Origin of the sequence: Prochlorococcus marinus XMU1419, from assembly GCF_017695955.1 — a bacterium.
GTDB lineage: Bacteria > Cyanobacteriota > Cyanobacteriia > PCC-6307 > Cyanobiaceae > Prochlorococcus_A > Prochlorococcus_A marinus_AD.
In genome coordinates, this window is the sequence record NZ_JAAORO010000003.1 from 1 (window position 1) to 54,627 (window position 54,627).

A 54,627-nucleotide genomic window follows, 5' to 3' on the forward strand; every position below is an offset into this window, starting at 1 on the left:
TTAGATCTAGCTCTTCAAGTGCCTGACCTACGTTTCCACCATCACCAGCATCAATTGCTACTGCAAGAGTGTCTTCACCAGTGAATGATGTTGATAGATCCATCTGGAAACCGTAAGCAGTAACAACAGCTTCACTACCTGCGCCGCTGTCAACAGCACCGATTGCCATGTCTACAGAAAATGCTGCAGATGTTGTTGATGAAAATGAACCAGCCTCAAAATTGTTAAGCCTAGCTTCTAAACCGTCTACACGGCTATTTGTAACTGCAAGTTCTTCTGCAGGTGCGAAATCATTAATAGTGACTTCGTTTGCTGTAGCAGACATTGGCGCTAGTAAGCCTAGTGTCGCAGGAGCTACAAGCAAGCTTTTAAAAAGCTTCATAAATTTCCTCACACGAAATTTAAAGTACACCTTAAAATATAATAACTAGTGATACTAAATCAAGTAATTATAGATACTTTTTTGATTTTGATGTGCCACTTTAATAACCTGTATATGATCTGGCTTGCTTTTTATTTAAATTGTTAAGGGTTAATTTTTTTTTTGGAAATCTTAAATTCAACTTCTTTAGTTTTAAATTTTTTCTTTTTAGCAGTGCCTTCTAGTGGTTCAACATACCAACCACTTGCAATCTTAGTATCAACTTCTTCGTAATCTCTTTGAATATTTAATTTTTTAAGTGATTTTTTTAAATAATCCATAGATATTTCTGAATAAGATTAATTTAGCAAAAAATGTCTATTTAGAACAAAATTTATTTGATAAAGAATATTTATTAGAATTTCCAACTCGTATAATATTATTAAAACAATTTCTGAACAAACTAAAATTAAGTTAAGTATAAATAAATGAAGGGTTTTAAAGAATCAGAAGTTAATAAAATGGATCGGGATAAAAAACAACACCCAAAAAACAATAATAAAGCTCTTTTTCAAAATGCATTAACTTTGCAAAAAAAAGGTGAGCTTGAGGAAGCCTCAAAAATTTACCATCAACTTATAAAAAATAAATTTCTTGAAGAGAAAGTATTTTTGAACTATGCAACAATTTGCCAACAACAAAACAAATTTAATGATGCCATACTTTTGCTGAAAAATGCTATCAAAATTAACCCTAAAAATTTTATCCCTTTTTTTAAAATGGGATTTATTTTAAATAACCGGGGAAGGTTTTATGAAGCATATCCTTTTGCTAAAAAAGCAATAGATTTGAACCCAAGTCTTTGGGAAGGTTATCATAATTTAATCAAAATCTTAATAAGTTTAAATAAACCTAAGGATGCTGCGATAATTGCAGAAAAAGCAAGAAATATGTTTTCAAATAATCATTTATTTGATGGTTTGTTGGGTGATATCTATAAGGATATTGGGGATTTTGAAGAGGCAAAAAAAAATTATAATAAAGCAATTAACAAAGCTCCTTCTGATGATGAGACTTTATATAGTTACGCAGATTTTTTAGTGGGTATTGGAAGAAAAGAAGAAAGCATAAATTACCTTAAGAAAATTTTAAATATAAATCCTAAGCATTCAATTTCTTATTATCTTTTGTCTACTATTGTAAGTCCTGAAAAAGATCAAAATTTAGTAAATATAATCTTAAATACAAAAATTACTAATTTCAATACTATTTATGATAAGTATACTATTCTTTTTTCTAAAGCAAATATTTTTCATAAGAAAAGGAATTTTGAAAAAAGTTCCGAATTATTAAAGCAAGCTAATGATTTCAAACTCTTAGATAGACCTTCGAACATAGAAAGGGTCATAAAATATTCAGAGTTAATTAAAGAAAAAACAAATTTAGATAAATCATTTGACATCCCTAAATTTAATTTTTTAAGAGATATCTTTATAGTTGGACTTCCCAGGTCAGGATCTACCTTAGTTGAATCAATATTAGGAATGAATCAGGATGTTTATAACTTAGGAGAAAATTCTATTTTAATTAATGCTCTGAAAGAATCTGAGGAGTCAAATTACTCTAATATTGATCAACTTTATTTTAAATTTAGTCAAAATTTTTCCAAAAAAAAAATAACCACAAATAAGATGCTCGGAAACTTTATGCACATCCCGCACATTGTTTCCAAGCTAGAACATTCCAAAATAATTTATACATTTAGAAACCCTTTAGATAATATTTTATCCATGTATAGAGCAAAGTTTACAGGTGCTGGTAATGAATATTCCTCATCATTAATCGATACAGCTAACTATTACGTTCATCATTTTAAAATGATGAGTTTTTATAGAGAAAAATATAAAAATCATATCTATTTTTTGAATTACGATAAGCTCGTTAATGATCCTGAGACACAAATTAAAAAGATATTGGATTGGTTAGGTATTAGTTGGAGTAACAATTATTTAAATCACCATAAAAGTGAGCAAGGTTTTTTTACTGCAAGTAATGTTGAAGTAAGGTCACCAATCAATAATAAATCTGTTGGAGGATGGAAAAATTATTCAAAATTAATGAGAGAGCCATTGGAGTTTTTTCAACTAAATAATTTTGCATTGGATTCTTTCGAAAAATATTCTTGAACTAAATCTCTAGATAAATATATTGATAATAAAATTTAAATATTTAATGAGTTAAAGATTTGAAATCTATAAAAAAACAAAAGAAACTGAAAGCATCTCTCGTTTACATAAAATTGTAGTTATATTTTTGAAAAATTCATACCTGAGGAGCACAAGGTTAAATGACTCAAATCAATTTAGTGTTGAACAAATTTCCAAGAGATTTACTGGAATTCTGTTTTTTCCTAACAGTTGGAACTACCGCGGGATATCTTGGTCTTATATAAATTTATACAATAGGTATTTTCTATATTTCCTAAATTAAAACATTTATTTTATTAAAAACGAAGAAAGCTTTTCTTCAATTTTTCAAATTAAAAATCCTTTGTAAGTATTCCTTAATAAAGAAATTTTTAGAATTTTCAGTAAAATAAATTTGATAATTTCAATTTAACTAAAATTTACTCATAATTTTCTCAAAAAATAATTCTTAAAATTAATTAAAACTTTTGAAAACTAGTAAGCAATTTTTACGGATATTCCTACTTTATACCTAAAAAATATTTTTTTTTAAAATTTTGTCATTTTGGTCTTTAATAGATGTCAGTTATGAACTAAAATCTGATTGGCGGGGCGTGGCGCAGCTTGGTAGCGCGGGTGCTTTGGGAGCACTAGGTCGCAGGTTCGAATCCTGTCGCCCCGACTCTTAAAAACCAAGTCATACTAGAGAGTTACCCAAACTCTCTTTTTTTATGTTTATGTCTCAGATTGAGAAAGGGTAGCTAGAAGGGTAGCTCGTAGGAAGTACTTTGATGTAGTTAGTGCCATTGAACGACATCCACCAGCATGGCCAAAAAGATCCTAGTAAGCGTTTTATTTAATAAATTCTTTTTCTAAAGCATTAACAAAATCAGCATTTAAAGTTTCTGAAATTATCTCGAGCCCCCTCATCACCAAGTTTTTTAGCAACCTTCCAATCACTGCAAGCTTTCTTCAACTTATTATTCATCCAGCTATATACTTCACCTCTAGCTCTATAAACATCAGCAGGACTAATCAAATCAAAATCCCTATCTAATTCCAACTTTTCAACTTCTTCTTGTGTAGGGGCTATAGAAATTGCTTTTGAATAATGCTCTAATGCTTCTTCTAAAACTTGTTTTGCTTTTGATCTTTCGTTTATATCTCTATATAAAAAATATAATTCAAAATTAGTATCTCCTAGAAGAGCTGTGGTTGTATAAGTTGCATCAAGAGTATAAGAGCTCTCCGCTAAGGGATTTTTGTATCTATCAAGGTTTATATTGGCTAGTGTTTTTTCAAAATTCTTTTTTGCATTCTCAAAAGATTTTAAAGATAAAGCTTTTTTATTTTTGGGCTTCTTATCTAGGTCAAAAGTATCTCCTCCTAGAACAGCGAAGCCATTATCAAACTGAATATCACCTGCAATAAAATTAACATGAGGGTCTTCAGGCGAAAGGTCGAGACCTGCTTGAAGGTATTTGAATGATTTAGAAAAACTCCCTCCCAAATCAAAATAAAAAACTGATGCTTTTAATGCATAAGGGTAAGCATATGCATTATCAATATCAATAGCAATATTTATATCATCTAAAGCTTCATCAAATTTTGATAAATCATAAATGTTTATTAGTGCACTTAGTACGTATCCTTCTTTAGAGTCTGGATTTAGACCAAGAAACTTATTTGTTGATCTTATTGCTTCTAAAGAAGCACCTTCTTTAAAAAAGTTTAAAGCCTTATCAAAATCAGAATTTTTAGACGAATTTTTATCTGTTTGACCAGACATACTTTGTACACACCCCTGAAAATCAGTCGCTTTCATACAAATCTCAGCGATTTTGGGATCTACATTTGCATTAGCAACAGTAGGAAGAGCGAGTGCAGCTAAGAATGAAACTAAAAATCTTTTCACAAGAGAGGAGTTATTCCCTAATATTTTAAATCGACTTTCCAAAAAGACATTCAAATCTCCGACCTAGTTTACAAAAGGCACTAGGTCGCTCAGGGGGTAGCTGTAGGGGTAGCTGAGCGTATGTATTTAGTATATAGTAATATGTACTTTGTGATAGATTGAGACTCAAACCCACTCGCACCACTTACCTATACCCTAGTTATAGTAAGGAAATATTGAATTTTTACGTTTGATAGATCGAGTGCTTTGGGAGCACTAGGTCGCAGGTTCGAATCCTGTCGCCCCGACTCTTATAATCCAAGTCATAGACGGGTTTCCCAGCCTGTCTTTTTTATTGCCTTAAATATGACATATTCATATTTATGTCATATTTATGTCATATGCGTAAATTTTCGATAATTTGCGAATTTCTGCGTAGTTTTTCTTGGTTTAAAAAGTTAGATTAAAAATTTTCTAATAATAAGTTCTCCTTGGGATTATTCTCACCCAATAGTCCCATTTTCCATTGATTCTAGAATTACATCCCTTTAAAATCTCATTGCGACCTTCATGATTACAAATTTCCTTTTTATTTCTTACATCAAAAGACCAACTGGGATGGGTAGATAGGTTTTTAGATTTTGCAGTAATCAAATTATTCTCATCTCCTTTACAGTCTCTATTTAAGGGTATGAAGGAATACATCTTAAACTCTTTCTTAACATCAAACAAAGCTTCTTGATTTTTATTTTTCTTTGAACATTCTTTAACTATGGCTTTTATAGTTTCTCTTGCATCTAGAGTTTCAAGGAAGCAGTCATATTTAGAGGGAGGGTTCTTTGGATCAGCATTTTTACATATTCTATTAACTTCTTTTGCTCTATCAATCATATTATTCGTGAAATTACTGGCATCCTCAGAATTATTTTTTTGCATATTGCCGTAATACTCTCTATTCCGTTTTATGTAATCTTCACATTCTGAATAACCGCTAAATTCTTGTCCAGCACAATCCCTCCAATACCCTGTAGGGATAATAAGAGGCAATAAAGCTCCAGCAACTGCTAAACCAAAAAAAGTTAAAAAACACCCTAATGGGGAAATACAGCCTTTTTTATTATCACTCTTTTCCATCAAAATAATTTTTTATCTAACCTAATCAAAAATCAAATTTATGTCATATTTATGTCATATGAGGGTTTATTTTTCAGGACAAAACACGCATAAATCAGCAATAAATAAGTTATAGCCAATAACACGAGTGCTCATCTAGGGGTGTCCAGTGCTTTGGGAGCACTAGGTCGCAGGTTCGAATCCTGTCGCCCCGACTCTTAAAAACCAAGTCATACTAGCGAGTTACCCAGACTCACTTTTTTATTGGAAAATCTGACGGCAGAGAATGCCGTCAAATTGCCGTCAACCTAGTAGTTTTGAGACTATTAATTTACTTTTTCCTTGTAGATTATGTATATAGAGGCGATCTTCAAACGAAAAAACTACAATATCTAGCTAGAAGATTTATATTAAATAGAGCTTTTAGATAAAGTTTAAAAATAATAATGAGATCTAATTTTCGCCCAAACATTCGATTAGCCATAAACATACTTTTAGTAATTGGAACATTTGCTATAGCTTTAAAGCTCTCTCCAATAGCAGAGGTCTATCAAGAGAAAAATCTTTGTATTAAATACTTAAAGCATCAAGTAGACCGAGAAACACTAATCAAAAGACTAAAAATAGTTAAGCAAGCAAATCCCTCTAGTATTTGTGACTCTATTCTTAAAAGTTAAAAAAATGCAATTAAAGTCTCTTAAACCATTGATTGTAGTTTTTGGTACATCATTACTTATAACTATTACCTTGATTAAAAACTTCCAAGTTTTTATGGGAATATCAATATGTCTTTTAGCGATGCTGAAGATTATGGATATTGAAGCTTTTGGTATAAGTTTTAAAAAATATGATTTAATTTCTTCTCGGTTTAACCAGTGGATTTATATTTATCCTTTTTGCGAATTATTAATTGGTATTAGTTTTTTACTTTCTGCACCACCCTCTTCGGTCATTTTAATTGCTTTTATTCTAGGCATTATTGGAATGGCATCAGTATTCAAGGCAGTTTACTTAGATAAATTAAAATTAAATTGTGCATGCGTAGGTGGATATGCAAAAACCCCTTTAGGAATTATTAGTTTTATTGAAAATCTTTTAATGACAATCATGAGTGGTTTGATTCTACTTCGATAGCAAATTTATAAAAAATGAATTAATTTATTTTTAAAATCATAATTTCTAAAAAAAATGGAATCTAATAAATCAATTTTTAAAAGGAGTTTGCTTAACTCACTTTTATTTTCTGGTATTCTCATCGTAAATTCATTTAATCCTCAAGAAAGCGCTGCTAAAAATCAAGAAAATATAAATATCCCTAAAGTCCTTTCTTATAGATCAGAATCATGCAGTTGTTGCAAGAAATGGGTAAATCATTTACGAGATAATGGATTAGAAGTTGTTGATAACATTGTTGAAAATATCTCAGAAATTAAACAACAATATAATGTTCCCAATAATTTAAGATCCTGCCATTCTGCAAAAATAGGCAACTACACGATTGAAGGGCATGTTCCGATTGAATCAATTAACAAACTTTTTAAAGAGAAACCAATTATCTCTGGTATAGCCGTTCCTGGTATGCCGCATGGATCTCCTGGCATGGAAACACATTCTCATGAATCACACTCTCATAATTATGAAACTTATAAAGTAGTTTCATTTAGTAATAATGGCAATACAAAAATATTCGACCAAATTTCACCCTAGATAATATTGATCAATTAAATTATGACTTTTGTTTTTAAGAAAATAAAAATACTCACTTTTTTATTTTTCATATTTATAAATTTGAATTTTTCTTCTTATGCCCATATGAAAGGTACATTTTCCACGAGGAAAGAAGCCAAAAAAAAATCATTAGAACTTGGTTGCGTTGGGACACATAAAAATCAAGATAAATGGCTTCCTTGTGAGAATGAAAAAGAATTACATAGATACCTAAGAATGTAAATGCAAAGAAAGAAAATTAACAAAAGAAAAATACATAGAAAAGTAGCTTCACTCTCTGCAATCCCCTTACTAATTACTCTTATATCTGGAACTGCTTATAGTATTCTTCAGCCATTAGGAGTAGATGCTTTTTGGTTAATAAAATGGCATACTGGCAATTTTGGTATTTTTAATTTACAGCCCTTTTATTCGATATTTCTTGGTATTTCATCAATAATCTCTGTTATATCTGGAATTAAATTATTACAAAAAAATGCTTAGAATTTTAAAAACAGCCGTCAATATGCCGTCAAATGTTTCTCATATTGTCATGTCAAATTAAGCAATACCCCGCAACTATTTAGTCATGGCTTGTAGACATAGTATCCTACTAGGGTTGTTAAGTGCTTTGGGAGCACTAGGTCGCAGGTTCGAATCCTGTCGCCCCGATTGGAGTCTCAGCAATTAGATATTTTCTCTGTGTGTGATTTGTGTGTAATCACCTGTCTCACTAAATTATTTTTTACACACGACCTAATGTTTCGGCATTGAAATATAAGTGCACCTTAATTACTATTAGGTTATCGAATAGCTAGCACGGAATGTGCCGTGAATTAAATGAAAAGCTGCCAAGACTCATTTCTCTTGGTTTCCCACTTCGCCTATAAAAGCTAGCGTTCACCTGCGATACATTTTGTATCCGTCTTATTCTCTAACTGCCGTCACGAAGTCTAGTTTTAATTAACAAGCGGGGTTGACCAACTTCTTGAAAAGCGGAAAAACAGTTTAGGCAAATTTTTATTTGTGCAAGGGAAATACCATTGTTTTATGGGGCTTGCTGATTGGGTCAGGAAAAATTTAAACCAATTTTTCTATGGGTACTCATGTCACAAAATCACACTTGGCTAGAAATTCGGGAACTTGCCGAAGCACTTTATTGTTCTGTTAAATCTGTCTATATATATAGAGATAAAAATCTATTTAAGGCGGGCACTCATTACTACTCTGTAGGTGAGGGTAAATTGCGGGGTAAACATATATATAATTTAGAGCTCTGTAGAAAGGCTCTATTAGAACGTACTGCTAAAGATAGTCGTAGTAATGAAACCTATGACAATAAAGAAATTAATAAGTTGATGACTAGAAAATTAGACAATAAAAATCTTAGTTATAGGAAGTAAAAATAATGAATACCGATCAATACAGGGCACTTATAGATAGTGTCCTTATAGATATACGCCCCTACCTAAAATCTGAAGGCGAAATGATGCTTGGCTCTTTGTTAGCTCAAGTAATGGTCAAAAGTAATCTTGTTGCTCAAGAGCATATAGAGCTTGGTAATCGTTATAAGGAACTCACTCAGGCTTATGACGAGATGAAAAATCTGGTCTTTGAACTGTCAAAAAAACAGAAGGATTTAAACGGATATTACTCAAAAAAATTTAACAACATTCAGAAAAAATTATCATGAAAAAAGCCCTGTCATGGGAACAGGGCTCTCTTATCTATGGATCTAAATTAATTGTAGATTACAAGCCTATAGAGAGCTACTGTCCTGAGCTAATTCCACAAAATAAGACAAGAATCATTGTCTATGTCTGGGATTGTCGTATTCAAAAAGCGAAAAAACACAAATTAAGTTGGTTCTTAGATTCAACTATCGAATCAATGATTCATATAAGAAATCGCCTTAGTGCAGGGGGTAAAAATGGATGAGTTCTACTTTGATATTGATGAACAACAGAGGTTAGACAATGAAAGATATATGGCTAGTAAAAGGGCTATCCAAGAAAGCACCAATACTGATGATCCATCTAGCTTTGGTTTTTCTGATTTATTAAATAATTTACTTCTAGCTATTGAATATCAAAAGCATGATGAAGAGATGACTTTAAGATCAATTATTAAAAGTCAATTCAAACTGCAAGATTCAAAATTAGATGCAAAATTATTTAATTTATTGATTGATAAATCTATCCCTAAAACTGAAACTACAGATGATTCTGTTGATCTTGAAACTGTAGAACCTCTTACCTATTTAATGGATGGGTGGCTTTTAGAGGGAGATATATCTCTTAGTTATGGTTCTTATGGTTCTGGTAAAACAACCCATGCTTTATATAAGGCTATTAACTTCGCTAGAGGAACAAACATTTTAGATAGAGATACACCTTGTAAAAAAGGAAAGTCTCTATTTATATGTACTGATGGCGGTGTAAATACATTTAAAAAATCAATGTTTGATTTAGCCATTCCTGAAGATAGTCCTTTATTTAAAAAAGGTAAAAATAAGAAAATATTTGTATGGGGTTATGAACAGAAACAGGGTCAAAAACCTTGGGCAGCAAATATAAATGGAATCGTTAAATTAAAGAGGTTTATTGAAAAAAATCAAATAAATTATGTGGTTATTGATAGTGCAAAAAGTGTTAGTTCCAGAGGTGGTTGGTCTTATATAGATAATGAATCAACTAGGCTGTTTTTACAGTATTTAAGGGAAATAATTGCACAACCTAATAAGGCTCATATAGAGATTCTTAGCCATGATGGTACTGCTAAAGGTGCTCATGCAGGGGCTAAAAGTTGGGCGGAAGAGCCGTCAATGGTAATGCACCTGAAGGCAAAAAAAGATGAAGATACAAATGAAACTATCGGTGTTACTGCTGAATTTAAAAAGGATAGAGCAGCAACAATAGACCCTAGAAGAACCATTACATATAAATTAGTTGATGCTGAAATGGAGCTAATAGAACAGAGAGATATAGTCGGTAGCTGTGAAGATGTAATTATCGAAATTTTGGGTGATTTTTATAAAATGGGAATCACTAGTGTAAGTAGAAAAGAGATTATAGATACTGCTTATAGGACTGCTTCAGCTAAACGTAAAACTGTTGATAATACTCTCGGAATAATGGTCAATAAAAGAAAACTTAAAAGGCTGCAAAAAGGTAAATATGGTTTAGTTGATAGCGAGATACAAAAGATAGAGAACAGTTCCCGATAAAAAACCTCGGGAATAGGCAGATTACAGTCATAGACTTGTTTTTCCTATTCCCACTTCCCGACAGAGAGAAAGGGGTCTAATAATTTATTTTTTAGGGGTACATCTATATCTAATGGGAAGGAATAGGACTATATCTATTGGTATGACTAACAAAACATGACTTCCCGACCATTTCCCTCGGGAACTAAACTATATATATGGAGAAATTCACCCTGATAAATAAAGATAGATCCAGAATCAAGGTATTTGAACCATTTGAAGATGTATCTAAACCATCCCCTTCGATAGATGCAATGATGATTTCCTACGGATGCGTTTATAAACGATCAAGTAAACCAGTAATGAAAGGTAGCAGGGTAGAAACTGTTGAAGCTGCAAGAAAAGAATATGCAGAATTATTGAAAGAAGGTTGGAAGAAAACTTCTATATTTAATAGCTATTTTTAATAGCCGATATTGTTCTTAGGGTTAGTTATATAAATAATCAAATTTAAAACAAGATTTGCAGGTAAATTTAAAGGCTTTAAAAGTAGTAAAGCCATGCCCTGAGTTACGTTAAATCCTGTTTTCTTCAAGAATCGTCAACCCCTATGTGACACTTTTTTAGAGGCATTTAAGCCAAAATAACACGCATTTTTAGAGGAATAAAGGAATCTAAGACTTACTTAAGAAGTTATAGAGAGATATAAGAAAAAACCTTAATTTTGGTCAAAAAAACAGGGTGTATAAAGCTAGTAGTCGCAATCACTTATGAAGAAAGTACTAGACAAAAAACTAGTTCACAGATTTGTAGATTTGATTGATGAGACATCTGACTCCCAGACCGATCAACTAACTTTTAGTTTTTCTTCTGAGACTCCTGTTAATCGAGGTCATTACTCAGAAGTATTAGACCATGACGTTAACTCTGTTGATCTATCAAGACTTAGAAATTCTGCACCTTTCTTGTTTAACCATGATATGAACAAACCCATTGGGCGAGTTGTTAATGCGTGGATAGAAGACAGAAAAGGTCGAGCCACTATCGAGTGGGGAACTAGCGATTTAGCCCAACAACTACGCAAAGATACTGAAATCGGTGTTTTGCGAAATATCAGCGTTGGTTACACAGTTGAAAAAACTGAAGAAGACGAAGACGGAAACATGAGAGCCGTTATCTGGCAGCCTCATGAATTGTCATTAGTGACAGTTCCCGCAGATACAAACGTAGGAATAGACAGAAGTTTATTACCGCCAACAAGTAAACCTTTAAACGAAAGAATTATGCCTGAGCATCAAATCAATTCTGCTGACTACTTATATGAGTCAAAACCTGATGAGTACGAAAGAGCAGCTAAAGACTTTTCAATAGTAAAAGCAATGCAAGCATCTGTTTCTGGTAACTGGTCAGAAGCAGGTAAAGAAAGAGAAATCCAACAGGAATTAAGCCACAGAAACGGCAGAACTTCTCAAGGTATCTTTGTTCCTCATGAGAACTGGAAAACTAGAGATTACGTCAAAGGCACAGCTTCAGCAGGTGGAAACTTAGTCGCCACTATGCAAATGCCCGATAACTTTGTAGATGTTCTTAGAGCTAAGTCAGTAGCACTTGAATTAGGTGCAACAGTTTTGCCTGGACTAATTGGTGATGTTTCTATTCCTACTAGAACAGCAGGGGCAACAGCTTATTTCGTAGCTGAATCTGGCTCGGTTACTGAATCAACAGGAACATTCGGAACTATCTCAATGTCTCCAAAAGTAATGGGTGCATATTCTAAGTTCAGTCACTTAATGAAGTTGCAAGCTACCCCAGAAATAGAAGGATTAATTAGAGATGACTTTATTTCTACACTTGCTACAAAACTAGATTCAGTTGCACTTAATGGTGGTGGTTCTAATGAACCTGATGGCATCCTACAAACTACAGGTATCGGCTCTGTAGCTATAGGAACTAATGGTGGAGCGATCACACTTGATAAGGTTTTAGACCTTAAGCAAACAGTCGCAGTCGATAATGCTGACGTTGCTAATTGTGCTTTCGTTACTAACACCGCTGTAGAAAATGCATTGAGCAAACTTAAAGACGGCAATAGTGCATATCACTTAAATCCTTATGCGGGTGCAGTAGGTGAACAGCAACTAGCTAATAGAAGTTTTATGGTTACAAACAACGTGCCATCAAACCTAACTAAAGGCTCATCAAGTGGTGTTTGTTCTGCAATGATCTATGGAAACTTTAGTGACTTATTAATAGGAATCTTTGGTGAAGTAGAAATCCTTGTTGATCCTTATTCAGCAATGCAAACAGGTGTTACAGCAGTAAGAATCCTACAAGCTGTAGATATAAAGGTTCGTCATGCTGAATCATTTGGAGCTATCCAAGACATAACCACATAAGTATTAGAGGGTAGTTAGTTAAGGGTATAAGTTTGGGTCGATCCTTATATCCTCTGTTGTGCGTAACACCAACACTCCATAGTTGTTTCTTTACTGACTTTCTACCCTCGACCCTATACTTATTAATGATTGACAGTCGATCTACATTAGAGGGAATTAACCACCCTCTTTTTTTATGGATAGATATGTAAGTGTTAAAGAAGCAGCAGAACTTTTATGTATGTCTCAATCGTTATTGTGGGAACTAAAAAACCATAAGGAATTAGTAGCAGGCGATCATTGGTTATATGTGACAGGCAAACTAAAAAGTAAAGTCCTGTTTAATGTAGATGCTATTAGACAATGGCAGATTGATAAGACAAAAGAAATTGAAAATACACCTGACGATATAGCAGCAAAAAAGATAGCAACCTATCGAGATATGACGGCATAGGTTCTTTCTAGGCATACTGCTGTGGGTCGTTCATACGCTCTTTTTTTGTCTAGCGTCTGCGATATATGAACTTAGACAGCGTATAAGTCGATTTAGGCGAGATTAGTGTGAATTAGCGAGTTCTATGTATTTCTTAAGGTCATAATCGTTAATCGGTATCCAGTTGTTAGAAGTCAGATTTTTTTGAATATGTTTAGCAAGAGTTACACCCCTAATTTTTCCCATAAAAAGGTATTTTTGGTCATTTATTTGTCTTATATAAGGATCAAGTATGCCTTTATCTCTAAGTTGATATATCGAAGCTCTAGATTTAAAGCCTAAACACTTATAAGCCTCTGTAAAAGTGCAGTACATAGTTAACTTACCTTTACTGTTTCTTGGTCAAAGTTCTTAGCAAGTTCCTTAGTCATAAATCTGGAATAAGAACTCAAGTGAACATCTAAAGAATGACCCATAGCATCAGCTATTTGTTTAGGTGCTCTATAAGTACCATCATCTTTTTGTCTGTTATGACCGACATAAGCATATCTATGTCTAAAACTGTAAGGAGTTAGCTGTTGTCTTTCATCTTCTGCTTCTTTTTTTAGTTGTTGCCATACTTTGTTATCTCTAAGGAATCGACCTACAGCCTGACCTGCACCGCCCTTGTCATTAATCGTTGGTAATTCTTCTTTTATATGGATTTTTTTCATTAAATTCCAATTATTTTTGCTTCCATCTATATCTTCTACAAATAAAGGAAATAACTGTCTTGGTTGTGTTGTTAAACCTTTTTTACCGCCCTGAGATTTACGATAATCAGACCATAATTCATTACCATTATTTCTTGTATGAAGGTGTTTTAGATCGTTTGGTCTAAGTCCATAAGTAGCCATAAGTTGTAGAGCAAACTTCCATCTGGGATTCTTTACTGAATCAACTAATCTAAGAATCTGACTATCTGACAATGGATAACCTATACGCTTAGTAGTTGTAACTGCTTCATCATCTGACATTACAGGCGGTAGCCATTTAGAAGGGAAGTCCTGTCTTTGGACTACATAATTTAAAAAGCTATTTAGAGCTATTCTCATATGCCTTCTTTGAGTAGTGCCCTTAGTCCATTTAGATAAAGCAAGATTAGATAATTCTTCTGCGTTCTTTGGTTTCTTTTTTTTGTTCAATAAAGTCAATGCAATATGTAAAACAGGTAAATGCTTAGACTTCCAAGTTTTTTCAGAAACATTAGTTTTAAATGATCTATAGCTGTTTAAAGCATCAGGCCAATCAAGTTCCAGAATTGAACTAGCACTAGATGAAATTGCATAGGCTGTTTTTAAATCAATTTTTCCTTTTGATTCTGTAAATATCTGATTAATAGTTGTAATCCTGTTTAGGGCATCTATCCAAGTATCTTCTGACCATTTATAAGCAGTAGATAAAGTTTCTTCATTTGGTCTTTTCCCAACTTGTAGCCTTACGATTCCTCTGGAGTTGTAAACAGTCCAGTTTTTACCGCATTTACTCTTTAGTGCTGTTCTAAAGTTGCTAATCCATTTTTCTGACATAAGACACTAGTGCTATATATGACTTAAATTTTTACACACAAATGTGTGTGATTCAATTACGAACCATTCTCTTACGTACATCTACAGAGTCTCATATTCAATCTATAGCTTCAGTTATAGCTTAAATCCCTTAGTCTCACTAACTACACACTATTGCTTTGGGAGCACTAGGTCGTAGGTTCGAATCCTGTCGCCCCGATTAACTTCTCACCATTCTTAAATACTCTCTGGGCGATCATTTGCTATACCTTGCTGCATTTTGCGTTTTGGCTCACTCTTGATGGAGATTAAATTTGCACAGCAAATCTGTAATAAATGGCTACTAGCTCTATTTTCATAAAAAACACCTCTGCTTATTTAAATTTAAATAGTTTTTTTATAAATGGATCAGTTGATTTGATTTAGAAACTTTCTACTCCTTTCATGTCTAGCGTTTGAAAAGAAAATTTCTGGAGAAGAGATTTCTAAAATCTTTCCTGAATCTATAAATAAAACCTGATCGCTTACTTCCTTAGCAAATTTAATTTCATGTGTTACCACAATCATAGTCATACCTTGATCAGCTAGCCTTCTCATTGCATCAAGCACTTCATTAATACGCTCTGGATCCAATGCACTAGTGGGTTCATCAAATAATAATAATTCAGGTTTTAAGGCTAAAGATCGTGCAATAGCAACTCGTTGTTGTTCTCCACCACTAAGTTGACCAGGGTACTTTTTTGCATGAGATTCTATTCCCATTTGACAAAGTAAATACATCCCATACTCTTCTGCTTCTTGTTTATTACGTTTTTGAACCTGAATCGGAGCAAGTGTTATATTTTCTAAAATTGATAAATGGGGAAACAAATTAAATTGCTGGAAAACCATCCCAACTCTACGTCTAATTTTTTGAATTTTTCTTTCGTCTGAATCTGCCCTAATTTTTATACCTAAAACATTTAATTCACCTTTATCAAAAGTTTCAAGACCATTAATGGTCCTAATAAGTGTGCTCTTCCCTGATCCCGATGGACCCATAATTACGAGAACCTTGCCTTGATCCAGGGTAAATGAAACTTTATTAAGAGCAAGAATACCTTTAGCATATGATTTGGTGAGATTTTTAGCGGTAAGTATTGGCTTCATAGATATAAGATTAATATCCTTTATTAATTGTCATTTTTTGCTCAAGTTTTTTTGAAACAAAAGCCATAATTGTGCAAAAAAGCCAATAGACGGAAGCTAACCAAATATATACTTCAATATATTGTCCTATGAATTCTGGATTGGCAAGAATACTCCTACTTACACCAAGTAATTCCATTAAACCTAAGATAGACATTAAAGATGTATTTTGAAAAAGCCCAATTAACTGGTTTGTAATAGCTGGCAATGCAACTCTTAAGGCTTGTGGAATAAGAATGTATATATTTATTTGATATTTGTTTAAGCCAAGACTTTTAGCAGCTTCTATCTGATTTTTAGGTATCGACTGTAATCCTCCTTTAATATCTTCAGCTATATATGCTGAGACAAAAAAAGTAAAAGCTATTACAGCCCTCCAGACACGATCTATTTCTAAACCGACAGGTAAAAATAAAGGTATTAACAATTGTCCAAAAAAAAGTACAGAGATAAGAGGAACAGCTCTCATTACATCAATATAAAAAGAACTTGACTTCTGAATTAAAAATATTGAACTTCTTCTGCAAAGAGCTAATAAAATACCAATTGGTAAAGAGAAAAGAATACTACAAGAAGTTATAAGAATTGTTAGGGTTAATCCACCCCAATGACGTGTCATTACTGGATTTAAACCCAAACCCCCATAAAGCAAATAAATTCCTAATGGTACTGTTCCAATCCATCCAAAAATTAAATTTTTACGAATCCAATTCCATTTAGGCCCATAAATTGTAATAAATGTAATAGATAAAAGAATGAAGAACCAAAGAATAGGTCTCCATTGCTGATCGATTGGAAAGCTCCCAAATACATATAAATTAAGATTTGATGTTACGACTTCCCAATTAAAATTTATAAATATCGAAGTTAAAATTTTAAAAATTAAAAAAATTGAAATCAGAAAAAATATAAAATTGCAGAAATTATATTTTGATTTTGCTAATAAAGAATTTTTAATTTTTTTAAATAAATTTGGATTTAAATTTGGATTTAAATTTGGATTTATATTATTCATTAATAAGTTATATCCTTGTTTTCATTATTGATTTATCGATGAATCCCATTATTTTTGTTATTACTAAATTAAGGATTAAAAAACTGCAAAGTAAAATTATAAAACACTCTACAGCTCTTCCCGTTTGGTTGATGATCGTGTCATTTATTGCATAAATATCTGCATAGCCTATAGCTATTGCAAGTGTGCTATTTTTTGCAAGATTTAGATATTGACTCGTAAGTCCTGGAATAAAAGCTGGTAATGCTTGAGGTATTATTATTTTAATAAATCCTTGTTTTTCGGAAATACCTAAACTTCGAAAAGCTTCCCATTGACCTATGGGAACAGACTGAATTCCACCTCGAATTACTTCTGCAATAAATGCGCTTGAAAATATACTTAAACCAAATAATAATGCTGAAAACTCTGAAGATAAATTAAGTCCAAATAACTCTATCCCTTTATTGGAAATGTTAATTCTATTACTTAAATTCAAAAAAGAATTATTTCTTATACTCAGAAATCCAACAAAATACCAACACATAAGTTGAATTAAAAGTGGAGTCTGCCTAATAAATGTGATATATCCAGCCGTAATAATTCTAAAAAATGAATTTTTACCTACTCTCAAAAAACCTATTAACGTTCCAATACAAGATGCTAAAACAAGAGATGAAATAATAACTTTCAAGCTATTCATCCATCCCATAAAAAGGGCCCAAGCATAACTGTCCGAAGGACTATAGGGCAAGGGATGTTCTGCCAAAGAAAAGCTTGCAGGCTTTGTTAACCAATTAAAATTGAATCCTATGCCTGTTCTTGTAAGATTCATTATTAAATTATTAGTTAATATCCCTAAAAAACCAAGAACGGCCAACATCAAAAGAATCTGAAAAAATATTTTTTTATTTTTACTCATTCTTAAATATAATTTATAATTTGCAATTAATTAAATGGTGGAGAGATATGTAAACCACCTTTACTGTAAATTTCGTTCAATCCTCTTGGGATAGGGACATCACTATCTATCCCAAGATTTCTATCATAAATTTCACCATAATTTCCAGTAGCTTTTATAACATTAACAACGAAATCATTTCTTAATCCGATTTTTTCTCCTAAACCTCCATCAACTCCAAGAAATCTTCTTAATGATTTTAATTGTGGATTATTTTCTGCAAGTTGAACCTTATCAGCAATATTTGATTGAGTTATACCTTGCTCCTCAGCAGCCATCAAAGCAAAAACTGTCCATCTCATAGCATCGGCAAGTTTCTGTTCAGACCCATCTGATGCAGGTGCTAAAGGCTCCTTACTTAAAACATCATCAAGAATAATATGATCTTTTGCATTCTTAAAACCTGATCTAGCTGCTGCCAATTGAGATCGATCAGAGGTCATCGCTTGACATCTACCTTGTAGATATCCTGCGACTACCTGGTTAAGATCTTGATATTTAATTGGGATATAGGGAAGCGAAAGACTTTCAAAAGTGTCATTAATATTTTGCTCAGTAGTTGTTCCTGAACCTACACATATAGACTTATTAGCGAGATCTTGAATACTTTCAATACCGCTATTTTTTTTAACCATTAACCCTTGCCCATCATGAAAAACTACAGGGGCGAAAGTTAACCCGTTCCCTCCAAAAGAATCTCTACTAAGAGTTAAAGTAGTGTTCCTTGACAACAAATCAATATCTCCTGTTTTAATAGCTAAAAATCTTTCAGCAGCAGTTAGAGGTCTAAACTGAATTTTTTCTGAATCTCCTATTATTGCTGCAGCAAAGGCTTTACATATATCTACGTCTAATCCTTTATAACTACCGTCTCCTTCAATAAAGCTAAAACCTGGGATTTTTCCGCTTACCCCGCAAATTAATTCATCTCTTTTTTGTATAAGGGATAGCCTAGAAATATTATCGTTTTGATTGCTAGCACAACCAGTTAAAAGAAGACCAAAAGCAGCAATTCCAAAGAATAATCTTTTCATCATATTTTTTTAAAACTTAATCAGTAATTTCTTTAATTTTAATGCGCAAGTCAATTAATAAACAAAATTTAAATATTCTCCCCCGATTGTCATAGAAACAATAAAACACTAGCCAATCAGCTTCTCTTTTTGTCTTGAGCGAACAATCCTCGGGCGATCATTCGCATAACTTTGCTATTTCATACTGTATTTGAGAGGAATATTGAGACTCATTTCTATAAGTCTTTCCTAAGAAAGAAGTTTTACTAGCACTTATTTATTTGATCTACTGCACAATCTGCTGATGGACTGCTTTGGGAGCACTAGGTCGCAGGTTCGAATCCTGTCGCCCTTACTCAATCAAAACAAATTCATTCTGGCGAGTTATGCTGACTCGCTTTTTTAATAGATAAATTTGTCCACGCCTAAAGTGGACAGATAGCGGGCATATTTATTGAAAATCAATCTTTTACAAGTATCAATTAGCTTCTTCTCACCCAATCAGGAGACCCACTAAACCAATCAGCAATATCATCATTTTTAGGATCAAAATGACTTTCAGTTTCCAAACCATCAAGTCCAAGTGATTGTATCAATCCATTTATTCCATCTGAATTTTGTTTTCCATATCTTCTTAAGCTGTTTGCTTTCTTTAACCATGTCCATATGGTTGAATTATGTTTTGCAAACTTTTCCACATAAATCCTTTCCTCCAATGAAACTGGTTCATCTATTGAAATCCTCTTAACGATATCCTTAATTTTTAAACGAGTCTTGTTTGTTAGAAACATAATCATAAAAGAAGTTAATGTTTTATAGAAGTTTTTTTTATAAATGTCTTGTCAATCTTTATTTCAAGAAAAAGTTTGTTTTAGGGTGTTTTCGTAGGCAAAAATATTCATTTCAAAATACACAAACCTATTTGGTAATATCTGCTACTTAAGATGATTTGAATAACTTATGTAGTGTCATGATCTATATAAGGTTATCTAACAAATTTAGGATTTTTTAAAGATTCAAGAAAATTAACTTTTCTTGGTTTACTTAACAGGCCTTACTTATTACTCCTTTGATAAAAAATAGTCAAATAGTAGGCAAAAAATGCTTAATTGAAGGGAAAAGTATTCTTAGTGGGAGATATGAAAAGCACCTCAAAAACAATTCCAGTCAAAGCAATAGGCAATACCCAAATAGCGATAAACCTATGATCAAAAAATCTTAAATGGTCTTCTCCTTTAAAAACACCTTTTAAAGAAGTGTACAAAGTTTCTGGTTTTTTATAAGAAGGGCCATACTTAATTGGAGAATATGGTTTTATAAATGCAAAGGAAGCTGCTAATTTTGCAATTTTTTCAATTAAATAAATAGGTAATACCCAGAGGGCTACATATCTTCCACCTAACCACTGTCTCGCATTAGGAAGAGCATAGTCTTTAATTGATTTATTATCTGGCATGCCAGATTCCAAATTCTTGTAGATATTTTCTAATGAGGATACTTTTTGTGATTTATTGTTCATTTGTTCTTAAGAAAAAATTAACCTTAAAATAAAAATATTCCTAACTACTAAAATAACTAAAACGTAGTTAAGAATATTTTCGTTGGCTAGGTTCATAAAGACGGAATCTATACCGTTGCAGATTCGCCAAATATCTACATATTCTTTATAAATAAAAAAATCTTTTTTAAAAAGTAAATAATATACATAATCATGAATTAAATTTAATGAACGGATTTATATAGAAAATTTACTTTAATATTCCTGAATATTAAAAAATATTTAAACCTCATTTTCTAAGATTGCGAAAAAGAAAATGAGGTCAAAGGGAGGTTCTCATTACGAACCGCTTTATCAAAGCTAGCGGTTAGTAGATTGCCCTAATATCTACTTATACATTTATACAATGAGTTTTAAGATACAGGAAGATTTATTTTATACAAATAAGTGTTTAATATTTTATGTATTTATTGCTTAGGAAAAACTAATTAATGTACTTACTATAATTATTGAAAGATGAAAAAATCCATAAAGAGAAACTGCAAAAAACAAATACTGTTCTATTGGAATCATGACAAGGTATTAATTTAAACGTAAGAAAAATTTGATTAATTTTTTGTTAGAAAGATATTCTCTAAATTATAACTTTGTTGTATTGATTCATCTTTAACATAAGTATTTTTTGGCAAATTATTATTCGTAGAATTAAAAGCACCCCATTTTTTTAGCCAAAATAAGGTATAAAAAAATGCAACTAAAAATGGTGCTCCAACAATTAAAAATCTAATGTCCATAAAATTCCCTATTAATTAATAAGATTTAAACTGCATTGCCAATATTGCTCCAAGGAAGAAAACGGTTGGAATCCCTAGGGCATTTACTGCTGCTGTTCTTACAGTAAATACTGGATAACCCTCTGTTGGTCTGCCAGTATCAGGAATTAATGCTGAATCTTCCCACACTTGATAATTTTTAAAAGGAGCTACTCCTCTCTTTGGTAATCCTAGTGGTGTTAATCTAAATACATCCCACCTACCTAACCAAAAGACTGTAAATATCCATGAGAATATTATTGGTGTAATAACAAGTAAAATCCTGAAATCCATTTCTAAAAAAAGTAATAATAAATTTGATTATTATTTTGTCTTTTTTAGTTAAATAAATGATTTAATCATTAACTTATATTTAAAGAAAAACCCCTATTAACATTGTTTCTAATCATTAGTAACATCATGAAATGATTAATTGATTTATTTAAAGTATATTTTTTTGGATTGCGATATTTAGATAATTTTTTTGTTGTAGATTTTAGTTACTTAAAATAAAAATATGGAAACCTTTAGATTCTTACTTTTTGGTTTTGCAGGAGTTAGCTTAGTTTTCTGGGTGGCAATAATAGCTTTATGGCATGCATACATGTTTCCAAGATTCTTCAATGAAGATAAAGGTTTAAATTCTGTTATCAATCAAGAAATAAGCGTTTCTTCAGATCCAATTTTAGGCAGTTTGGTTAACAGCAATAATTTCAGAAATAGAAATAAATATTCAATGAAAAGTTTTGTTATTGCAGACTTTTCATCTACAAGAAATAATTTCAAACTAAATAAACTCTACACAACAGTAATGCTAGGAGTTACTTTTGCAAGTTTTATTTTTCTCACTTATGGATTAAGCAGTTCAATAACAACGGTAAGTTAAATGGAATCAATATATGTAATTGTTTTTATTACTTGCTTTGTTTATTTAATTTTTGACTCATTCAAAAATATAAATATTAAATAGATTACTAATGTTTTTTGCCAGCTAATAAAAATTTTCTTCTTATATAAAAGAATACAAGTGTAGTAATTATCATTGCAGGTGGATGAAATGATATTGAATTTAGATATTCGAAGTAATCAAATGATTCCAAAATTTTTGCTCATAATTTCTTAAAACTATATTCCATCTCAAAAATTTTTATTGATTTAAATAGATCAATATCTTGTATAAAATGCTATTCACATTTTTCCTAACTAATATTTTGCGGTCAAATATTACTTTATTTGTCACGAAAAACTTCGTAGAAACAATCAACTAATTAGATATATCTAGAAAACCTAGTGCTGAGCTATGGCTCTTAAGTGCTTTGGGAGAAATAGATCGCAGGTTTTAATTCTTTCGCTCCGACCCAATCAAAGCTAATTCATACTAGCGAGTTACCCAGACTCGCTTTTTTATTGGAAAAATTTTTCCATCTCACAAGTAGACAAATAGTGGGTAAATTAATTTAAAGTCGATCAAAAAAAGAGGCGTAATTAAAATTATTTATTTTCAGAAATTATTTTTTTTGCTAGTAATAGAAAGCCAATAATAATTAAAAAAATGCTTTATGTTCAGCATTGGTCATTTAAGGCCGGATATCATCAAAAAGGTGCAGAAAAATTTCTTGGTGGGGGGGGAGATTATCCTGGAGTTGAAATGATTGGAAGGTATCATGCACCTGGTTCTTTAGAGGGTTGGATAGTTTTAAAGACTGATGATCCAAAGGCAATATATCAACATGCCGCTGAATGGGGTGAATTTCTAAATTGGGAAACCACACCTGTATTTACTGATGAAGAAGCTGGTCCAATAGTTGCCAAAGTCTACTCATAGAAAGAGATTGATAGTCGATCTATCATAGAGGGATAAAACCCTCTTTTTTTATGAGAAAATTTCTTCGCAAGAAATAGAAAGTCAATACAATTTGATCAAAATGATTTTAACTGAACCCGAAAAGTATAAAGATGCCATTGAGGCAATTAAAAAAGATATTAAACAACATATTTTAAAAAACCTTTTTAGTATGTTTAGGATTCAAATTTAACAAAATGAATAAATTTAAAGATAATTTTTCAAGCGAAAGCTTCTACCCAGATAGTAATTATTATCTCGAACAGGAAAATATCACTAAAGAGACTCCAATTTTGGAAGATCAAATATCCAATATGGGGAGGAATTTTGAATGGCCTAATAGCTATTGGTTTATTGCAGAAAGGACCAATGGTCGACTCGCAATGATTGGATTTATGGCTGTGATTATTAACTACACCTTATTTGGTTGGATAGCATATCCTTTCCTATAAATGAGTAATTTAAATTTTGATAAAAATGGAGTTGATAATTCGGGAGTCCATTGGCTTCAATATACTGCGTTTATTGTAACTGCATTTGCTATTTATTTTTGTTGGGCTTTTTTTAATGATGCTAACTTTCACCACTTTTCTATCAAAATATTCAAGTTCTGGAATTGCAATGGATATAACCCGTTAAATTATTGCGCAATGCGTTGGAAAGTAGATTTTTATCCTTAAAAACAACTTTTAAATAAGCATTTCATCTTCCTATTTAATACCCAAATATCTTTCGCAATAATAATTAGCTAATTCGCGATTGTTATAGTTTTTTATTTCCTTTAAATTAAGCGCCTTTATCGCTTCATCCCCTTTAATTTGGTAACTTGAATTTAATTTCGCGCAGGTATCCTTTATTTTTGCTTCCTTATCAAAAGGGGTTCTGAGATAAAAAGCAAAAAAGAATAGGAACAAACCAAAAGTTACAAGTTTTCTATGATTTTTCCACCACTGATAAAACTTACTTTCCATAATCAAAAAGGGGTTATTACTTTAATTTTAAATCTAATGTCAATCAATTTACCTTAAATTGTTCTCTTATTTACTTCAGAAAATAATCCAAAAAAGATCTATAGGAATAAGTTTCTCATTTAAAACAAACTCATTTGATCAGTCTTATTTCTCTTTAAATTTTCTACCACCCATCCATCAGGTGACCAACCCATCATAATTGGAAGCAAACCTTTTAATTCATCAATATCTTTAACTTGCTCTGTCCATTGTTCTTCATATCCCTCAGGCACAACCACGGGCATGCGGTGATGTATAGGTTGAACTAATGCATTTGGTTCGGTTGTTAAAACACAGCAACTTTCAATTTCGGCACCATCAGGTGAGTACCACCTGCTCCAGATTCCTCCTAACCAAAAAGTCTCATAATTCTTCTTGCGGATACGATATTTTTTTTCAAAAAAACCACTTGCTGGTATTAAGCACCTTTTATGTTTCCAACTTCCGCTAAATAATTTTTTTTCTTCCACAGTTTCTGATCGTGCATTAAATGGTCTAGGTCTTTCTTTATCAAATGGGTGTTTGGTCCAAGGAGAAATAAAGCCCCATGACATAAAAGTAGTTTTAATTCTTCCCTCGTTCTTAATAACAAGAATTGGGTCGATAGGTCTTATTAAATTTTGAGTCTGATATTTTTTATCAAGTCCGATAGGATAGTCTCGTTTTAAAATCTTTGGTAGGTTTACAAATTTAGTTTTCAGTTCAAAACTTCCACACATTTAATTTAAAAAATTACTTGAACATTCATTCTAAAAATGAAATAAATCATTTTGTTTTAGATCGACTTTAAATATTCTCAGAGGAAATAATACCAACTTAATCATAAAGACCTTTCCATTTAATAATAAAGTGATTATTTAGGTATTATAAAGTTTCCTCAAATTAAAATTGAATGTTTGAAGATGATGAAGTGTTAGACCCGATACTCTATTTATCTATTTTTTTGGATTTGGAATACTATTCGTATTAATCTCTTCTTTCATAACGACGACGACAATAACGATGGAAGAAAGTATATTTTCAGTGCCGAATACACTAAATTAGCTTAGTAGATGCTTAGTTGTGAAAACGTAGTTGAAATCAGTTGAGGTAAAAAAGGTTTGATTAAAAACTTAAATTACATTTATTGGCATATGTTTTCACTTCCTTTTTCAGATTATCTGATACTTCACCAAAAGCCTCTGGAGTTGTTGCAACTTTAACTGCCATTGTCACCATAATGCAACCATCAGAACCTAATTCAAATAATTTATCAGCATTATTTAATGCATCTTTGACCATACTATTTGCATTAACAGCAGTAGGTAAAGCCAGAAAAGCTAGTAGTGGGATAATTGAGAATTTCATTTTCTTCTGTTTTTAATATTTAAGAATAGGTTTGTGTAGTTCGCAATAACCAATAACAGCAATAGAAAAGTATTTATATTCATTAAAAAAGAGGGTTGCTATACCCTCTAATGTATATGTAATGTCAATTGAGCCTAATTCTAAACCATATTTTTCAATCAAAAATAAGGTATATAAGGAACTTCTGTTTTCATTGAGTCGCCATAATAACTTTCGGCCGACTTTACTAATATCCAATAGATGAAGTTTAGGAATGATTTTTCCATAGGAATATCTATAACTTTCCTAATTCAAATCAGAATTTCAAATTAAAACAACGTAGAAAATACTTATTTAAAGTTCCGATTCAATTCCGTAATTATCATCAACATTTTTGTATTCAATAAAATAATTGCGTTTTAAATAGTTTATTAACATAAATTATTTAAGAGCTTAATTGCTACTCCCTCGACTTTTGAATATGTAAAAGCCTCACGCTCTAAATTCATAACCTCCTCTGATTTATTGCTATACAAATTATGAGACAAATTTAAATTTAAATTTGTTGAGTACTCCAGTGGTAGACCAATCCTTTTAGGGAATTTGTTTCTAGATCCGCTAAAACAGCTTTGCGCTACATGAATAGCCTCATGACTTAATACATTAAGAAAAGTTGGAGAGCCCATCTCGACCACTCGATAATCGATAACAATGGTATCTTTACTAGGAATCCAAAGACCTAATGCTCCACTTTTAATAGAATCTAATTTGTTATTTATTTTTAATTCATTAATCTTTCTTAAGAGGTTAATTATATCTTCTCTATCTTTTTTATAGAAATCAGGTCCTAGTAAAACTCTTTCCTTTAACTCTTCTAATGAGATTTCACCTTCACCAGGCTTTTTAGTGTATCTATAAAATGATGATCCGTCATTATTGTAAATAATCTTAGGTGTTAATTTTTTATCGGCTTTATAAAGATTTATTCTTAAATTATTTATATTTATTAATTCATTATTAAGACGCTCACTCGAAAAAGGTTTAGATGGATTTTTCCTTATTTGAGCTGAACAAGAAATCAGTAGAGGTAATAGAAAAAAAATTATAAAAAAATATTTTTTTTTAATTAATAAAAACATTTTTTCTCTTTTGCTAAATAAATATTTTACGAAAACCCTTAAAGTTATTTATTCAGAAAAGATTTTGCTGAGTTAATTTTTTACAATATTCTCCAACGAACTTGACCTCGACCTCAGTTGTTAAGGCTGCCTCCTCGGCATATAACTTTGATGATTCTTTATCATTAATAAAGGCTTTCAGTTTGGCGCAAGCTCTTAAATCAGAATCATATTTTGCCGATTCTTTTAAACTGCTAGAAATACTAAACAAAAAATATGAAATTATAGTTAACAGAGCAATTGTAATGTTCTTCTCAAGAAATTTAGTCATATAAGAATTTTTTTAGTGTTCATTATAAAAATAATTAGATAAAAAAAGGGTTGCAGGTAATTTCAAAAGGCTTCAAGAGTAGAAAACCATTTATTGAGCTAAGTTAACACTTTTGTTTCCCAAAAATCGTCAACCCATTTTCAAAAATTTTTTATTCCAATTTAAGCCAAAATAACACGCATTTTCAGGCAAACAAACTAATCTAAGAGTTACTTAAGAAGTTTTAGAAAAAAAAGAAACTTACTATTTTTTTTGAAAATCTAAGATTACTATAGTTAGTCAAATTTTTTTGAGGAGTTTACAAGCAATTTTTTTAATTCTAAGAGTTCCGCATTGGTAAATTCACGATATACTCCTGTCGGTACATCTAACTTTATATTCATAATTCTTATGCGCTTTAATGATTTTACTCGGTAGCCTAAGGATTCACACATTCTCCTAATCTGCCGGTTAAGACCTTGAGTAAGTATGATTTTAAATTTTTTTGGCCCCAATTGTTCTACCAAACATTTCTTAGTTTTGGTTTCTAATATTTCAACACCATTACTCATACTATGAATAAAATCTCTATTAATTGGACGATTAACACTTACAACATATTCTTTTTCATGATTATTTCTTGCTCGGAGTATTTTATTTACTATGTCTCCATCGTCAGTTAAAAATATCAACCCCTCGCTCTTTTTGTCTAATCTTCCAATAGGAAAGATTCTTGTAGGGTATTTGATGAAATCTATAATATTGTCGCGCTCTACTTTTACATCCGTTGTACAAACAATTCCAACAGGTTTATTAAAAATTAAATAAACATTTTTTTGTTTCTTTAGTTTTCCTACTATTTGACCATCAACTTCCACATGATCGCCATCCTTTATCTTGGTACCCATTTCCGGGATCTTTCCATTAATGGTCACTTTCCCTTCTTCAATTAGTTTATCTGCTCCTCTTCTAGAACAGTAACCGACTTCACTTAAATATTTGTTTATTCTGGTAGCCATTTAATCAAAAATACCTCTTATTTATTTTAGATATGTCTAAAAAAGATGCTTAATTGAAAGGTAAAGTATCCTTAGTAGGAGATAAAAAAAGCGCTTCAAAAACAATTCTAGCCACAGTTAATAAGCAATACCCAAAGAGCTAAATATCATCTCCTATTTCTAAAAATTTAATTAGGAAGTGGACTTTAATCATGAAATCTAGTGCTACTAAAGAACTTAAAATCTTTAGCCCAAGGAATCTTTTTTGAGCCAAACTTCTTCAGTTATCCTCCATCCTTGAGAAAGTAACCTTCCATAAATTTCTCTAGCTAAATCTATTTCTACAGAAACTGTGGATTTTATAACAGGTGGATTTTTTCCAAGAACGCCATCAATCTCTCCAGAGTCAATAAACATATACTCGAAGACTCCATCAATGCTCTTATCATTTTTTATAAACCTTCTAACCTCTGATCTTTTTGAATTAATTAACCAATATGATTTAGCCATTTATATAGAGTAAAGAGTGAGTGTTTAATTTATTCTTCAGCATCTTCAAGTTGTTTCAGCAAACGAAAAGTTTAGGAAATAAAAGAAACGATCCATACAAACAAGCCCAATAATGTTATCAACGCGATAAGAAAACCTAAAAATTGCTAAAAATCCACCTATTACATTACCTTTATTTAGGCGATCAAGGCCAATTGGAGCACCACTACCCAAAAGGAAGAGTCTTGTTAAAGTTTGTTTGTCTTTTTTTCTCAACATAAAAATTAATGTAAGGTTGTATAAATCTAAGTTTAGTTCTCCTTTAGAATGCTTTTTATTGATTATTTTCAAAAGAAGGTATCTCTCTTAATTAGAACCATAAAAGGAGCTGCTTTTTAAAACGCTTCTTAATTTCCTAAGTGTTATCAATGGCAAGTCTTAAACTATTTACTCCATAAAGCTCAAATTCTTTTTTATTAATAGAATCAAAAGAAAATCTGTTCCAAACAAACTATTTTCATATAAAACTCAGGCAAGAAGAAAAATACTAAGATTAAAAATTTTTTATAAATTAGTTAACTCTTATAAATTTCAAATATTCATACCTTGAGTTTCTCCCTCAATATTTATTATATAAATAGATTACATATCATCAATAATCTCATAAATCATAAGATCATTGATTTCATTAATATCAACCAAGCTTCTTGATGTCACAATTGGAGGAATGAAAACGCAAAAAATAACTAATGAGGCAAAAGTTACTCCGTAAATATTTGGCTTAGGTATTATGCCTTTAAGCCTTTTTAAAAAAGAATTAGATCTACGTTTATTCACCTCTTGTTTATAAGAAAGTGCATGCTCAATCATTTGATTAAGACGTTCTTTTTTTAATTTAGACATGTAAAAATTCCTCCAAAATGTCTTTTGGTAAAATTGTTTTTAACTTTTTGCGAGCGCGAATAATAAGGCTTTCTGTTGCCTTTTCGCTTTTTTTTAAAATATTAGAAACTTCCTTTTGTTTATATCCAGAAAAATAATGAAGCAAAATAGCTTCTTGTTGTTCTTTGGAAAGTTTTTGAATTTTTTTTAAAAGCATTTTTCTTAATTCATTAGTATTGTTAATGTTATCTAAAATCTCTAGGTTGAAATAATTATCTTTAAATTCTTCAGCATTCTTGTATTTTCTAATAAAATCCATACATGTGGAAAAAACAATTTTATAAATATATCCTTCAACACTGCCTTTGTTTTTCCAGCGAGGAGCTGTCTGCCACACTTTAATTAAGGAAATCTGTACTACATCATCTGCATCTTCAAAATGTGATGAGCCCAAAATCTTAATTGCTGTTCTATGCATTTTGTATCCTAAGGCATTTGCAATAAATCTAAAAGATTCCTTATCACCCTTTGCCATTTTAAGCATGTAAGAGCTGAGATCCTTAGTCATTCTTTACTCCTTTTCACTCCTTACTTTATCAATCCTTTTTTTCATTTCTTGCTTTACTGCGCGTAATTCTTTTTTTGATAATTTTTTATCACCATTCTTATCAAATTTCAAAAATAGTTTTTCTATGCGATCACGGTGAGCTTCTAACATTTCATCTTTAGAAAGAAGTCCATCACTATTTTTATCGATCTTTTCAAAACGCTTTCGCATTTTCATGAAATTATTCCTCTCATTGGTTGGATTGGGATAAGAAGGTAGTCCAAGAAAGAAGGTTAGTAAAAGAATTAAAAATGAGAAGTTTTTCATAAAAATATTTATGGTGTACATTTTATTAACGCAGAAATTTATTAAAATCCTTCTTAAAAAATATAAAAGTCCTTTAATCAAAATCCTCTAATTCATATCAAGTAAATTTAAGACAGTTTATCTTTTTTTATATTTAACTGTTGGTCCTCTATCCGTATATGTTTGTACACCAAACCGTACATATTTATTAGTCGTTATCTCAATTTACTTAGTTAGAACATAGTAGTGTATATAAATCTAAATGCCATCCACACTAATCAAGTCTTGCAAAAAATGTGTATTGAGTTGCAAAGATCCTCAAGTTTAGTTCAAGGCATGTGATGCCCATGAATGTTTGATACTTGCAAGGCAAATTAACTCTTACGTAAATGAAATTCCAGGTTCTGTAATCTGAATTAAAAAATTTTGAGGTAATCATCAATGAATTTAAAAAAATCACCTTTTGCAATTCAAGATAAGCATAAAAGCGATCTTGATCCTGCAAAAGAATATCCAACTATTACTGATTTAATGAGAGAACAGAATGCCTCAAACAATGAGGCCAGCACAGTTCACCATAGAAGAGATTTAGATTCTCTAGGTTAGTAGTTTTTACGAATAGTTAGTTATTAGTTTTAAAAAATCACTACTTTCAATTCATAATCAGTAAAAAAAGAATTAGATTAAACTTAGATTGTCTGTCAGAGAAGCCTTCAAGGCGAAATTCAATCTTATAAAGAGTCCTAAGATGTCGATATAAGAGATAAAAACGTAAGATCAATATTTATTAATGCTCGAAAGTAAATCGATTTAGCAATCAACAATTTATTTCAACATTATTCATCTGTTAATTTATTAATAATTTTTTTATTTATTAATAGTTGTAGGCAATCCAACCGCAGAGGCAGCAACTACATAAAGAATTGCAGGTTCATTCCCAACATTTTCAACGAAATGTTCATCACCATTATTACTCTCTATTAATGATTGCTTTGATGAAAAGTAATTAATAACATCACCTCTTATATGTTTTAATTTACCCTTGGCAAGATAAACAACCATCGGTGCAGGATGAGTGTGAATTGGCGTTTTTGCCCCAATAGGTATGACAACCTTAAAGAATCTAAGTTCTGCTTGCTTCCATCTAGGGTAAGAAATCTTCTTACCTCCAAGACCTTTTGTACTTTGAATAAGTGGTATTACTTCAATTTTTTCTTGTGCTTTGACAATTTCTAAGGGCATAAAAATTGATGCGATTGTTATTGATGAGATTAATAAGTTTCCAATTTTTTGCATAAACGAATGTGTGACTTAAATATTATTTTAGATCAAGTTTCAAGCTTCTAATCGTTATACTTCTAATTCGATGCTTCCGCAATTTCTTTATGGACTGTTAAAAATTCTCGGTCAGTTAAAACTGGTGTTACTTCAATTTCTACGCCAAAGTTATCAACCCAGATACTGCTCCATTTCCAAATATTCTGATGATTTGAAGATTCAACAATTGCCCAACCATTAGCTCCCTCAGGATTTACTACTCGATTAACAACCTTAAAACCATCAAATTCATCGCCTTCACATCCTCCTTCTACAAAACCAGCAAAAGCTTCTGTCCCTTGCATATGACTTTCTTGATCTGGGAATTGCCAATGAACAATGTATGTTTGCATAACTAAAATATTTTTTTTATTATTATTTATCGAATCTCTAAATTAAACAAAAAATCTTTAAATACAAATTTAAAAAACTATCAACATAAGATCTAAAAAAAAACAAAAAAAAGACTCTTGCGAGCCTAGGTGATGGGGACTCCTATCATGACAAATTAAACAGAAACAAACAACCCCATCAATAGGTAATTTTTATTACTTACAAACACCATATGTAGTGCTAGGATTTTATAAAGGCTGGGTGATGGGGATTATCCCGCTTTTTGATTGGGGCGAAGCTAACGCCCTTTTTTTTTTTGGAAAAATTCACTTTAATCAATAAAAACAGGTCGGGGATTAAAGTATTTGAACCTTTTGAAGATAGTTCAAAGCCCTCTTCCATTATCAATACAATTTTGATTTCTTATGGTCATGTTTATAAAAGGTTAAGCAAGTCATTCATAAAGTGTTCTAGATTTGAGTCTATCGAAGAAGCTAGAAAAGAATATAAAAAACAATTTAGAAGAAGGATAAGAAAAAACTTATAAATTCAATAGTTTTTTTAAAAAAATTGTAAGTAGGTACTTTACCTGAAATTTGACACTATTCAAAAATAATTGCTAGAAAAGCCTCAGAATCGAAGGTTGACCATGAAAAAAACATTTAGAACCAAACAATCTCTATTACCCTTTAAATTTTTCATAATCAAAACTTATTGATAATTGTTATATTTCATAAATGTTATTTCCACCTCCTCAAGTTATTTTTGGTCTATTGCTTTTATCTATAGCAGTAGTTCTCATTTGGGATATTAGATACAATCCTTTTGGAGAAGACGAAGACGGTATTTAATCTTTAGCCAGGAAGCTGGTTTGTTGGTGGTGCGTGAAATCGCCTTTTCTTTCTTTTGAGTCTTTTGTAGGCGACTAAAGAGCCTAAAAATAACAATGTAATAGCTATTGAGTTAATCATATCAAGTAGTTTTATATATATAAAAACAAATATGTTCTAAATATCAATGATTTAGTTATTTTTTCAAAAAGTGACTAATTATGAACTAATTTTTAATTCAAACTTTAACAATAGGTACCCTAAATAACCAAGAAAAAGCTTATCTGAGCAAAAGTAACTTCTACGCAATAAGAATAAATCACTTTTTCTTATTTCTCGTTTGATATTGCAGAGCAGCTTTTAGGTGTTGTACTTCTTTTTCTAAAGTCTCAATTCTTTTTTCTAGTTCTTCATTAGTTGCCATATTTTTAAAAGATAAATTCCTTGATATTTATAATATTAAATAAGTGACTTGTTACCCATGGCAACCTTCAAATGAGTATTAGAGCCTATTGATGGGCATAATTTCTCTAGATAAATTATGCAGAGTATAAATTTAGGGGAAATTTATGAGTGGAGATTATGAGACACTAGAAATCAATCAACCCAAAATTACATATTTTCAGAAAAGATCCGAAAATAATACAGAATGGTTAGATGAATTAATCAACCAAATTGAAAATATGAAAAACAATATATCCAAATCTGCTTAATGACAGAAAAAGAGTTGAAGGAATTAGAGAAATTTGCGAAAGAAAATGGATACAATGACGAGTTAAAAGATATATATTTAAGGGAAGTTATTGACAGAAATAAAGAATACGAATGAGATCTAATTTTCGACCAAATATTCGACTTGCTACAAACATTCTTTTAGTTGTTGGTACTTTTGCAATTGCTTTAAAGATTACTCCAATAGCCAAGGTATTTAAGGAAAAAATTTATGTATTAAATATTTAAAACATCAAATAGATCGAGACAAACTTATCAAAAGACTAAAAATAGTTAAACAAGCAAACCCATCTAGTATTTGTGACACTATCCTCAAAAGTTAAAAATGCGTATTATTCATAGAAATTTTAAATTTTTTATTTTTTTATTTTTCTTATCTCTAAATTTCAATAATTATTCTCTTGCACATATGAGGGGTACATTTCTTTCTGAGGAGAAAGCTGAAAAAAGGGCTTTAGAACTTGGTTGCGAAGGAATACATAAGAATCAAGATAAATGGATGCCATGCAAAAACGAAAAAGAATTACACATATATTTGATGAAATAGATGGAAAAATTAAAAACAAATCAAAGAAAAATTCACAGAAAAATAACCGCAATTTCAGCAATCCCCTTACTAATTACTATTGTATCTGGGACTATTTATAGTATTCTTCAACCATTAGGAGTAGATGCTTTTTGGTTAATAAAATGGCATACGGGTAATTTTGGCATTATTAATTTGCAACCTTTTTACTCGATATTTCTTGGTATAGCTTCAATAATCTCAATACTATCAGGCGTTAAACTATTACAAAAATAATCTTAGATATATTCTAAGCCAAGCCAAAATCTAACTAATTAATACTATTTGCGCCCCCACTTACTAAGAAAATTATCGCTCCTAGTGCCATTGTTGCTACACCCATATAAGGATATTTCTTAATTCTTGATTTAGTAATTGGAAGCCATGAAAGGTATCTATCAGATTTATTTAATTCATTTTTTTGTCTAGGTGGCAATCCTAATTCTTCTCTTCTTTTAGCTTCGCCCATAATCTTGAATTTGTTTATGTATCAATATTAAAAATTATGTTCTACACCTGCGAGTTAACTTTATTAAAAACAGAGGTCCTTTGTAGATAAACAAATTATTTAAAATTTATTTAGCCTTCTTTAAATATAGATTCTTTGTATTTGCCTGATCTGATGTAAATAATAAAATTAAGATAGTTCCAACTAGAAATGAAAAAATCATTGTCAAACCAACAACTTCAACCATTTCACTAGGCAGATAATTTAGAAACATTAATGAATAGATCTCTTATCTTAAACTTAGCAATTGTATTTTTTATGTAAAGTAAGTATTCCTCCTTAAATTTCGAAAAGAAATTTCAGAGACTTTTTAATCTTTATTTATTTTTATTTGATTTATTTTTATTTGATTTATTTTTATTTGCGGTATAAATTTAGTTCTAGCCGATCACAATTTTCTTACTTAGCAATTCCTATTTTCTTAAGCAATTTCAGGTAAGGCAAGGCCCAATTACCAAAGGTAAAAGAGATTGTCGTATTTTTTGTAGTTGGAAATAATGTTTTAGAACATGTAGAGGCTAATTTAGAAAATATCTTAGTAATTTCTACTTCTAGATTATCCATATACATTTTTTTTTGAACTCCTCGATCTTTCTTTTGGGGGAAATAATTTTCTATAAACCATAAAACTTGTTCTAAATTTGATTTATTGGGTGCGGTTTTAATTTTTTTATTTTTCTTTTTAAACATATTTACCTCTTAATTACTGAATTAAATTTGCCATTTATATAATTTAAATCAATAGCAAAAGCATCAAAATTATGTTCTTTTTAGTAATCGATAATCGAAAAAATTAATAATTACATTATTTTTATAAAAATAAAAAAAGAGAGGGATAAACCCCCCTCTCAATTAATCAGCTTCAAAAAAGAATTTAATTTTTTGAGTCTTTCAATTTCATTTCTTTTTGTGTTTTTCTGATTCTTTCTTCAAAGACGGATCTTCTGTATGGAGTAACTTCTCCACTTTTAGTAGCCAAAAGTTGGGCTTCATATAGCCTATTGGCTCTTTTGATTTTTTCTCTTATTTGTAAGAGGTTATTCATGATCTTTTGCAGTTAATGAGAATCCCGTTCCCTACTCCCATTTCATGCGTCCAGAGATATAAACTTGGATGAACGTAAGTGAACAATAACATCTTTAAAAAAATTCTGCGAGAGTAATTTTTACTAAATTTTTCTCAAAAAAATAAATATTGAATAGATAGTATAAACAAGGATTTAATATTTCCTAAATTAGGATAAGAAAATTGTTTGCGACCCATCATTATTATCCTGAATCACTATTTTTTTATTAGGGAAAATGTCTGATAATATTCTTTTCAAATTTGAATTATCTGAAGGAATTATATTACTTATGTTTTTTGAATTAATTTTCCAATTTTCATCTACAAATAGTTCTTTATCATCACTATTTTTTTTTACGATAGAGGTCTTATTTAGAATCTTAAGTAATAATTCAGAATCACAATCTCTAAATTCTTTAAGACTTTCTTTGTAATATTCAATCATCATTTAGAAATCTAATATTTCAAAATTTTGCTAAAAAAATTCGAGAAATACAAGGTATTAATTACCTAAAATTTCGTTTAGAACAAAAATTTTATGATGAAATTAAATTTATTTTTCTGTATAAAACTTAATTGCAAATAGCTAAAAAATAATATTTAAAAAGATGAATTAATCATTTACACCATTTATTTTCTTGATAAGTTGCGAAAAAGAGATTAAGGGAAAATGCCAAGAGTAATTAACAAAAAAATTAGACTTTTAAGGTGGTTAAACTCAGGCATGATAATACCATTTATTTTTATGGCTGCATCATCATCTATCATTCTTTACGGTGTTTTATTTTTTTTAATAAAATAGTATTCTAATCTAAGCCGCTAAGTTTTCCTCGGATTTAGACATAATTATTGCAGCTTTTTTTAATAAACTAACGACTTCTTTTCTTCCAATTGCATTATCAGCTTGACGCATAATTTCAACATATTTTTTATTTATTTTTTTCATGAAAAGTATTAATTTAATCCAAAATTACAACATTACGAGATGGTGTCAATCTTATAAAAGTAACTTATATTTGCTCGATAATTAATTGAAAAAAATAAAGTAATTCATTTTGAAGTCCTTTAAGTATTTTTAAATTGGATAATCTTCATAATCAGCCAATATTAAAGGATTTAAAAACAAAAAATAATCCTCCTATAAGTATCAATATTGCAGCTCCATAAAAGAGAAAAGGTATTATAGGGTATTTATATAATGTGGATCTAACTTTTTGTTGTATAGCTTTTTTATCAAGTGCAGGCAACTTTATATCTTCGGTTTTTTCTCTAGGCGGAAGACCTAAATTTTTTCTTCTCTTTGCTTCTCCCATAATTAATACTAAGGTATTTTCATACATTTTAAATAATTATTATCAGCTATATCTAAAATTTTACCCCATTCTTCGGAAGATGTTTCCAAAGGATTTTTAAAATCCTTTTTAAATTTAAGCGTACATCTTTTCTCTATATTTTCGGGAGAATTAAAATTTCTTAAAAAAGTAATACTCAAAAACGATAATGATGAAAAAACTATTATTAATTTAGCAAGTCTAAAACTATTCATTCCTTAGATGTTATTTCCTTATAAATAAATAAGTTACTTTTTGGTTTTATAATTAATCTAATCTATTAAAATTAATTATCAAATGATAAATTCTGTAAATTTAAAACATTTGCCTATTCAGGATTTGGTTGTTTCAGGCTTAATAATAATTATTATGTCGACAATTATTGCCAATATTTATGACCCATTTTTAGCAATACTTTATGCATTTGGAAATATACTTACTCTAACTTTTTTGAGTTGGTTATACCAAGAAACTTGGAGTGATCCAAAGAAATAAATCAAATTCGGAAAAAGATAAATAAAAAACTACTTCTGTATTTTTAACTTTGAAGAATACTTTAAATTAACAATATAAGTAGCAACTAGAGATAGTATCAAAAAAAATAATAAGCTTTCCAAGGTAGATTGAGGCATAACCATGTGTAGTACCAAAAATGATATATCTTTAGAGAAACGAATTCTGAAGAAAAATCAACCCTTAATTATTTTTTTTTTTCAAATTAATAATTCCCAATCCCAAAAAATGAATTTGCAATAAACAATAAACTAAACAATATTAAGAAAATTAATCCTATCCAACTTATCGTTTTTAGAAATAATCCATATCTATTTTTAATTGGTACTAATTTGCTATTTATAGTATCCATTGCCATCCATGCAAATAAAGGGGCGGTTAGGAAACTTCCAGTCATTGCAGTAAATACAAAATCTTTTACCCCTACACCTCCAGACCTTGCAATCAGCAATGCTATTAACGATGCAAAGATATGTACAATCATCCAAAGTTGAAATCTATTTCGCTCTGCCTTGGAATCCATATGTCCAAAATCAGTTCCTCTCAATAAACCTTGAATAGCAGAAATACTTCTTGGATATGCATCCAGACAAGTAATTGTGGTACTAAACATTGCGGCAAATGCTGCAGGTATAATGATCCATTTAGACCAATTGCCAATGGATTTAGTGTAAAGGAGTATTAATTTTTGAGCAAAGGAGACTCCACTGCCAGAAAGCATTCCATCGCCGGTACCATACATTGTTATGGCTCCAAGAGTGAGGAAGAAAATAGCAGTAACAACAGTTATTACGTAACCGAGATTAAAATCAAATTCTGCTTCACTAATATTTGGATTATAGTTTGTATCTTTTGCTCTAGAAAACATCCATAAAGAAGGCCAAACACATAACTCTACTGGGCAAGGCATCCATCCCATTAGAGGGATCAAAAAAGCTAAATTTGTTAACTTCCATGGGCTGATTTCTGGTTCAAAAAAACTCATATTTAGAGACTCATTTATTGAACCTTTAAGTAAAAGCGATAAAACTGCAAATAATGTTAAAAAAGTTAGAAGAGATACTAAAAATTTTGAAATCCTATCAAGGGCTTTATATTTACCAAGAATTAATATCATTCCAGAAACAACAAGGATCCCTATAGACAAATCCATGGCTGGATAAGCTGAGAAAAAGGGGATATTAGTTAAAAGGACACCTGAGACAAAACTTACAGCCGCTATTGTGAAAGTACCTGTAATTAGGCTAACTATTAGAAATAAAGGGAGATATGAAGAATTCCGCTCTTTGAAACCTTCTAATAATGATTTACCAGTAGATGCTGTAAATCTAGTCCCAACCAACAAGAATGGATATTTTAAAAGATTAGTAAGAAGGATTAGGCCAACTAAAGAAAATCCAAACCTTGCACCAGCAGTAGTTGATGACAATAAATGAGAACCCCCAATAGCCGCCCCAGCCAACAAGATGCCTGGACCTAAACTTTTTTGTATTCCTTTTGTTAAATTCATGTCATTAATCAAATGATTTAATTTAATTCAATCTTTGAGCCCTTCTAAATTTATTTTTTAATACTCTTTTTTTAAACGCAAAATTAGATAATGAGTAAAAAATAAAAAGTATAACTATTAATCCTATTCGGACTTTCATAAGATATCTCCTTCAAATATGCTTTTATCAGAAATTTATTTTGTATTCAACCTCTTTTCTCCATAAGATCCTCAAAAACCTATCTAAAACATCTAAATCCTTTTTTTCAAAACTTTTTATTTTCTTTTTATTTTGTTTTTGCATAAATTATTACTCACGTACTATAACTTTAAACTGAGCTAAAAAAAACACAATAAGCAAAACTTCTTAAAACTCAACGTAGTTTGGATTGATTTTAATTTGATATATATTTTTCTGCCCTTCTTAATGCTTTTATTGCACCTCTATAATCAAGATTTTTTAATTTTTCCTCACTTTTACTTTCCAACATTTTCACTATTTCATTTATCTTTATTTCATCAATTTTAAGTTTATGATCAAATATAAGATCAAATTTTGAGGAATACAAACTAGATAATTCTTTTCTGTATTTTTGAATCATTTTTTCATCACAAGATTTAGATTTCAATATTTCATTAGCCTTAATTTTATCTTCTAAAGCGCCCTTAAAATTTCCTCGTTTAAATTTATTTTCACTTGATCTAGTTAGCTTAATAAGATTTTCCAATAAGAATCGCCCAGAATCTTCCATTTTTTTTTCTGACTTAAAATCAATCCTATCAGCAAAAGAAAGAAAGAATTCATTTTTAATAATCAAATAAATAATTAATTAGCCAATAACAAGTCCTTTTTCTAGAAGCAAATCGAAAACCTCCACACTTTTCGTTTTCCCGAATTGGGGGGGCTTATGTAAATCTAGTATTTCCGCAAGACACATTATCCAATAAGTATCTTTTTTTAAATTAAGACCTTCGCAAATATGAGAGGGAGCAGATTTTAAACAGCCAAGTTCTATTGATATATTAATGTTAATGACTTGAGTTTCAAGTTCCAGACTTAAGAGTTCTATTTCTTGCTCAGAAAGGGTTGACCCAAAAGAATATGATTCAATTAAAAGTTGATAATTCATATAAGATTTATTTTTTCAAGAAATCCAGCGAGTTATTTTTGTCCCCGTATAAATATGTCCTGAAGCTTCAACTATAGGTTTTGTTTCAGGATTCCTAAAAATATCATATAAAACATTTTCTGGTCCTTGAAAAATTACAGTCGCCCTATGAGGATCATCTAATGATTTGCCAATATAAAATATTTTTACTCCCATTTCTTTAAACATCATTTGCTGTTCTTTTGCATTCATATGTGATTCATACTCCTAAGTATTACTTAGTTGAAAATCTAGAATAGTCGTTTCAATAGTCATAAGAATAATTAAAGTTTTTTAATTCTAAATCTTTATCAAAAAAATTAATCTAAAAAAATTAGTTTTTATTAAGCAAAGTGTTAACTAATTTTCATTTATGAGTTATAAATCAACTATAAAAAACGATTTTAATTTTGGACTCAAAAATTTCTCAGAGAGAACAATGGACTAGTAAGCTAGGATTCATTCTCGCGGCTGCTGGCAGTGCAGTAGGTCTAGGAAACCTTTGGGGTTTTGCTTACAGAGCATCTCAAGGTGGAGGAGCGGCGTTTGTACTTTTATATATGTTGATCGTTTTAATTGTATGTCTTCCGGTATTTGTTGCTGAAATGGCTCTAGGGAGAAACGCAATGGCAAGCACATTGCTTGCTCCTGTTAAGCTGGCTGGTAAGAATTGGTATCCATTAGGAATTCTTTTCTTCATAGCTCCCCTAGGAATAGCATCATATTATTCAGTGATAATGGGATGGACTGCAGATACCTTGTTCCATTCTTTATTTTTTGGATTACCGAAAAATTTAACTGAAGCAGAAACCTTCTTTGGTTCGATTAGTAGTGGCAGCAGTGTTTTGTTGGGCCACCTATTAAGTCTTGTACTTACAGCAATAATAGTTACATCAGGTATAAAAAAAGGTATAGAAAAGGTTACTAGATATTTCATGCCAATCCTTTTCATAATTATTGTGATTCTTGCTATTTGGGCTACTTCACTTTCAGGTGCATGGGAAGGATATAAAACATTTCTACTTAAGTTTGATTTTAATGAATTGAGAAATCCTCAAACAATAAGAAACGCTTTTACACAAGCATTCTTTTCATTAAGCTTGGGGATTGGAATTATGGTTACCTACGCATCCTATTTAAATAAAAAAAGTAATCTTCCAAAACTAAGTATTGGAGTTGCATCATTAGATACTTTGGTTGGACTAATGGCTGGATTTATAACTTTCCCAATAGTTTTAACATTCGGATTAAGTGACGCTATTTCTGAATCCACTGTTGGTGCTTTATTCATCTCAATTCCAACAGGTCTAGGTTCATATGGTGCTGCAGGAAGAATTGTAGCTGTTGCATTTTTTGCACTAGCTTATATAGCAGCCATAACTTCATCTGTTTCATTATTAGAAGTTCCAGTTTCCTCTTTAATGGATAAATTCGGCTTTAAAAGAGAAAAATCTGTTTGGTTGATAACCCTTTTCCTATTCTTAGCAGGCATCCCTTCTGCATTAAATTTAAATATTCTTGGAACAGTTGATTCGATTTTTGGTGGTGTATTACTAATCTTTGGTGGATTTTTGGTTACTTTCTTTATGGGATGGGTAGTCCCTGGAAAATTTAATGAAGAACTTAGTGGTTCAAAAGTTGGAATCAAAACGACACGTTATTTAAAATTCATGACACGATGGGTTGCTCCACCAATTATTGGTTTTGGACTATTTATTAGTGTGTTTGATTTGCTGAAAAGCTGGGTAAGTTAGAAAATTATTACGAGTAATATGGTGCAGGGAAAAGGGGTTTATAAGTCGATAAATAATTTAAATTTTTGAACTTTTTCATATTATTTTAAAACAAACTTAAAAAATACACTTCAAATAAATTTTTATCTGCAAAGGGTTAATTTTTTGAACAATTAATAAGTTTGAGAAGTTCTTTTTTGCTTTTTAAAAGTCCAAAAATTTTTCCCAAAAGAAAGTTTCTTTTGGGAAAATCTATTTAAAATATTAAATTTTAACTTCTATTTAATCTCAAACGTAACGCCAAAAACAATCCTTAATAGAATCTATATAAAATAGAATTATGTGTTTAATTTTAAGAAATTACGACACCCACAAGAATAGATAAATTTTTAATGTCAACTAAATCTGATTTATTAACAGAAAAGCTTACAGAAAATTTTTCTGAATTTTCTGAATTATCTGACTATTCTTTTATGAATTCTCTTAGAGCAGATCCTCAATCAACAAAAGATGGAAATGATCATAAACCGCGTTCAGTATATTCAGGTCATTACGTACCAGTTGTTCCAACTGCTATTCCAGAACCAGAATATATTTCCCATAGCAACAAACTTTTTAAAGAACTAAGGCTAAGCTCAGATCTTACTAAAGATAAGAATTTTTGTCGTTTTTTCTCAGGTGATATTTCTGTTGCTAATTATCCAATGAGTCCTGTTGGTTGGGCAACAGGTTATGCATTATCAATTTACGGGACTGAATATACCCAACAATGTCCCTTTGGCACTGGCAATGGTTATGGCGATGGAAGAGCAATTTCTGTATTTGAAGGTTTATTCAATGGGAAAAGAATGGAGATGCAACTTAAAGGAGGAGGTCCAACTCCCTACTGTCGTGGAGCAGATGGTAGGGCTGTCTTAAGGTCTAGCGTTAGAGAATTTCTTGCACAGGAATTAATGGATGCTTTTGGAATTCCTACCTCAAGATCTTTAACACTTTTTGTCTCAAAATCAGAAAAAGTTAGGAGGCCATGGTATTCCAAAGGCTCTAGGTATTTTGAACCTGACATCATGATTGATAATCAAGCTGCAATTACTACAAGAGTCGCTCCATCTTTTTTAAGAGTTGGACAGCTTGAACTTTTTGCAAGACGAGTTCGCAATAATGCTCATGATGAAGCTCTTAATGAACTAAAGATGATAGTTCAACATCTTATTGATAGAAATTATAAAGATGAAATTGAATATGAGATTTCACTTGAAAGTAAGGTACTAAAACTAGCTTGTTCATATAGATCGAGACTTATTTCTCTAGTAACTAACTGGATACGGGTTGGTTATTGTCAAGGTAATTTTAATAGTGATAATTGTGCTGCTGGTGGCTACACCTTGGACTATGGACCCTTTGGATTCTGCGAATTATTTGATCCAAGATTTCAACCATGGACAGGTGGAGGTGAACACTTCTCGTTTTTTAACCAACCCTCTGCAGCGGAGATCAACTTTAAAACATTTTGTTCGTCTCTTAGTCCGTTACTATCAAAAAGTGAACAAGACCTTGAAAAATTAAAACAAATCGAAAATGATTTTTCAAAATTAATGAACAAAGAGTTGATGAAAATGTGGGCAAACAAGCTTGGTTTAGATCATTACAAAGAAAATATTATTAATGAGTTTTTTAATCTTATGGCCATTTCAAAAGCAGACTTCACAATTTTATTCCGTAAACTTTCTGATATACCCAATAACATAGATTTTTTAAAAGACAGTTTCTATTTGCCAATTAATAATGAGCTTATTAAAAAGTGGGAAGTCTGGCTTGAAAACTGGCAATCAATCCTAAAGAAAGAGGGAAATATTAAAGAAAAATCTGAATCAATGAAATCTTTTAACCCAATTTATACTTGGCGCGAATGGATGGTCGTCCCTGCATATGAAGAGGCTGAGAAAGGTAATTACGACAAAATTAAGGAGTTGCAAACTGTTTTTAGCAATCCATACAAAAAACGACCTCCAGAGATAGATCAAAAATATAATCGACTTAAGCCAAGCAAGTATTTAAACTATGGAGGAGTATCCCACTACAGCTGTTCTTCGTAAAATCTAATTTTCAAAAATAAATATGCAATCACAATACTAAATTTTTAAGAAATATTCTTTTCTCACAAAAGAACTGGTAGTTTTAAAAAAATGAAGTTGAGAAATAATTTATTTTTTATATAATTTTTCAAGTTGCTTAATTTCCTCTCTTAAATTATTACCTCTTTTATTTAGTTTATTGTTTTTAATTATAACTGGGATAATCCACCAAGCTTGAAGACCTAAAAAGATAAATACTAGAATCAATAATTCAAAAGTACCAGGCCGCATTTGATAAAATTTTTTTTATTAATAGTATTATCTTAAAAGTTTTTAGAAGTTTATGAAATGTTTAAAGATTAGTTGGCTGTCCCAATTCGATATTCGATATTTTCGCTTTGAAATAATCGCTACTTTAAAGTAAAAAACAAATTGATTTTTAAATAAACAAGTAATCCACCTAAAAAGTATTTGACAACAAGATATAAAAGAATAAAATATAGTACAATTGTATTGTTTGGCAATGAGTTCTGAAGGCGGCAGCAGGAGAAATAATTACGCTTTTGGTTGTAGCACAAGGAAGCCAAATGGCTGCTTACTTAATCCCGAAGGAAGCAGATTGATTTTTTTTGAGGAGAGCAAAAAATCTCATCAAAATCAATCAAAAATCGATATCCATATTTTCTACACGAATCATCTTGCAGAACCTGCGGGTTATAAATCCTCTGAAAAACTTAACATCGAATCAGCCTGGGAAAAGTGGCACCAACTTCACCAAAAAGGATGGACAGAGGTCTTCCACGAATACGGATAAGGATTCCGCTGAAAGTTTTCAGAACTATAACCATTTAGCTCACATTGTAACGTTTCTGTTACAGATTCGTAGTATTTATATTGAAAATAACTTATTTTAGGTGAAATACTTTACATTATTTAATAGTAGTGTTACATTATTTAACAATTACATAATTTAAATGTCTAATTCAAACGTTACTACCGAATCAGGTGGCAGGCAAAATATGTTTCCTACTGAGACACGTCCTTACATAGATGAGTCTGTTTCTTACGACAGTTATCCACAAAACGCAGAAAAAGTTAATGGTCGTTGGGCAATGATCGGACTTGTTGCATTAGTTGGTGCTTACGTTTCAACTGGACAGATCATTCCTGGCATTTTTTAATGAGTCCTCTTTCATCTTTTCTAGCAGTAATTGTATTATTTACAGCTATCCTAGTAGCTTATTTAACAAAGCAATTTCAAAAAGAAAATTTAAACTATTTATCTTCTAATCAAATGAAAACCACTAACAAAAAAGTTAAAACAATCGAGAAAGAAAAAGTTGTTGCAGAAACACTTAATGGCAGATTTGCAATGATTGGGTTAATTGCTGCTGTTGGAGCATATTTAACAACAGGTCAAATAATACCTGGCTTCGTTTAAACATTTTAATTAAACAAACAACAATTAAACAAAATGGAAAATTCAAAACCTACTTATTGGCAAAATGCTGAAAGAACTAATGGAAGAATGGCAATGATGGGCTTATTCGCATTAGTTGTAAATTACGGCTTATTCGGCTGGATAATCCCTGGGATCTTTTAAAAATGAATTTAGGATTACTTTTTCTAAAGGTAAATACTTTAGGAGTAATAACTCTTTCAGAGCTAGATTGGATAACTAACCATCAATCTCAATTTTCTAGGTTAGATATGGCTTTGGTTATTAAAATTGGTCGTCTTATGGATTCTGGTGATATTGAAATTGATAATAGATTACCTGTTTAATTTATAAGTAACTAGATCGTCATGAGTGTTTGTCAATAGGGATACTGACAAGCACTTTTTTACAGTAAAAATTATATAAAAAAAGAGATTGTTTCTTAGCTAAAAACAATCTCAAATCACCTAATTCTTACATGAAAATTTCAAGTAAGCTTACAGATTCTAGCTGATTTTTTTTTATAGTAAATACGTTAAATTGCTTTCGTTATTTATCTTTTTAAACCCCCTCTTTTTATCCATAGAAACCATGTCACCCATATAGGAGGTAGGAATCTAATTAAAAAAGAAATTTTATATATATAAAATGGGGCATTATTACTCTGAAATAAATTCGTCACATAGGTAGATATAGTTATCCAGAGTAAAATTATGAATATATTCGCGCCTAATAATGCGAACTTATTTTGTTTAAATATTTTTGGCATAAGATAAATTATTTATTTTCTTAATTTTAAATAACCTTAGTAAATTAAATAAACTTTTTCAAAAAAACTTCAAATTTAAGATCCATATCCAAATAAAAAAAATACTGAATTTTATCCCCTCTCTAAATAAGATTCCAAAAATAATTGGAGGTAAAAATATAAAAAATATAATAGATAATAAACTCAATAAAGCAAAGGATCCTCTAAGTATAAAATTTTTTCTTTTTTTTCTTTTTAAATTTTTTAAGATATTCCATTCCCATTCGATAATCCTGTAGAATTTTTCTGATAATAAAAATAAATACTTCATTAGTATTATAAGTTTCTATCTTCTTTTCCTATTTATAAAATTAATTTTACTGGTTAGCAATAAACCTTAGCTCCTTTTTCTGAAAGATAATAAATTCTATTTTCTGAACTTAGAAAGAAATTTAATTCCTTATACTTAGATCTTCTAAATTTTTCTAGTCTTATTTTATGTAAATCCCAATCATCTGTACTCATATCAGGATTAAATTCTTCCTCTTTTAAGGAAGGTTTAGATGCAGGAATAATTATTTTTTTTCTTAATGCCCTTTTATTTCGCTTTGAATAAAAAAAAGAAAAAAATAAAACTATTAAATAAAAAACAAGAAAAAGAATAATTAAAACTAATTTAGTCATTTTGGTTATCTTTAATTTATTAAAAATTTATTTAGTGTAATCAAGAAAATTTCGCCATAATTTTTTTTAAGTAAGTAGAAAATCCTATTTTTATATTCTTGTATTTTTTAATACTTATCAAGGGGCTATTTAAATTAGATGATTAGTTTATTTTCAATTTCGATATGACTCAAAATTCAATGAATACACCATATGCAAAAAGAGTAGCTGAAAAATTTAGAGAAGCTCAAAATTATCTAAAGGCAAATGGCTTTAGTAGATCAACTAAGCATTTATTAGAGGATATTGAAAATACAGTTGAGAAATAACGATAATTTCATAGAATGTCTTTTTTAAGAATGGCTATTTATTAAAAACCATCTGAGATTTTCGTTGGATTAATAGCCTTGATAAGAAAACTTTTGTCCACCAATACTTGCTTCATACATTAATCCACCCTTAGAAAATGTAAAAACTGCCGCCCCATTACTATAATCTGCAGAAGCATTTGCGCCTTCTGTAATCAATGCTGCGCTGGCTGATGCATCAAATTCAAAATTACCTTCAGTAAACCTATCAAGATCTTTTTTATTTTGAAAAAATATTATTTGGCTAAAAGCTTGAGCACCCAACTGAAACCCAACTGACAGTTGAGTCACAGTGGCAGAACCAATAACCTTATGATCTTCAAAAACTTCCCCATTCCCGCGTGCCCCTCCAATTCCAATACCTAATTTACCCACATTAGGGAAAACAACATACCCCACAGCTTCTTTAAAATATATTTTTAATCTTTGTATTTTCTTCAATTTTTTTAAAACATCTATTGTTTTAAAATTTGCTCTTTTTTCTAAATTTGAATTTTTTTGGGTTTCCCATCCTATTAACAATTCACTTTTATTAGAAAGATATGATTTGGAGTTAGCATTAATAGGTTGATAAGAAAAACAAAAAATAGAAGTAAACAATATTATTACAAATTTATTTAGTATTTTCATAAATTTAAGCAGCTATTTCTTTTTCATTATCAAGATCAATGCTTTTTATCATTCCTTGAGCATCCAATCCATCAACAATTTTTTTTGACACATAATCTATATCATCGGAACCTGATGGATCAAAAATATCAGCCAAAATTGTGGCTACAAGAAATTCATCAAAACTAGATGACTTTTTAAGCATTAAGTATAGAAAAAATTATCAACCCCCTTTTATCTTATTTTTAAAGAATAAGAAAGAGTTATATTAAAAAATCCATCAAATAGGTCAAATAACTTTATAAATACAGATTTGATAAATAAAAAATTATTTATCATCAATTGGATCTATATCTTCTAAACCCTTTTTTAAATCTTGTAGTAATTTTGATTTACCTACAGCAATTAACTTTAATGTGTCTTGGTACATTTTAGTTTGTAAGTCTGCAGCGTTTATGCCTGCAACTAATTGTTTAATTGGTTCAGGCAATGAATCCATATAATATTCTGAACCTTCAAATTTTAATTTTCTCTTTTGTTCAGTCGATCCAGAATCAGTCATTACTAAATTATTATTTTCTAAAGATTATTATAACTAGTTTGAATTCAGATAATATTGTCATTAAATCTACAAATTTCTATATAAAGTAAAAGAACTTTTAATAAATGCATTTTCATGAATTAGAAAAAAATAATGGTTTCACATTAATAGAGCTCGCAATTGTTATTGGCGTATTAGGAATACTTTCAATAATTGCCATACCATCATTTTTAACTGTTATTGAAAAGAGTGCAGATAGAGTCGTCAGAACGAGTCTTTTGCAATCATTTAAAGAATGTCAAATAGGTATCATTAGTGATGAAGAAATTCCAACTTTTCAATTAGATATGGGAACTATCAGAAGAAATGGTTTTTATAGGTTTTATCAACAATATGATTACATTCCAAGAAAAGATGGCTCAATACCACCAACTATACTTGGGAATTGCTTAGGACCTTTAGGCCCTCATAGATTAGGAGTAATAAAAATAAAAGGAAAAAATAAGAATGGAGAGCTTTGGATAAACTTAAGTACTGGAGAAAAAACTAATAAAGGGCGATTAATGTGGGATTAAATAAAAAAACACAAGTTGCCAATTATTTTTAAATATATAATTTGGCATTAGATAGAAACTTTTTCTTGTTCTTGAGTATTTAAAGCGGGTTCTTCATTAAGAGAGGCTAATAAGTTATTGTTTAAATCTTCAAATAAAGGTAGTTGATCATGATTAATATCACTACTTCCTAAGGCATCCAAATTATTAAGCTCATATCCAGAGTCTAAAGAAATTCTCTCAAAAGATTCGAATGAATTATTTCCTAAAATTAATTGGTCTTCAAAGAATAAACTATCTTCTTGAATATTTTCCAAATCTTCTGAAGTGAAAATTGCCTGAACAAATTCTCTTGTTACTCCATCAGTATCTATATAAGACCCTTTTGCATTAATAGTATTACCCTCTATCTCATCTTCCATAATTTCAGCTAACAGTGATATTGATTCGATTCCAACTTCATTTAAAGTTGAAAGTTCTCCACTGCTTGAAATTCCATCAGAGTTAAGATCTTGCCATATCATTACTTGTTCAAATAACTCATCTTGATAATTAATTAAGTCATCATTGTTAGAGTCAATACTATTTAATGAATCTAATGAGGAGTTAAATGAACCAGAATTAAAGTGTTCTGAAAATACCTCTGACATATCATTTATTATTCCATCATCATTTAAATCCATCACAAGTAATCCATCATCAGGAGCAGTCCATCCTGTAATTTCTAAATCACCATCAACATCTACATCAAATAAAACTTTTTCTCTTGTACTTAATAGTTCAATTCCGTCGTTATCAAGGTCAAATATTAGCGGGTCATTACCATCGCAATTATTCTCATACCAAGCGATAGTATCGTCGTTATATGAAGCTGAAACAATATCTAAATCACCATCATTATCTAAATCCGCAAGGACTACTGAATCTGCACCATCAGCACTTGTTGCAATATCGGTTGCGGAAAATGTAGGATCTGCTGCTCCATTATTTACATACCAGGCAATAGTATCGTCATTGAATGAGGCGGATACAATATCCATATCTCCATCATTATCAAGGTCACCAGCCACAAGATCTCTTGCTCCGTCTGCAGAAGTTGCCACTGTATGAGTAGTCCATGTCATATTCCAGGTCGCACCACTACTTTCATACCATGCAATAGTGTCATCGTTAAAGGAAGCTGACAATACATCTAAATCTCCATCATTGTCCATATCAGCAATAAATACATCTTCAGGACCATTTGGGAAATTAGAGGATACAGCTCCAGAAGCTACACTCCATACCTCCCCTGAAGGTCCGGCATTTTTGATCCAGTTAATGGTGTTATAAGGTGAATCAGCTCCAGAGACTCCGTTAATATCAGTAAAATTTGCCGACACCCAATCTAATCTACCGTTGCCAGTAATATCTGCCGCATAAACAGACCGAGCTCCATCTGCGCTTCCATTTATATGTCCTCCATTTAGTAAGGAAAAACTTGGATTTGCTGCTCCGTCATTTATATGAACCTCATTTGTACCCTTAAATCCATTAAGAGGAACCTCTTTTTCTGACGAAGCGGTAATAATATCTAAATGTCCATCCCTATTGATATCTGCTACAAATAATCCGTGTGCTCCTGTAAGGTTTGTATTTATATCAGCAGCAGTAAATGATGGGTTTGCTGCTCCATTATTTTCATACCAAGCAAGAGTATTATCCTCTGATGAAACCGAAAGAATATCTAAATCTCCATCACCATCAATGTCAGCTATAGCGACTTCCTTAGCTCCATCTGCACTTGTAGCAATATCAGCAGCAGTAAAAGTTGGATTAGTCGCTCCATCATTTTCATACCAGGCAATAGTATCATCAAGTTCTGACGCGGATATGATATCTAAATCTCCATCACCATCTAAATCTGCGACTTTCACATCTTTTGCTCCATCTGCACTTGTAGCAATATCAGCGGCAGTAAAACTTAAAGCATCATCATCAGTGATCGTTAATGTAGCTGTTGTTATGTAATTATTGGATTCTATTAATCCATCAGTTGGAGAGACAAAGGCGTTCGAAGGTCTAGTAAATTTTACAGTTACGACTTCATCCGCCTCTGGAGTGGAATCAGCAAGAATTGGAATGGTAAATGTTCCTGATGTGGCGCCTGCAGAAATTTCTAGAGTGCCAGATGTTGATGTGTAATCAGATCCTGATGTAGCTGTTTGACCAACGGTAAGTAAAGCAATTTTATGATCATTATGAGAACTTGAAACAACATCTAGATCACCATCATTATCAACATCTCCTATTGCAATGTTGTGAGGTTTATCAAATTGATCTGCGAAAAGATTTTGACCACCCCATGTTGGATCTGCTGCTCCATTATTAAGCCAGTAAGATATAGAATCAGCATCTTGAGCTGTCACCATGACATCTAAATCGCCATCTTTATCTATATCGAGAACCTCAACATCCCTTGCTCCATCAATCGATGTTGCAATATTTGCAGCAGACCATGTTGGATCTGCTTCTCCATTGTTCTCATACCAGCGAACAGTATCATCAGTAAATGATGCGACAACAATATCCATATCTCCATCAGCATCCATGTCATCAACCTGGATTCCATGAGCACCGGATACGTTGGTTGCGATATTAGCTGCTGCAAAAGATGGATCTGCTGCTCCGTTATTTTCATACCAGGCAACTGTACTGTCGTTTACTGATGTTGAGATAATATCTAAATCGCCATCAGCATCCATATCAGCAATAAATACTTCATGAGGATTATCTGCACTTGTTGCTATAACGGTTGTCGCAAATGTTGGATCTGCTGCTCCATTATTTTCAAACCAGGTGATTTCATCATCATTACCAGAAGCAGAAATAATATCTAAATCTCCATCTCCATCTATATCTCCAACATGAACATCATTTAATCCATCTGTACCTGTACTAATAGTTGTTTTAGTGAATGAAGGATTTGCCGCGCCGTTATTTTCATACCAAGCAACGCTGTCTCCGTAGAATGCCCCCCCGACAAAATCTAAATCTCCATCTCCATCTATATCAGCAATATGGATAGCCTTTGCTCCGTCAGCTGAGGTATCAATACTTGACTGAGTCCAAGAACTTCCATTATTTTCTAACCATCCAAAAGTATCACTAGTTAAAGCTGCATAAACGATATCTAGATCTCCATCGCCATCCATATCTCCAAGTTCTACTCCTTCTGCATTAGTTACATTGCTTACAAGTGTTTCACCTGTAAATGTTGGGTATTGAGTATTGATAGTTTCATAATTTAGGGTTATATCTCTAGACGATGCATTAGATAGATTCACTGTAAATGTTGCATTAGCAGCATTTTCATTTGAAGTGGTTACATCTGCAATTGATAGAACATGATTTTGTGCGGCACCAAGATTTTCATACCAAACAATAGTATCGTCATTATGAGATGCTGAAGCTGCATCGGTATCTCCATCTCCATCAATATCTGCAAAAAATATATTTTCTGCTCCATTCGGAAGAGTTGTTGTTTTATCTATTAATGTCCAAGTTGGATTTGCTGCTCCATCACTCGCATACCAGGCAGCAATATCAGTTGAACTATTACTGTTAAGTCCATCACTACCAACAATTCCAATATCTAAATCTCCATCAAAGTCAACATCTGCAACGTCTAATCCAATTGGGGTATCAAAGCCGGTAATAATATCAGAAGCAGTAAATGTAGGATCTGCTGCTCCATTGTTTTTAAATAAAACAACCTTATCTCCAATGGAAGCAGAAGCAAGAATATCTATATCTCCATCAGCATCCATATCCTTTGCATAGACATGATATGCACCATCAATATTGGTGGCTATATCTGCTGCTGTAAATGTTGGATTCGCTGCTCCATTATTTTCGTACCAGGCAATAGTATCGTCGTTGTAAGAAGAAGAAAGAATATCTATATCTCCGTCACTATCTAAGTCAACTAAGAAAACAGAATTTGCTCCATCAGCACTTGTGGCTATGTCAGCTGCTGTCCATGTTGGATTTGCAGCTCCATCATTTTCATACCAGGCAATTGTGTCATCTAAAGAAGAAGCAGAAACTATATCTAAATCTCCATCTCCATCTAAATCTGCAACCTGGACATCATTTGCATTATCAGCACTTGTAGCGATAACAGCTTTAGTAAAGGTAGGATCTGCTTGGCCATTATTTTCATACCATGCAATAGTGTCATCATTCTCAGAGGCAGAAAGTATATCTAAATCTCCATCATTATCCATATCTGCTACAGTTATTTCTCTTACAGAATCTGCATTAGTGGCAATAGTAGATGCAGTAAATGTAGGGTTTATATTGCCGTTGTTTTCAAACCATCTAATGGTGTCATCATGAATAGAACTGGCGACGATATCCATATCACCATCACTATCCATATCTGCTACATGTACGTCATAGGCTCCGTCTGCAGACAGATAAATATATTCCCCTACAAAATTTAAAACCTCATTGCTGGTTGCATATTCAACAGTAACCTTGTTTGTTGTTGCTTCAGTAAGTGAAACTGTTAAGGCAAGATTCCCATCACTTTCTGAAACTACTACATCTTTTATTGATATACCCGGAATAATAGGAGTCTTTACTGGATCCTTGGGAAGATAAACAAAGGTTTCTTTTTTTGAAGTCTCAAAAGATTCATCAATTGATATATCTATTGAACTTGAGAAAAATGTATTCTCGGAAAAAAATCCAGTATCTGGATTGAAGACTAAACTATAAAGACTTCTCTCTGAATAAGAGAGATCAATATCCCTATCAAAAGATAGATTTTCATCTTTTGAGTAAAATGAATCAGCTTCATCGCTGCTAATAAATAAGCTTTCTTGTAAAGATAAATCTAGAGATTCTGAGAGTGATATATCGAAATTAACGTCATAAAGAAATGTTTGTGTGTAATATCCTGTAATTGCGTCATATGAAAAATTCTCAAAATAAACATCACTAAAAGAAATATCTAAATCTCTTTCAAAAGATAATGAAGATTGAGAATTAAATAATGTATTTGTAAAACCGGGTTCACCTGTAAAAATATCTTCAGTACCTTGCGAACTAAATATTGTCGTTTCTGAATTAATATCAAGAGTTTCTGAAAAATTAAAATCAATATCTAGGGTTGAAAAGTTAGTCTGAGAAAATGAACCAGTAAAAGGCGAAAAATATGATTGATTAGTTTCTAAAAACTCAAAATTTAAATCAAATGAAGAAGAATATTGATAATCAAAATTTGATTCAATAAAAATTGATCCTTCACTATCAATTATATTTGGCTGTTGAATTTTATTTTTGTTATTTTCTATATCTTTGTCATTGTTGTTCCACGGTAAAATATTCTGAATCCTCTCAAGGAACCCAGGATTAGAATTTAATGGTTTACCTGCTGAATCTGTAATGAATAAGCTCCTTTTTAGAACTTAATAAGTTAATTATATTTTATTCGGTTTTCTTAAAATGATGTAAAAATTACTGAAACAATAATATAAAACTTTATTTTTAATTTCTTCTTAATTTTTAATACCTTTTAGAGAATCTAATGCCCTATCAATTGAATCAGTAAGAAGACTAATAACAGGCTTATCTCTTACTTTAAGATTAACTGATACGCTTTGACCAGATCTTACTTTGTAAATATTTCCATTTTTAGTCAAATATTGCTCAGAAAGACTTATATAGGCAGGAAATCGTGGCTCTGGGTTCTGGTAATCAGATGGGAGTACTTCATCACCCACAAATTTCAAGTTCCCTTGAATAGATCCAAATTGAGTGAAAGGATAAGCATCTACCCTAATATCTGCTTCCATTTGATTTTTAACAAACCCAACATCATTATTTGATAAGAAAACTTTTGCCTCAACATCACCATCAGGAACTATATTCAACAAATTCTCTCCTAGAGTAGAAGTATATCC

General features: G+C 31.1%; 76 protein-coding genes, 1 tRNA gene and 2 pseudogenes (1 of these 79 only partly in view). 34 read left to right on the forward strand and 45 right to left on the reverse strand.

All coding sequences use genetic code 11. The features are described 5' to 3' along the window. Together HA151_RS06010 and HA151_RS06015 are read right to left on the reverse strand one after the other, a co-directional pair. Nucleotides 1-382, reverse strand: a pseudogene (locus HA151_RS06010) (porin); the annotation flags it as partial. Nucleotides 383-525: 143 nt separating this feature from the next. After that, nucleotides 526-702: a hypothetical protein gene (locus HA151_RS06015; protein ID WP_209106592.1), complete on the reverse strand. Its 177-nt coding sequence runs from the start codon at nt 700-702 to the stop codon at nt 526-528. A 147-nt stretch (nt 703-849) separates the two neighbouring features. Here HA151_RS06015 and HA151_RS06020 point away from each other — a divergent pair, with 147 nt between their 5' ends. Both HA151_RS06020 and HA151_RS06025 read left to right on the forward strand, forming a co-directional pair. Then, nucleotides 850-2,547 (forward strand): tetratricopeptide repeat-containing sulfotransferase family protein, encoded by a 1,698-nt coding sequence (locus tag HA151_RS06020; RefSeq protein ID WP_209106593.1) that lies wholly within the window; start codon nt 850-852, stop codon nt 2,545-2,547. A gap of 608 nt (nt 2,548-3,155) precedes the next feature. Then, nucleotides 3,156-3,229 (forward strand) — tRNA-Pro (locus tag HA151_RS06025). A 207-nt stretch (nt 3,230-3,436) separates the two neighbouring features. Here the strand turns inward: HA151_RS06025 and HA151_RS06030 are convergent. Together HA151_RS06030 and HA151_RS06035 are read right to left on the reverse strand one after the other, a co-directional pair. After that, nucleotides 3,437-4,504: a tetratricopeptide repeat protein gene (locus HA151_RS06030; protein ID WP_209106594.1), complete on the reverse strand. Its 1,068-nt coding sequence runs from the start codon at nt 4,502-4,504 to the stop codon at nt 3,437-3,439. Between the two features lie 411 nt (nt 4,505-4,915). Further along, complete coding sequence (locus tag HA151_RS06035) at nt 4,916-5,575, reverse strand: hypothetical protein (protein ID WP_209106595.1); 660 nt, start codon at nt 5,573-5,575, stop codon at nt 4,916-4,918. 425 nt (nt 5,576-6,000) lie between these two features. Between HA151_RS06035 and HA151_RS06040 the strand changes: the two genes are divergently transcribed. The 12 genes from HA151_RS06040 (at nt 6,001) to HA151_RS06095 (ending at nt 13,295) form a co-directional block, all read left to right on the forward strand. Next, complete coding sequence (locus HA151_RS06040; protein ID WP_209106596.1) at nt 6,001-6,231, forward strand: hypothetical protein; 231 nt, start codon at nt 6,001-6,003, stop codon at nt 6,229-6,231. A gap of 4 nt (nt 6,232-6,235) precedes the next feature. Then, nucleotides 6,236-6,688: a MauE/DoxX family redox-associated membrane protein gene (locus HA151_RS06045; protein ID WP_209106597.1), complete on the forward strand. Its 453-nt coding sequence runs from the start codon at nt 6,236-6,238 to the stop codon at nt 6,686-6,688. Between the two features lie 54 nt (nt 6,689-6,742). Further along, nucleotides 6,743-7,261 carry a DUF411 domain-containing protein gene (locus tag HA151_RS06050; protein WP_209106598.1) on the forward strand — a complete coding sequence of 173 codons (519 nt, stop codon included), beginning with the start codon at nt 6,743-6,745 and terminating at the stop codon, nt 7,259-7,261. A gap of 105 nt (nt 7,262-7,366) precedes the next feature. Next, nucleotides 7,367-7,504, forward strand: coding sequence for a DUF3721 domain-containing protein (locus HA151_RS06055; RefSeq protein WP_209106599.1), 138 nt, complete (start codon nt 7,367-7,369; stop codon nt 7,502-7,504). Next, nucleotides 7,505-7,765 (forward strand): hypothetical protein, encoded by a 261-nt coding sequence (locus HA151_RS06060; protein ID WP_209106600.1) that lies wholly within the window; start codon nt 7,505-7,507, stop codon nt 7,763-7,765. A gap of 602 nt (nt 7,766-8,367) precedes the next feature. Then, nucleotides 8,368-8,664 (forward strand): hypothetical protein, encoded by a 297-nt coding sequence (locus tag HA151_RS06065; RefSeq protein ID WP_209106601.1) that lies wholly within the window; start codon nt 8,368-8,370, stop codon nt 8,662-8,664. A gap of 5 nt (nt 8,665-8,669) precedes the next feature. Next, complete coding sequence (locus tag HA151_RS06070; protein WP_209106602.1) at nt 8,670-8,954, forward strand: hypothetical protein; 285 nt, start codon at nt 8,670-8,672, stop codon at nt 8,952-8,954. Next, nucleotides 8,951-9,199, forward strand: a complete 249-nt coding sequence (locus HA151_RS06075) for a hypothetical protein (RefSeq protein WP_209106603.1) — start codon at nt 8,951-8,953, stop codon at nt 9,197-9,199. The genes HA151_RS06070 and HA151_RS06075 overlap by 4 nt, the downstream gene beginning before the upstream one ends. Beyond that, entirely contained in the window at nt 9,192-10,487 is a 1,296-nt protein-coding gene (locus tag HA151_RS06080) for an AAA family ATPase (RefSeq protein ID WP_209106604.1), read from the forward strand. Before HA151_RS06075 ends, HA151_RS06080 begins: the two co-directional genes overlap by 8 nt. A gap of 197 nt (nt 10,488-10,684) precedes the next feature. Continuing rightward, complete coding sequence (locus tag HA151_RS06085; protein ID WP_209106605.1) at nt 10,685-10,933, forward strand: DUF1651 domain-containing protein; 249 nt, start codon at nt 10,685-10,687, stop codon at nt 10,931-10,933. 303 nt (nt 10,934-11,236) lie between these two features. Continuing rightward, the gene (locus HA151_RS06090; RefSeq protein ID WP_209106606.1) at nt 11,237-12,862 is read left to right on the forward strand and encodes a phage major capsid protein; all 1,626 of its coding nucleotides are present in this window, start codon (nt 11,237-11,239) and stop codon (nt 12,860-12,862) included. A gap of 175 nt (nt 12,863-13,037) precedes the next feature. Beyond that, nucleotides 13,038-13,295: a hypothetical protein gene (locus HA151_RS06095; protein WP_209106607.1), complete on the forward strand. Its 258-nt coding sequence runs from the start codon at nt 13,038-13,040 to the stop codon at nt 13,293-13,295. A gap of 102 nt (nt 13,296-13,397) precedes the next feature. Here HA151_RS06095 and HA151_RS06100 read toward each other — a convergent pair whose 3' ends face one another. The 10 genes from HA151_RS06100 to psbF form a co-directional block, all read right to left on the reverse strand. After that, the gene (locus tag HA151_RS06100) at nt 13,398-13,649 is read right to left on the reverse strand and encodes a hypothetical protein (RefSeq protein WP_209106608.1); all 252 of its coding nucleotides are present in this window, start codon (nt 13,647-13,649) and stop codon (nt 13,398-13,400) included. Between the two features lie 2 nt (nt 13,650-13,651). Continuing rightward, nucleotides 13,652-14,842 (reverse strand): integrase, encoded by a 1,191-nt coding sequence (locus tag HA151_RS06105; protein ID WP_245151618.1) that lies wholly within the window; start codon nt 14,840-14,842, stop codon nt 13,652-13,654. 387 nt (nt 14,843-15,229) lie between these two features. After that, nucleotides 15,230-15,970: an amino acid ABC transporter ATP-binding protein gene (locus HA151_RS06110; RefSeq protein ID WP_209106609.1), complete on the reverse strand. Its 741-nt coding sequence runs from the start codon at nt 15,968-15,970 to the stop codon at nt 15,230-15,232. Nucleotides 15,971-15,980: 10 nt separating this feature from the next. Next, a complete protein-coding gene (locus HA151_RS06115) occupies nt 15,981-17,024 on the reverse strand; it encodes an amino acid ABC transporter permease (protein ID WP_209106610.1) in 1,044 nt (347 codons plus the stop codon). A 7-nt stretch (nt 17,025-17,031) separates the two neighbouring features. Continuing rightward, a complete protein-coding gene (locus tag HA151_RS06120; protein ID WP_209106611.1) occupies nt 17,032-17,925 on the reverse strand; it encodes an ABC transporter permease subunit in 894 nt (297 codons plus the stop codon). Nucleotides 17,926-17,951: 26 nt separating this feature from the next. Next, nucleotides 17,952-19,001: an amino acid ABC transporter substrate-binding protein gene (locus tag HA151_RS06125; RefSeq protein ID WP_209106612.1), complete on the reverse strand. Its 1,050-nt coding sequence runs from the start codon at nt 18,999-19,001 to the stop codon at nt 17,952-17,954. Nucleotides 19,002-19,459: 458 nt separating this feature from the next. Continuing rightward, nucleotides 19,460-19,768 carry a hypothetical protein gene (locus HA151_RS06130; RefSeq protein WP_209106613.1) on the reverse strand — a complete coding sequence of 103 codons (309 nt, stop codon included), beginning with the start codon at nt 19,766-19,768 and terminating at the stop codon, nt 19,460-19,462. A gap of 314 nt (nt 19,769-20,082) precedes the next feature. Beyond that, entirely contained in the window at nt 20,083-20,496 is a 414-nt protein-coding gene (locus HA151_RS06135; RefSeq protein ID WP_209106614.1) for a hypothetical protein, read from the reverse strand. Between the two features lie 587 nt (nt 20,497-21,083). Next, the gene (locus tag HA151_RS06140; RefSeq protein ID WP_209106615.1) at nt 21,084-21,269 is read right to left on the reverse strand and encodes a hypothetical protein; all 186 of its coding nucleotides are present in this window, start codon (nt 21,267-21,269) and stop codon (nt 21,084-21,086) included. Between the two features lie 15 nt (nt 21,270-21,284). After that, nucleotides 21,285-21,581 (reverse strand): cytochrome b559 subunit beta, long form, encoded by a 297-nt coding sequence (psbF, locus tag HA151_RS06145; protein WP_209106616.1) that lies wholly within the window; start codon nt 21,579-21,581, stop codon nt 21,285-21,287. A 223-nt stretch (nt 21,582-21,804) separates the two neighbouring features. On the opposite strand from psbF, the gene HA151_RS06150 reads away from it, so the two are divergent. From HA151_RS06150 to HA151_RS06165, 4 genes are all read left to right on the forward strand, one after another. Then, nucleotides 21,805-22,173 (forward strand): hypothetical protein, encoded by a 369-nt coding sequence (locus HA151_RS06150; RefSeq protein ID WP_209106617.1) that lies wholly within the window; start codon nt 21,805-21,807, stop codon nt 22,171-22,173. A 666-nt stretch (nt 22,174-22,839) separates the two neighbouring features. After that, nucleotides 22,840-23,112: a DUF3303 domain-containing protein gene (locus tag HA151_RS06155; protein ID WP_019480434.1), complete on the forward strand. Its 273-nt coding sequence runs from the start codon at nt 22,840-22,842 to the stop codon at nt 23,110-23,112. A gap of 215 nt (nt 23,113-23,327) precedes the next feature. Then, complete coding sequence (locus HA151_RS06160) at nt 23,328-23,582, forward strand: high light inducible protein (protein WP_209106618.1); 255 nt, start codon at nt 23,328-23,330, stop codon at nt 23,580-23,582. Beyond that, nucleotides 23,583-23,810, forward strand: coding sequence for a hypothetical protein (locus tag HA151_RS06165; protein ID WP_209106619.1), 228 nt, complete (start codon nt 23,583-23,585; stop codon nt 23,808-23,810). It begins immediately after the preceding gene. Between the two features lie 30 nt (nt 23,811-23,840). Here HA151_RS06165 and HA151_RS06170 read toward each other — a convergent pair whose 3' ends face one another. The 12 genes from HA151_RS06170 to HA151_RS06225 all read right to left on the reverse strand — a co-directional run bounded on the left by HA151_RS06170 (nt 23,841) and on the right by HA151_RS06225 (nt 30,137). Next, the gene (locus HA151_RS06170; RefSeq protein WP_209106620.1) at nt 23,841-24,101 is read right to left on the reverse strand and encodes a hypothetical protein; all 261 of its coding nucleotides are present in this window, start codon (nt 24,099-24,101) and stop codon (nt 23,841-23,843) included. A 119-nt stretch (nt 24,102-24,220) separates the two neighbouring features. Then, on the reverse strand, nt 24,221-24,859 hold the full coding sequence (locus tag HA151_RS06175) for an SOS response-associated peptidase (RefSeq protein WP_209106621.1): 639 nt from the start codon (nt 24,857-24,859) through the stop codon (nt 24,221-24,223). Nucleotides 24,860-25,244: 385 nt separating this feature from the next. Further along, nucleotides 25,245-25,487 (reverse strand): hypothetical protein, encoded by a 243-nt coding sequence (locus HA151_RS06180; protein WP_209106622.1) that lies wholly within the window; start codon nt 25,485-25,487, stop codon nt 25,245-25,247. Nucleotides 25,488-25,499: 12 nt separating this feature from the next. Further along, the gene (locus HA151_RS06185; RefSeq protein WP_209106623.1) at nt 25,500-25,724 is read right to left on the reverse strand and encodes a hypothetical protein; all 225 of its coding nucleotides are present in this window, start codon (nt 25,722-25,724) and stop codon (nt 25,500-25,502) included. Between the two features lie 173 nt (nt 25,725-25,897). Beyond that, entirely contained in the window at nt 25,898-26,605 is a 708-nt protein-coding gene (locus HA151_RS06190; RefSeq protein WP_209106624.1) for a hypothetical protein, read from the reverse strand. A 52-nt stretch (nt 26,606-26,657) separates the two neighbouring features. After that, nucleotides 26,658-26,915 (reverse strand): hypothetical protein, encoded by a 258-nt coding sequence (locus HA151_RS06195; RefSeq protein ID WP_209106625.1) that lies wholly within the window; start codon nt 26,913-26,915, stop codon nt 26,658-26,660. Between the two features lie 275 nt (nt 26,916-27,190). Beyond that, nucleotides 27,191-27,913, reverse strand: coding sequence for a pseudouridine synthase (locus HA151_RS06200; RefSeq protein ID WP_209106626.1), 723 nt, complete (start codon nt 27,911-27,913; stop codon nt 27,191-27,193). Between the two features lie 225 nt (nt 27,914-28,138). After that, the gene (locus HA151_RS06205) at nt 28,139-28,402 is read right to left on the reverse strand and encodes a DUF1651 domain-containing protein (RefSeq protein WP_209106627.1); all 264 of its coding nucleotides are present in this window, start codon (nt 28,400-28,402) and stop codon (nt 28,139-28,141) included. A 45-nt stretch (nt 28,403-28,447) separates the two neighbouring features. Next, a complete protein-coding gene (locus HA151_RS06210) occupies nt 28,448-28,732 on the reverse strand; it encodes a hypothetical protein (RefSeq protein ID WP_245151619.1) in 285 nt (94 codons plus the stop codon). 291 nt (nt 28,733-29,023) lie between these two features. Continuing rightward, nucleotides 29,024-29,284, reverse strand: a complete 261-nt coding sequence (locus HA151_RS06215) for a hypothetical protein (protein WP_209106628.1) — start codon at nt 29,282-29,284, stop codon at nt 29,024-29,026. Next, nucleotides 29,277-29,798 (reverse strand): RNA polymerase sigma factor, encoded by a 522-nt coding sequence (locus HA151_RS06220; RefSeq protein ID WP_209106629.1) that lies wholly within the window; start codon nt 29,796-29,798, stop codon nt 29,277-29,279. The genes HA151_RS06215 and HA151_RS06220 overlap by 8 nt, the downstream gene beginning before the upstream one ends. Nucleotides 29,799-29,834: 36 nt before the next feature. Beyond that, entirely contained in the window at nt 29,835-30,137 is a 303-nt protein-coding gene (locus HA151_RS06225; RefSeq protein WP_209106630.1) for an EF-hand domain-containing protein, read from the reverse strand. A 420-nt stretch (nt 30,138-30,557) separates the two neighbouring features. On the opposite strand from HA151_RS06225, the gene HA151_RS06230 reads away from it, so the two are divergent. Continuing rightward, nucleotides 30,558-30,722, forward strand: a complete 165-nt coding sequence (locus HA151_RS06230; protein WP_209106631.1) for a hypothetical protein — start codon at nt 30,558-30,560, stop codon at nt 30,720-30,722. Between the two features lie 261 nt (nt 30,723-30,983). Here HA151_RS06230 and HA151_RS06235 read toward each other — a convergent pair whose 3' ends face one another. Further along, entirely contained in the window at nt 30,984-31,412 is a 429-nt protein-coding gene (locus HA151_RS06235) for a cupin domain-containing protein (protein WP_209106632.1), read from the reverse strand. Between the two features lie 62 nt (nt 31,413-31,474). Further along, nucleotides 31,475-31,786 carry a DUF3303 domain-containing protein gene (locus HA151_RS06240; RefSeq protein ID WP_209106633.1) on the reverse strand — a complete coding sequence of 104 codons (312 nt, stop codon included), beginning with the start codon at nt 31,784-31,786 and terminating at the stop codon, nt 31,475-31,477. Nucleotides 31,787-32,082: 296 nt separating this feature from the next. Between HA151_RS06240 and HA151_RS06245 the strand changes: the two genes are divergently transcribed. From HA151_RS06245 to HA151_RS06260, 4 genes are all read left to right on the forward strand, one after another. Beyond that, a complete protein-coding gene (locus HA151_RS06245) occupies nt 32,083-32,313 on the forward strand; it encodes a hypothetical protein (protein ID WP_245151620.1) in 231 nt (76 codons plus the stop codon). Between the two features lie 852 nt (nt 32,314-33,165). After that, a complete protein-coding gene (locus HA151_RS06250; protein ID WP_209106634.1) occupies nt 33,166-33,309 on the forward strand; it encodes a hypothetical protein in 144 nt (47 codons plus the stop codon). Nucleotides 33,310-33,737: 428 nt separating this feature from the next. Continuing rightward, nucleotides 33,738-33,875 carry a DUF3721 domain-containing protein gene (locus HA151_RS06255; RefSeq protein WP_209106635.1) on the forward strand — a complete coding sequence of 46 codons (138 nt, stop codon included), beginning with the start codon at nt 33,738-33,740 and terminating at the stop codon, nt 33,873-33,875. Continuing rightward, nucleotides 33,876-34,130, forward strand: coding sequence for a hypothetical protein (locus HA151_RS06260; protein WP_209106636.1), 255 nt, complete (start codon nt 33,876-33,878; stop codon nt 34,128-34,130). A gap of 34 nt (nt 34,131-34,164) precedes the next feature. On the opposite strand, the gene HA151_RS06265 is transcribed toward HA151_RS06260, so the two are convergent. From HA151_RS06265 to HA151_RS06290, 6 genes are all read right to left on the reverse strand, one after another. After that, nucleotides 34,165-34,362, reverse strand: a complete 198-nt coding sequence (locus tag HA151_RS06265; RefSeq protein WP_011863232.1) for a DUF2839 family protein — start codon at nt 34,360-34,362, stop codon at nt 34,165-34,167. A gap of 438 nt (nt 34,363-34,800) precedes the next feature. Continuing rightward, nucleotides 34,801-35,091, reverse strand: coding sequence for a hypothetical protein (locus HA151_RS06270; RefSeq protein ID WP_209106637.1), 291 nt, complete (start codon nt 35,089-35,091; stop codon nt 34,801-34,803). Between the two features lie 184 nt (nt 35,092-35,275). Further along, nucleotides 35,276-35,446, reverse strand: a complete 171-nt coding sequence (locus HA151_RS06275; protein ID WP_198513551.1) for a hypothetical protein — start codon at nt 35,444-35,446, stop codon at nt 35,276-35,278. Nucleotides 35,447-35,635: 189 nt separating this feature from the next. After that, entirely contained in the window at nt 35,636-35,914 is a 279-nt protein-coding gene (locus HA151_RS06280; RefSeq protein ID WP_245151621.1) for a hypothetical protein, read from the reverse strand. Nucleotides 35,915-36,563: 649 nt separating this feature from the next. Next, on the reverse strand, nt 36,564-36,779 hold the full coding sequence (locus HA151_RS06285) for a DUF2839 family protein (RefSeq protein ID WP_209106638.1): 216 nt from the start codon (nt 36,777-36,779) through the stop codon (nt 36,564-36,566). A gap of 8 nt (nt 36,780-36,787) precedes the next feature. Continuing rightward, nucleotides 36,788-37,012, reverse strand: a complete 225-nt coding sequence (locus HA151_RS06290) for a hypothetical protein (protein ID WP_209106639.1) — start codon at nt 37,010-37,012, stop codon at nt 36,788-36,790. Nucleotides 37,013-37,094: 82 nt separating this feature from the next. Between HA151_RS06290 and HA151_RS06295 the strand changes: the two genes are divergently transcribed. Beyond that, the gene (locus HA151_RS06295; RefSeq protein ID WP_209106640.1) at nt 37,095-37,292 is read left to right on the forward strand and encodes a hypothetical protein; all 198 of its coding nucleotides are present in this window, start codon (nt 37,095-37,097) and stop codon (nt 37,290-37,292) included. Between the two features lie 223 nt (nt 37,293-37,515). On the opposite strand, the gene HA151_RS06300 is transcribed toward HA151_RS06295, so the two are convergent. From HA151_RS06300 to HA151_RS06315, 4 genes are all read right to left on the reverse strand, one after another. Further along, nucleotides 37,516-38,820: an NRAMP family divalent metal transporter gene (locus tag HA151_RS06300; RefSeq protein WP_209106641.1), complete on the reverse strand. Its 1,305-nt coding sequence runs from the start codon at nt 38,818-38,820 to the stop codon at nt 37,516-37,518. Nucleotides 38,821-39,194: 374 nt separating this feature from the next. Beyond that, on the reverse strand, nt 39,195-39,551 hold the full coding sequence (locus tag HA151_RS06305; RefSeq protein ID WP_209106642.1) for a hypothetical protein: 357 nt from the start codon (nt 39,549-39,551) through the stop codon (nt 39,195-39,197). Between the two features lie 78 nt (nt 39,552-39,629). Beyond that, nucleotides 39,630-39,929: a hypothetical protein gene (locus HA151_RS06310; protein WP_209106643.1), complete on the reverse strand. Its 300-nt coding sequence runs from the start codon at nt 39,927-39,929 to the stop codon at nt 39,630-39,632. Nucleotides 39,930-39,944: 15 nt separating this feature from the next. Beyond that, entirely contained in the window at nt 39,945-40,160 is a 216-nt protein-coding gene (locus HA151_RS06315; protein ID WP_245151622.1) for a DUF3764 family protein, read from the reverse strand. Nucleotides 40,161-40,357: 197 nt separating this feature from the next. Here HA151_RS06315 and HA151_RS06320 point away from each other — a divergent pair, with 197 nt between their 5' ends. After that, nucleotides 40,358-41,701, forward strand: a complete 1,344-nt coding sequence (locus HA151_RS06320; protein WP_209106644.1) for a sodium-dependent transporter — start codon at nt 40,358-40,360, stop codon at nt 41,699-41,701. A gap of 371 nt (nt 41,702-42,072) precedes the next feature. Beyond that, complete coding sequence (locus HA151_RS06325) at nt 42,073-43,776, forward strand: protein adenylyltransferase SelO family protein (protein WP_209106645.1); 1,704 nt, start codon at nt 42,073-42,075, stop codon at nt 43,774-43,776. A 108-nt stretch (nt 43,777-43,884) separates the two neighbouring features. Here HA151_RS06325 and HA151_RS06330 read toward each other — a convergent pair whose 3' ends face one another. Then, nucleotides 43,885-44,046 (reverse strand): hypothetical protein, encoded by a 162-nt coding sequence (locus tag HA151_RS06330; RefSeq protein WP_209106646.1) that lies wholly within the window; start codon nt 44,044-44,046, stop codon nt 43,885-43,887. A gap of 232 nt (nt 44,047-44,278) precedes the next feature. Between HA151_RS06330 and HA151_RS06335 the strand changes: the two genes are divergently transcribed. From HA151_RS06335 to HA151_RS06355, 5 genes and pseudogenes are all read left to right on the forward strand, one after another. Then, nucleotides 44,279-44,569 (forward strand): DUF1651 domain-containing protein, encoded by a 291-nt coding sequence (locus tag HA151_RS06335; RefSeq protein ID WP_209106647.1) that lies wholly within the window; start codon nt 44,279-44,281, stop codon nt 44,567-44,569. A 160-nt stretch (nt 44,570-44,729) separates the two neighbouring features. After that, complete coding sequence (locus HA151_RS06340) at nt 44,730-44,936, forward strand: high light inducible protein (protein WP_209106648.1); 207 nt, start codon at nt 44,730-44,732, stop codon at nt 44,934-44,936. Further along, nucleotides 44,936-45,196, forward strand: a complete 261-nt coding sequence (locus tag HA151_RS06345; protein WP_209106649.1) for a chlorophyll a/b-binding protein — start codon at nt 44,936-44,938, stop codon at nt 45,194-45,196. Before HA151_RS06340 ends, HA151_RS06345 begins: the two co-directional genes overlap by 1 nt. 30 nt (nt 45,197-45,226) lie before the next feature. Continuing rightward, nucleotides 45,227-45,358 (forward strand): annotated as a pseudogene (locus HA151_RS06350) (chlorophyll a/b-binding protein); the annotation flags it as partial. 2 nt (nt 45,359-45,360) lie between these two features. Then, nucleotides 45,361-45,540, forward strand: coding sequence for a hypothetical protein (locus HA151_RS06355; RefSeq protein ID WP_209106650.1), 180 nt, complete (start codon nt 45,361-45,363; stop codon nt 45,538-45,540). Between the two features lie 785 nt (nt 45,541-46,325). Here HA151_RS06355 and HA151_RS06360 read toward each other — a convergent pair. Beyond that, nucleotides 46,326-46,625, reverse strand: coding sequence for a cytochrome B (locus tag HA151_RS06360; protein WP_209106651.1), 300 nt, complete (start codon nt 46,623-46,625; stop codon nt 46,326-46,328). Nucleotides 46,626-46,789: 164 nt separating this feature from the next. On the opposite strand from HA151_RS06360, the gene HA151_RS06365 reads away from it, so the two are divergent. Next, nucleotides 46,790-46,933, forward strand: a complete 144-nt coding sequence (locus tag HA151_RS06365) for a hypothetical protein (RefSeq protein WP_209107170.1) — start codon at nt 46,790-46,792, stop codon at nt 46,931-46,933. Between the two features lie 69 nt (nt 46,934-47,002). Here the strand turns inward: HA151_RS06365 and HA151_RS06370 are convergent, their stop codons facing one another. From HA151_RS06370 to HA151_RS06380, 3 genes are all read right to left on the reverse strand, one after another. After that, nucleotides 47,003-47,602, reverse strand: a complete 600-nt coding sequence (locus HA151_RS06370; protein ID WP_209106652.1) for a YSC84-related protein — start codon at nt 47,600-47,602, stop codon at nt 47,003-47,005. Between the two features lie 4 nt (nt 47,603-47,606). Further along, nucleotides 47,607-47,786 (reverse strand): hypothetical protein, encoded by a 180-nt coding sequence (locus tag HA151_RS06375; protein WP_209106653.1) that lies wholly within the window; start codon nt 47,784-47,786, stop codon nt 47,607-47,609. A gap of 123 nt (nt 47,787-47,909) precedes the next feature. Continuing rightward, nucleotides 47,910-48,143 carry a DUF6447 family protein gene (locus tag HA151_RS06380; protein WP_209106654.1) on the reverse strand — a complete coding sequence of 78 codons (234 nt, stop codon included), beginning with the start codon at nt 48,141-48,143 and terminating at the stop codon, nt 47,910-47,912. Between the two features lie 104 nt (nt 48,144-48,247). Between HA151_RS06380 and HA151_RS06385 the strand changes: the two genes are divergently transcribed. Next, nucleotides 48,248-48,697, forward strand: coding sequence for a type IV pilin protein (locus HA151_RS06385; RefSeq protein ID WP_209106655.1), 450 nt, complete (start codon nt 48,248-48,250; stop codon nt 48,695-48,697). 47 nt (nt 48,698-48,744) lie between these two features. On the opposite strand, the gene HA151_RS06390 is transcribed toward HA151_RS06385, so the two are convergent. Next, on the reverse strand, nt 48,745-53,097 hold the full coding sequence (locus tag HA151_RS06390) for a beta strand repeat-containing protein (protein WP_209106656.1): 4,353 nt from the start codon (nt 53,095-53,097) through the stop codon (nt 48,745-48,747). Between the two features lie 73 nt (nt 53,098-53,170). On the opposite strand from HA151_RS06390, the gene HA151_RS06395 reads away from it, so the two are divergent. Then, a complete protein-coding gene (locus HA151_RS06395; protein ID WP_209106657.1) occupies nt 53,171-53,323 on the forward strand; it encodes a hypothetical protein in 153 nt (50 codons plus the stop codon). Nucleotides 53,324-54,222: 899 nt separating this feature from the next. On the opposite strand, the gene HA151_RS06400 is transcribed toward HA151_RS06395, so the two are convergent. After that, on the reverse strand, nt 54,223-54,627 hold the end of the coding sequence (locus HA151_RS06400) for an HlyD family secretion protein (protein ID WP_209106658.1). Its footprint extends 576 nt past the window's final position; only the last 405 of its 981 coding nucleotides appear in the window; its start codon lies off the right edge, out of view; its stop codon occupies nt 54,223-54,225.

Coding starts and splice junctions, on each gene's coding strand:
- HA151_RS06015 (WP_209106592.1), bottom strand. CDS start 702: ATGGATTATTTAAAAAAATCACTTAAAAAATTAAATATTCAAAGAGAT.
- HA151_RS06020 (WP_209106593.1), top strand. CDS start 850: ATGAAGGGTTTTAAAGAATCAGAAGTTAATAAAATGGATCGGGATAAA.
- HA151_RS06035 (WP_209106595.1), bottom strand. CDS start 5,575: ATGGAAAAGAGTGATAATAAAAAAGGCTGTATTTCCCCATTAGGGTGT.
- HA151_RS06040 (WP_209106596.1), top strand. CDS start 6,001: ATGAGATCTAATTTTCGCCCAAACATTCGATTAGCCATAAACATACTT.
- HA151_RS06045 (WP_209106597.1), top strand. CDS start 6,236: ATGCAATTAAAGTCTCTTAAACCATTGATTGTAGTTTTTGGTACATCA.
- HA151_RS06050 (WP_209106598.1), top strand. CDS start 6,743: ATGGAATCTAATAAATCAATTTTTAAAAGGAGTTTGCTTAACTCACTT.
- HA151_RS06055 (WP_209106599.1), top strand. CDS start 7,367: ATGAAAGGTACATTTTCCACGAGGAAAGAAGCCAAAAAAAAATCATTA.
- HA151_RS06060 (WP_209106600.1), top strand. CDS start 7,505: ATGCAAAGAAAGAAAATTAACAAAAGAAAAATACATAGAAAAGTAGCT.
- HA151_RS06065 (WP_209106601.1), top strand. CDS start 8,368: ATGTCACAAAATCACACTTGGCTAGAAATTCGGGAACTTGCCGAAGCA.
- HA151_RS06070 (WP_209106602.1), top strand. CDS start 8,670: ATGAATACCGATCAATACAGGGCACTTATAGATAGTGTCCTTATAGAT.
- HA151_RS06075 (WP_209106603.1), top strand. CDS start 8,951: ATGAAAAAAGCCCTGTCATGGGAACAGGGCTCTCTTATCTATGGATCT.
- HA151_RS06080 (WP_209106604.1), top strand. CDS start 9,192: ATGGATGAGTTCTACTTTGATATTGATGAACAACAGAGGTTAGACAAT.
- HA151_RS06085 (WP_209106605.1), top strand. CDS start 10,685: ATGGAGAAATTCACCCTGATAAATAAAGATAGATCCAGAATCAAGGTA.
- HA151_RS06090 (WP_209106606.1), top strand. CDS start 11,237: ATGAAGAAAGTACTAGACAAAAAACTAGTTCACAGATTTGTAGATTTG.
- HA151_RS06095 (WP_209106607.1), top strand. CDS start 13,038: ATGGATAGATATGTAAGTGTTAAAGAAGCAGCAGAACTTTTATGTATG.
- HA151_RS06100 (WP_209106608.1), bottom strand. CDS start 13,649: ATGTACTGCACTTTTACAGAGGCTTATAAGTGTTTAGGCTTTAAATCT.
- HA151_RS06105 (WP_245151618.1), bottom strand. CDS start 14,842: ATGTCAGAAAAATGGATTAGCAACTTTAGAACAGCACTAAAGAGTAAA.
- HA151_RS06110 (WP_209106609.1), bottom strand. CDS start 15,970: ATGAAGCCAATACTTACCGCTAAAAATCTCACCAAATCATATGCTAAA.
- HA151_RS06115 (WP_209106610.1), bottom strand. CDS start 17,024: ATGAATAATATAAATCCAAATTTAAATCCAAATTTAAATCCAAATTTA.
- HA151_RS06120 (WP_209106611.1), bottom strand. CDS start 17,925: ATGAGTAAAAATAAAAAAATATTTTTTCAGATTCTTTTGATGTTGGCC.
- HA151_RS06125 (WP_209106612.1), bottom strand. CDS start 19,001: ATGATGAAAAGATTATTCTTTGGAATTGCTGCTTTTGGTCTTCTTTTA.
- HA151_RS06130 (WP_209106613.1), bottom strand. CDS start 19,768: ATGTTTCTAACAAACAAGACTCGTTTAAAAATTAAGGATATCGTTAAG.
- HA151_RS06135 (WP_209106614.1), bottom strand. CDS start 20,496: ATGAACAATAAATCACAAAAAGTATCCTCATTAGAAAATATCTACAAG.
- HA151_RS06140 (WP_209106615.1), bottom strand. CDS start 21,269: ATGGACATTAGATTTTTAATTGTTGGAGCACCATTTTTAGTTGCATTT.
- psbF (WP_209106616.1), bottom strand. CDS start 21,581: ATGGATTTCAGGATTTTACTTGTTATTACACCAATAATATTCTCATGG.
- HA151_RS06150 (WP_209106617.1), top strand. CDS start 21,805: ATGGAAACCTTTAGATTCTTACTTTTTGGTTTTGCAGGAGTTAGCTTA.
- HA151_RS06155 (WP_019480434.1), top strand. CDS start 22,840: ATGCTTTATGTTCAGCATTGGTCATTTAAGGCCGGATATCATCAAAAA.
- HA151_RS06160 (WP_209106618.1), top strand. CDS start 23,328: ATGAATAAATTTAAAGATAATTTTTCAAGCGAAAGCTTCTACCCAGAT.
- HA151_RS06165 (WP_209106619.1), top strand. CDS start 23,583: ATGAGTAATTTAAATTTTGATAAAAATGGAGTTGATAATTCGGGAGTC.
- HA151_RS06170 (WP_209106620.1), bottom strand. CDS start 24,101: ATGGAAAGTAAGTTTTATCAGTGGTGGAAAAATCATAGAAAACTTGTA.
- HA151_RS06175 (WP_209106621.1), bottom strand. CDS start 24,859: ATGTGTGGAAGTTTTGAACTGAAAACTAAATTTGTAAACCTACCAAAG.
- HA151_RS06180 (WP_209106622.1), bottom strand. CDS start 25,487: ATGAAATTCTCAATTATCCCACTACTAGCTTTTCTGGCTTTACCTACT.
- HA151_RS06190 (WP_209106624.1), bottom strand. CDS start 26,605: ATGTTTTTATTAATTAAAAAAAAATATTTTTTTATAATTTTTTTTCTA.
- HA151_RS06195 (WP_209106625.1), bottom strand. CDS start 26,915: ATGACTAAATTTCTTGAGAAGAACATTACAATTGCTCTGTTAACTATA.
- HA151_RS06200 (WP_209106626.1), bottom strand. CDS start 27,913: ATGGCTACCAGAATAAACAAATATTTAAGTGAAGTCGGTTACTGTTCT.
- HA151_RS06205 (WP_209106627.1), bottom strand. CDS start 28,402: ATGGCTAAATCATATTGGTTAATTAATTCAAAAAGATCAGAGGTTAGA.
- HA151_RS06215 (WP_209106628.1), bottom strand. CDS start 29,284: ATGTCTAAATTAAAAAAAGAACGTCTTAATCAAATGATTGAGCATGCA.
- HA151_RS06220 (WP_209106629.1), bottom strand. CDS start 29,798: ATGGCAAAGGGTGATAAGGAATCTTTTAGATTTATTGCAAATGCCTTA.
- HA151_RS06225 (WP_209106630.1), bottom strand. CDS start 30,137: ATGAAAAACTTCTCATTTTTAATTCTTTTACTAACCTTCTTTCTTGGA.
- HA151_RS06230 (WP_209106631.1), top strand. CDS start 30,558: ATGAATTTAAAAAAATCACCTTTTGCAATTCAAGATAAGCATAAAAGC.
- HA151_RS06235 (WP_209106632.1), bottom strand. CDS start 31,412: ATGCAAAAAATTGGAAACTTATTAATCTCATCAATAACAATCGCATCA.
- HA151_RS06240 (WP_209106633.1), bottom strand. CDS start 31,786: ATGCAAACATACATTGTTCATTGGCAATTCCCAGATCAAGAAAGTCAT.
- HA151_RS06250 (WP_209106634.1), top strand. CDS start 33,166: ATGAGTGGAGATTATGAGACACTAGAAATCAATCAACCCAAAATTACA.
- HA151_RS06255 (WP_209106635.1), top strand. CDS start 33,738: ATGAGGGGTACATTTCTTTCTGAGGAGAAAGCTGAAAAAAGGGCTTTA.
- HA151_RS06260 (WP_209106636.1), top strand. CDS start 33,876: ATGGAAAAATTAAAAACAAATCAAAGAAAAATTCACAGAAAAATAACC.
- HA151_RS06265 (WP_011863232.1), bottom strand. CDS start 34,362: ATGGGCGAAGCTAAAAGAAGAGAAGAATTAGGATTGCCACCTAGACAA.
- HA151_RS06270 (WP_209106637.1), bottom strand. CDS start 35,091: ATGTTTAAAAAGAAAAATAAAAAAATTAAAACCGCACCCAATAAATCA.
- HA151_RS06275 (WP_198513551.1), bottom strand. CDS start 35,446: ATGAATAACCTCTTACAAATAAGAGAAAAAATCAAAAGAGCCAATAGG.
- HA151_RS06280 (WP_245151621.1), bottom strand. CDS start 35,914: ATGATGATTGAATATTACAAAGAAAGTCTTAAAGAATTTAGAGATTGT.
- HA151_RS06285 (WP_209106638.1), bottom strand. CDS start 36,779: ATGGGAGAAGCAAAGAGAAGAAAAAATTTAGGTCTTCCGCCTAGAGAA.
- HA151_RS06290 (WP_209106639.1), bottom strand. CDS start 37,012: ATGAATAGTTTTAGACTTGCTAAATTAATAATAGTTTTTTCATCATTA.
- HA151_RS06295 (WP_209106640.1), top strand. CDS start 37,095: ATGATAAATTCTGTAAATTTAAAACATTTGCCTATTCAGGATTTGGTT.
- HA151_RS06300 (WP_209106641.1), bottom strand. CDS start 38,820: ATGAATTTAACAAAAGGAATACAAAAAAGTTTAGGTCCAGGCATCTTG.
- HA151_RS06305 (WP_209106642.1), bottom strand. CDS start 39,551: ATGGAAGATTCTGGGCGATTCTTATTGGAAAATCTTATTAAGCTAACT.
- HA151_RS06310 (WP_209106643.1), bottom strand. CDS start 39,929: ATGAATTATCAACTTTTAATTGAATCATATTCTTTTGGGTCAACCCTT.
- HA151_RS06315 (WP_245151622.1), bottom strand. CDS start 40,160: ATGAATGCAAAAGAACAGCAAATGATGTTTAAAGAAATGGGAGTAAAA.
- HA151_RS06325 (WP_209106645.1), top strand. CDS start 42,073: ATGTCAACTAAATCTGATTTATTAACAGAAAAGCTTACAGAAAATTTT.
- HA151_RS06330 (WP_209106646.1), bottom strand. CDS start 44,046: ATGCGGCCTGGTACTTTTGAATTATTGATTCTAGTATTTATCTTTTTA.
- HA151_RS06335 (WP_209106647.1), top strand. CDS start 44,279: ATGAGTTCTGAAGGCGGCAGCAGGAGAAATAATTACGCTTTTGGTTGT.
- HA151_RS06340 (WP_209106648.1), top strand. CDS start 44,730: ATGTCTAATTCAAACGTTACTACCGAATCAGGTGGCAGGCAAAATATG.
- HA151_RS06345 (WP_209106649.1), top strand. CDS start 44,936: ATGAGTCCTCTTTCATCTTTTCTAGCAGTAATTGTATTATTTACAGCT.
- HA151_RS06355 (WP_209106650.1), top strand. CDS start 45,361: ATGAATTTAGGATTACTTTTTCTAAAGGTAAATACTTTAGGAGTAATA.
- HA151_RS06360 (WP_209106651.1), bottom strand. CDS start 46,625: ATGACTAAATTAGTTTTAATTATTCTTTTTCTTGTTTTTTATTTAATA.
- HA151_RS06365 (WP_209107170.1), top strand. CDS start 46,790: ATGACTCAAAATTCAATGAATACACCATATGCAAAAAGAGTAGCTGAA.
- HA151_RS06370 (WP_209106652.1), bottom strand. CDS start 47,602: ATGAAAATACTAAATAAATTTGTAATAATATTGTTTACTTCTATTTTT.
- HA151_RS06375 (WP_209106653.1), bottom strand. CDS start 47,786: ATGCTTAAAAAGTCATCTAGTTTTGATGAATTTCTTGTAGCCACAATT.
- HA151_RS06380 (WP_209106654.1), bottom strand. CDS start 48,143: ATGACTGATTCTGGATCGACTGAACAAAAGAGAAAATTAAAATTTGAA.
- HA151_RS06385 (WP_209106655.1), top strand. CDS start 48,248: ATGCATTTTCATGAATTAGAAAAAAATAATGGTTTCACATTAATAGAG.
- HA151_RS06390 (WP_209106656.1), bottom strand. CDS start 53,097: ATGGATAGTGATGGTGATATGGATATCGTCGCCAGTTCTATTCATGAT.